Raw genomic sequence first — 57,120 nt, 5'->3', positions numbered from 1 at the left:
TCTGCCGAATAAAATGCCGATGGTAGCGGCATCGTTGAACTCCGGAGATACGGGAAAGCCTGAAGGATCCTTCCAGACACGAAGAACGAGGTAGTCAATGGACAGGATGGCAATGTAGTTCAGCATCAAGGTGGAGATGATCTCGTTAACCTTCAACCGCAAACGCAAAAACGCGGGGATCAACGCCCAAACAGCGCCCAAAGCCAAGGCCATGAGGAACATCAACGGAAGAAGTACCCATTGCGGCAAATTCGGAAACGCCAGAGCCATCCAGGAGGCTCCGATAGCTCCCAGGGCGAATTGCCCCTCGGCGCCGATGTTCCAGATCTGCATACGAAAGGCCACGGCCACGCCGAGAGAACAGAGAAAAATGGGCACCGCTTTGAGCAGCGCCTCCTCCAAGGCCCACAGTTCGCCGAAGGTTCCTGCCCAGAGCACCTGCAGCCCCTGGATGATGGACTTGTCCTGCCAGAGCAGCAGAACCGCGCAGATGGAAAGGGAAAAGAGCAGGGCGCCCGGAAAAGTCACCAAGGCGCCCCACTTCCAGGGTTCTTCACGTTTCCTGATTCGGAACGTGTTCATATCACTCAACTTTGGTTTTAGTCGATGCTTCCAACGACGCCCTCGACAAAGAACTTCATACCGAGCAGCTCGGCATCCGAGGGGGTCTCACCTTCGGCAATGACGATCTCGCCGTCCTGGCCCTTGATGGGTCCCTGGAACACAAAATCGTTGCCGGCCACCAGCTCGGCCTTTTGGGCCTCCACCATGGTGCGAACATCTTCCGGCACCATCTCGCCGAACGGAGCGATCTCCACGATATCCTTTTCCATGCCCATCCAATGGGACTCGCCGCCCTGCCAGGAACCGTCGCGCACCTGCTCCACGGTTTCCTTATAGAACGGACCCCAGTTCCAGATGGCAGCAGTGAGATGCGCCTTGGGAGCGAAGGAGGCCATGTCGGAGTTGTAACCCACGGAGTACACGCCGCGTTCTTCAGCAGCCTCCTGCGGACCGGGGGAATCCTGGTGCTGGGCGATAACGTCACATCCGGCGTCCAACAGACTGATGGCGGCATCCTTTTCCAAAACCGGATCATACCAGGTATTGGTCCAGACCACACGCACAACGGCATCGGGATTGGCTTTGCGCACACCAAGCGTAAAAGCGTTGATTCCACGGATTACTTCGGGAATCTGCATAGCGGCGACATACCCGATTTCGTTGGAAGAGGTCATGGATCCGGCAACCAGACCGGTGAGGTAACGGGCCTGGTACATGCGGCCAAAATAGTTGCTGGCGTTGTCGGCGGTCTTGAAGCCCGAGCAGTGCATGAAATTCACGTCAGGATATTCACCCGCCACCTTGATCATGGGATCCATGAAGCCGAAGCTGGTAGCAAAAATCAGATCAAATCCCTTGCGGGCCATATTGCGGATGACACGCTCGGAGTCCGGGCCTTCAGCCACATTTTCGGCAGCCGTGGTCTCCACGCCTTCCATCTGGTCCACAACCTGGCGGCCCAAGTCGTGGGAATAGGAATACCCCGCATCACCGATGGGAGAAACATACACAAAACCGACCTTGAGCGGTTCGGCTTCCTCGGCAGGAGCCGCCTGTTCTTCAGCCTCGGCCTGTTCTTTCGAAGCCTCGGGCGTTGCTTCCTCGGCCTTGTCTCCGCCACAGCCCGCCAGGACACCGGCAAAAGCAGCCAGCATCAGGACGGTCACCAAAAATTTCCACATTTTCTGCATCACTTCCTCCAGGCAATCAATTCACAGGGATTGCTCATCATAAATTTATGAGCAACAGCAAACCAATCCAAATTCCTTGCGGACCTGACACCCGTCGATTAACCGACGCGGCGGTCCCGCCCCTCAAAATATCAATCCGTTCCACTCTGAACGATGGGTTCCACAAACTGGAACCCTGCATCCCAGGGGAACAGTACCCAGGTATCCTGGCTCACTTCCGTAATGAACGTATCCACCAGGGGGCGTCCCTCAGGCTTGGCGTACACCGTGGCAAAATGGGCCTTGGGCAACATTTCACGCACAAGCTTGGCGGTCCGTCCGGTATCCACCAAGTCATCCACCAGAAGCCAGCCTTCGCCGTCCCCTTGGAAGTTGTGCTTCAAGACACTGGCCTGCCCCTGAGCCTGCCACGTATAGCTTGAGATGCAAACGGTATCGATCATGTGGAGATCCAGCTCACGAGCAAGAATACCCGCCGGGATAAGCCCCCCGCGGGTAATGCAATAAATCCCCTTAAACGGACCGAGTTCCAAAAGTCGCCAGGACAGCGTTCGGCAGTCCTTGTGCAATTGTTCCCAGGAAACAGAAAACATCTGGGTATATCGATTGGGATCGACAGCCACGAAATACAGCCTCCTCGCTCCGTGTTGAATCGCAATCATGTAGCCCAGGAGGCCGCTTGGGGCAAGAGCAGGTCTCGCGCGTCTGTTTTTTTATAACACCTTTTATTCTGGCATGTTAGATACTCAACCATGACAGTGGAAAAAAGATTGGAAGATTTTTTCTGACCAGGTGTGATTTTTTTTTGCGTAAAAACACTTCCCAGCGGCACCGATGCGGGGTTCACAGCGTTCAATCCGAATCCGCCATCTCTGCACAATTCCGTTTTCACCCCCCGATCTTTATCTGGTCGGTCAGGCTCTGCCATGCAAACCTAGCCGCGCCATGCAACCCGCTCTCCTGGTCCGTCATCAACCGAACCGGCACAGCCCGCAACATTGCCGCATATTCCGGGCATTCCTCAAATTCTTCCAAGAATGCGGGGTGTTCCACAAGAACAGGATTCTTTGCGGCAACCCCGCCGGAAAGGAACACGCCACCCGTGGCCAAAACCTGCAAACAATACTGTCGGGCCACGCGTCCATAACAGCGGGCAAAAATTTCTGTAGTGTCTGGGCAATCGGGAAGACGCGCCGCAACGTCAACAGGTTCGAGTCGTTCCCCTGTCAGAAATTCATGAATCAAGGACAATCCGTTCCCGGAAACCAAATCCTCCTGGCGGCAATACGCCCGCTTGAGCCGTCCCAGCGCGAACAAACGCAACGAATCCTCTGCACGACGAAACGGAAAAGCCGCATGCCCGCCTTCCGAAGGCACCGGGACATCCTTGCCGTCCGCGTGAATCAAGGCACATTGTCCCAAGCCTGTGCCTGCCCCAAGCACGGCCACGGTCCCCCCGTTATTGGGCCGCCCCGCACGCAACACGTTGGCGGTCTGCCCCGGTTCGCACTGAGTGGCATAGGCCTGGGCCGTAAAATCGTTGATCAATTGTACGCTCCCCCCTGTCGAAGAGCAGTCCCGCTCCAGGTCGATATCCCATGGAATATTGGGAGGGTTGGAACGCAGGAGCCGTTCCACGGGACCGGCCACGGCGATGACGGTTTGCTCCGCGTCCCCGGGGGCGGCCGGGAAGCCCGTTTCCCGCAACATCGCCAGCAAAGCCACAAACGATTCCGCCTGGCGGGTTTGCAACCAAACCCGTTCAACCAACGCGGGCTTGCCATGACGCAACTCGAACAAAGCGAATCGGCTGCTTGTACCGCCGATATCCGCGGCGAGAATGGCAGACACCATGTTCTCCTTTATTGCAAAGCTGGACGCATGATAGTAGGCTTTCCAGTGGCGTACATCCCATGTACCTTTTTCTTTTTCACGGAAAAGGAACTCAGTCCAAATCATTCATAGAATACCCGAGAACACGCCTTTCCCCAAGGAGAAATACCCATGAGACAACGACTGCCGTTTATTCTTTTTTTGCTCTTCCTCCTGCCGTCCCTTAACGGCTGCGGCTACAACAGCATGCAGCAAAACGAGGAAGCGGTCTTTGCCGCGTGGGGCAACCTGGAAGCGGCTCTTCAGCGACGCGCGGATTTGATCCCCAACCTCGTGGAAACCGTCAAGGGATTCGCGACCCAGGAACGGGAAACCCTGGAAGCCGTGGTGGAGGCCCGTTCCAAAGCCAGTTCCATTCAACTTTCGCCCGAAGCGCTTTCCAATCCCCAGGCGCTGGCCAATTTCCAAGCCGCGCAGGGCGAACTCAGTTCGGCCCTTTCCCGTCTGATGGTGGTTGTGGAGCGGTACCCCGATCTTAAGTCGAACCAAAACTTCCTCGCGTTGCAGCACCAGCTGGAAGGCACGGAAAACCGCATCAACGTGGCCCGGCAACGCTACAACGAGGCGGTGCAAACCTTCAACTACTCCATCCGCAAATTCCCGAACAGCATGACCAACTCTCTGCTGCTCGATCTGGAACGAAAGGAATTCTTCCAGGCTGACGATGCAGCCCGACAAGTGCCGCAAGTGGACTTCGGAGCCGGGGAATAGCCAATGCCACAGCAACGCTTCACCCCCATTCTCCTCATTCTGCTTCTGCTTGCGGGAGTGACAGCACCGTCCAAAGCTGCGGCTCTGGACGTCCCTCCTCTCACCGGACGCGTGACCGATACGGCTGACATCATCAGCCCCCAGGCGGAACGAGTGTTGAATGATGCACTGGCCAAGTTGGAACACAGCGACTCCACACAGATTGTCATCCTGACCATCCCCTCACTGGAAGGCGATAACCTTGAGCGATTTTCCATCGAGGTGGCTGAACAGTGGGGCATAGGACAGTCAAAAACCGACAACGGGGCCATTCTTCTGGTCTCCCGCGATGACCATAAGATTCGCATCGAAGTGGGATACGGGCTTGAGGGCGTCCTGACCGATACCTTGTCCGGAGCCATTATCGACAACGTCATCGCCCCCCGCTTCAAGCAAGGCGACTTTGACGGCGGGTTTGTGGCCGGAGTCGTTGCCATGATCCAGGCCGTGCGCGGAGAGTATTCGGCTCCCCAGGAGGAAGACGGTCCCCCCATCGCTTTACTGGCTATACTGATGCTGCTCATCCCCGGCTTTTTCATAGGCCTGAACGCATTCGGTACGCGTGTCGGCAGACGCCGCAGCTCCCTCGGGGGCGCCGCCCTGCCTCCCTTCATTTTCTGGAGCGGAGGGTTCGGCAACCACGACGACACCAATTCCTTTGGTGGAGGATTTGGAGGATTCGGCGGCGGAGGCGGAGGCGGATTCGGTGGCGGCGGTGCTTCCGGCGATTGGTAGCGGATCCGTCGTGCAGTCCGGCAAATTGTTGGGCCAATACGTCTGTTCTTCTCGGGAACAAAGCGGGACACGCTGCTTACGGTCCCCAAACCAAACGCACTCCAGTCAGGAGATCCAAGATGACCTCACCGGCACAACGTTTTCTTAATCAACAGGACCGCCAGCACATCATCGAAGCAGTGCAGGAGGCGGAACGCAAAACATCCGGGGAGATAGTTCCCCTGGTCGCGGACATGAGCGACCAATATCCTGCAGCGGAATTCAATGGGGCGATGGTGTTGGGCATGCTGACAGCCATTGCCTCGGCCTGGCTGCTCGGATTGGAAACCATTTGGCTTTTCCTTCCTGTTTTCTGCCTGACCTACGTCGTTTTTTTTCTCCTTGTGCGCACGCTTCCGGCACTAAAACGCTTTTTTGTCCCAGGCCAGGTTTTGAACCACGCCGTGAGTCAAGCCGCAATCAATGCCTTTCACGTTCATGGACTGCATCGAACCAGAGACATGACCGGCATCCTGATTTACATCTCCGTATTTGAGCACAAGGTTCACGTGCTGGCAGACAAGGGCATCAACGATCGTGTCCCGCCACAAACCTGGAATGAAATCGTGGGAATCATCACCGACGGCATCCGTCGGGGTGAACAAGGAAAGGCCATTGCCAAAGCCGTGACCCGATGCGGCGAATTGCTTTCCGTCAACTTTCCCATTCGGGCGGACGATACGGACGAACTGCCTAATCTCATTGTGGAAGGTGATGAAAACCAATAGCCTCCCACTCATAAGACACCAATAAAAACGGGGGAGCCTCGGCTCCCCCGTTTTATATTGATATGGCAGTCCACGTATCCTGATCAGCAGGCGCTCTGTCCAAAAAATCAGCGTCTCTATTCGCTCAATGGGACACTTCAGCACTTGGCATGGGAAACACAACATCATAACCCCAGTTGTAGACAAACCCATACACGAGATAAAAAACCGCGAACCCGATATCCGTAATAAACGCTTGCCAAACGGTCATATTCAGCCACCAAGCCACCATGGGTACGGCCACCACAAGCAACGTCCCCTCAAAACAAAAGGCGTGCAGCACACGCATCCAGGTAGGCCGCAGATGCACGGGGCGTCCCAGCTGCTTCAGGGCATGGTCAAACGCCAGGTTGTAGACATAGTTTACGATCATGGCAGTTGTTGCCAGAGCAATACTCAAATAGCCCATATGTCCTACGGGCCGATCCAAAATCCAGGCCGAAGCCGGAGCACTAATGGCGATGCCGAGTACTTCAAACAGCACGGCATGTCGCAATCGATCGATTCTTGTTCGCATGGGCGGGGCAATACATGGGCTTTTCCCGCCTGTCCACCGCGAAAATCCACCAATCAGGAAAAATCCTCCGTCAGTCGATGCGGCTAGGAGGCCTTGGCCGGAGTCTGTACGCCATCCATCCGACCGCGTTCTTCCTCATTTTCCTGCTCGCGGCGACGTGCAAGGTAGCGACGCGTCAATCCCCGCAATGCCTTGGCATGCCCTTCACGTTCCTCCGGACTCAAAAACGAGCACAGCTTCTTTTCCAGCTTGTAGGGATTTTGTTCCCTGCTGATGGCCACCACACCTTCCATGATCAACTTCTGGTTGAGCAGCTCCGAACCGGTACGGAAATGCACGTTTTCCGCCATAGGCGCCAAAATCAGACTTCCCAGCACCACGCCATACAGAGTGGAGAGAAACGCTACGGGAATGGTTTCCAGGATCACGGCAGTGTCGCTGATCCCCATGAGCAGCCCGATCAAGCCGATGACACTTCCCGCCACACCAAAAGCCGGAGCAGTCCGGGCCATGTTGCGAAAAATACGTTCCGACTGTTGTCGACGCATAGCAAAAAAGGACATCTCCGTACCCATAAAATCCCGTATTTCTTGTTCCTTGTAGTTGTCCACCAAGAACATCAGGCCATTGCGTAAAAATGCGCTGGTCGTCTTTTCCCGCATTTTTTCCAAAGAGAGCACCCCATCCACCTTGCTGCGTACGGATAAATCCAGCAATGTAGACACGATTTCCCCATGTACAGCCAGCGGGACGGTGTAGGCTTCATGTACGACGCTTACGGCACGCCGCACTTCGGCAAATGGATAGCTGAGCAGCAGCGCTCCGGCCAATCCTGACAAGACAACGGCCAATGCTGCCAAATTCCAATATGCCGCTATGCCGCCGACCAGCCAAAAACTTGACAGAAATGCCACAAGGGCCAAACCAATACCAAACCAATTTCGCTTATCCATGATCCATCTCCTTCAATCGGTAGGACCGACTATGGATCTACGTTGGGCAACATCTTCAATTTTTCGTTCACGCATCGGTATGAATAACGATTTCCACCCGCCGATTGGCGGTTTCATGTCCCTGTGACAACGTCGGCAATTCCGGAGCATGATCCGACCGCCCCACCACGGTAAAACGTTTCGCAGCCACACCTGCCCCCTCCACAAACCATCGAACCACTTCAGCGGCCCGCGCCGAAGTCAGCTGAAATCCCTCCACACCAGAGCTTTCGGATGAATCAGCATAGCCGATGACGTCCACGTTTCCCTGCGTTATCCGCACGACGTCCGCGACTTCCGCCAAGTATTCCTGGGCCTCCTGACGCAGGGCGGCAGAGCCGCTTTCAAAGAACAATTCTCCACGAAGCGTCACGCGAACTGCCCGTTTTTCCCGCACCACGGAAACCCCGGTGTCTTTGGATTTGTAATACACGCTCGGCCCTGTTTGCGGCATGCCCTGTTCATGAACATTCCGGGCCATCCGTCCAATGGCCACGTCCAATTCACTGACCGGAACACGAACTTCTCCAGGCACGCTTCGATCGCTGAACAACACCACCACGTTCTCGTGTCGGACGGAAAAAACGTATAAAACAACAAACAGTACAAACATGACCATCATGAGGTCAGCCCAGGGTACGGACCAATGGCCGGCATCCTCCTGCTGATACGAAAAAGGAATTCCCCCTTTCGTTGTCCCGACTTCGGACCCGATCAACGTATTCCACTCCGACTGCATGCCACACTCCTTTTCCCCTGCGCGGTGCGTATGTCACCTGTCGGATGCTAAGCAAAAAGCCTACCAACACATTTTAATCTATGATTTCAGTGAGAAAACACCCACCAGCCCCCCCCAAAGCACCCAAAGGGCCAAAAACATGACGCCCTTTGAAACGGTTGACTTGTGGGTCAAAATCGCTACCAATCAACCATGCCTACGAAACACTCCATATACGAAACCATATGCCCTTTGGTGCTCGCCTCTGGCTCCCCCCGACGTAAAGATTTCTTTCAACAGCTGGGCCTCACGTTTGAAAGCGTACCCAGCAGGGCGGCGGAGCCGCGCCCCTCCCCCGGCGAATCTCCAGGGAGCTACGCGACCCGCATGGCCGAACAGAAAGGCCTTGAAGTGTTGGAACGTTGCCCGGGACGGGCTATTGTGGCAGCAGATACCGTTGTTGCGCTGAACGGACTTATCCTGGGAAAACCAGGCGACCAAGACGAAGCCATATCCATGCTGACCCGGCTTTGCGGACATACGCATCAGGTGGTCACTGGCTGTTGGCTGCATTCTCCACACTCGGCGCAACAAACATTTCATGTAACCACCGATGTTCGAATGCGCGCAGCAACACCCGAAGAACTGCACGCCTATGTTGCTACGGGCGAACCCGCTGACAAGGCCGGAGCCTACGCCATCCAGGGCATCGGCTCATTCCTTGTGGAGCATGTCCATGGCTCCTACACCAACGTCGTCGGGTTGCCCCTGGCGCGTGTACTAGAAGTGTTAGTATCTTGGGGGGTTATCGTTCCAAGGCAGGACTAAAAAATCGTACATTCGCGGCATTTTCCAGGCGAAGTCACCACGAGATATAAGAAGCCCTGTTTCATGGGGATATACGTGATGTCGGCACACCAAACCTGATTGGGCTTCGTAATTGCCTTGTGCCGCAGCATGATCCTGCTACAACCGAAGGTGGAAACATTCCTCAAACGGCTGGATGTCACCCGCCGAATTCGAAAAATATCTCGTCATGATGGATGTGGCTTAACTGGTGGTCCACTTTTGTGTGGCAGGATCACTCCCACAGAAGTCCGCACTGAAAAAGCCTGCCGCTGCAATTTTTCAGACCAAGCCCACATGACCAGAGAGCTGAAAAGCTGGTTTGCCATGGCTCCCGGCGAGCTTGCCGCCAACCGGCACAACGGCACAGCCATCCGCCGGGAGTATTTGCAACGGCGGTTAGGACGCTCCGTTAACCGGCGAGCATATTTCGACAAGATAGCCGCTATTATCAGTAACATAAGCTGTGGTCTGCCCCCACGCCTCCTCGCGCACTTCTTGCACTACCGTGGCTCCGGCAGACCGGGCTTTTTCGAGGACAGCAGCCACGTGCTGCGTTTCAAAGGCGATCTCAAAAACCGGGGACGCTGGATCGGGGCTACCGGGCGACTTCCCAAGTTCCGACATGAGGCTACGCGATGAGAAGGACAATGTGGTTTCCCCGGTATCCAGCTCGCCGTAGTCTCCGGACTCATGAAGCATTTTACGCTGAAGGCCGAATACCTGCTCATAAAACTCGATGCTCTGGGTCACGTTCTCAACGTAGAGGATAGTGTACTTCAACCGCATCACATGCTCCTTTGATGTTTGACTGGCAACTGCCACTCAACGGACCTGTTGTTTTTAACAATCGCGACGATACCAAAAAAATGAATCACGTTTACATTTAAAAAAATGTACATAAGAAACATTTTTATTCCGGGACAACAATCTCTATAGCCAGTTTAACGTAGTCCTTGCGGGAGCACAGCACCTTGTAGTCACGATAGCATGCCGCACAATAGTCATGCAGCGCTGCATATTCGCACGTGTACTTTTCCGCAGTAAATTCGTCAAAAAGAAAGATGGTTCCCGGCGTTATGAATCTGTCAAGAGCCATCATGGTATAAAGCGTTGAGGAATACAGATCCGCGTCAAAATGAATGACCAATCTATTTTGTACCGCAAAGCCATCTAAAAAAGGGGGAATAGATTGTTGAAACAGTCCCTTGACAAACGTCGCCCGTGGATCCTCGATGGTGGGGACGGCACCTTTTTGCGAAAACGTACCCTTGGGGGCACCCCGATTCCAATCTTCGGGAAGTCCTTCAAAGGAATCAAATCCAAAGAATCTCGAACTGGCATGTGTATTGATATTGAGCCAATGCGAAAAGCTCACTCCCTGCCAAACACCAAACTCCAGGTAATCAATGGGTTCCTTTTGAATAAACCGGCCATTGATGCATTGGTACAGTACTTGTCTATTTTGGTAGTCAAAATCAAAAAGCAAGGCGTCTTTTGCTCGCGGCAAAAAATGCTCCTGAAAACTTTTTTCTCGGTAATGCCTGTTCCAATCCTCCGGGGAACCATGCGCCAAAAGGCGCACTGCCGCCTCTACAAGGTCGGAAACGGATTGTTCTGTCTGACTTGACATGGGATTCTCCTTCGCATCGATAGCATGTAACAGCGGAACAAATGACACGAAAACCTTCAAAGAGAGAAGAGATTCAAGGCTTACATTTCGGCGTGGCAATGAATCCGCGGAACACATCGGGCAAAAAGGCGAAGGCTATGCCAACCGAAACATAGTTCCGATTCAAAATTTCCACATGTTCAGTTGATACTCAACTCTACTTTTTTTCTCAACGAGAGAATTCTATACCGGGACAGCAACGCAAAGTGCCTCTCCGTACAAAAAAGGCACCACCGATGCTTACCCCACAACAGCACCTGGCGCTAACCTAATAGGGGTATAGGTCAATGCGGTCATCCGTGACGATGGGCAATTCGAGCAAATTCGACACCATAGGCGACAAGCATACCGATATTATTCCACTAAAAATGGTCACGGGGTTCTCACTAGAAATTGTATTGATGACGGGCTATATAAAAGGAACAAAACGAAATTCGCTTTCCCTTGGTGCTACGAGCACCTTGTACGGCATACCGCTCTATCCTATTTGCGAGGAATGAACGTGAAAAAAGTTTACCTGCACGTTGGAGTCAACAAGTGTGGCTCAACATCCATACAGGACTATTTCAAACTCCTGAACATGATGGATATCAATTATAGATACTTCTCGGAAGAATACCGACTCGGTGCAGACATAACGATGAAGTACGGGAAAAGTCCTGTGGTACAAAATGCGGTCAAACTTCGTATCGTCAAAAAATTTGCACAGGCAAAAGAACAAAACCTAGTATTCAGCAGTGAGAACTTCTGGACATTATTGTTCCAGGGTGATGACGACACAACGGACTGGGTCATCCGTAACATAAAGAACCTTTTTGATTTCGCGAAACCCAAAATCCTCATTGTAATCAGACGGCAGGACAAGCTCCTTGAATCTTCCTATTTGTGGCGGCTCAAAGCTGTGAAGAATTTCCGGCAATCTTTCGCTGATTTTTTGAAAGGCATCCAACGAAAAGGCTACGACTTCAACGCCATCATCCAACGTTTTGAATCTACATTCGGTATTGAAAATATTGTTGTAATTCCGTTTGAGCTTCTACTAAGAGACAGCGGCGCCTTTCAAACGGCTCTTTTACATTTTCTGGACATCCAGGTTACTCGTTCCATTGACTTTGAATTTCCTCATCGTAATGTAGGAATCAATGCAGAAGGTGTCGAATACTTGTTACACAGAACAGAAGACATCAAAAGCGACCACGAACAAAAACAACTGCGTGCTTATGTGGAAAGGACGTATCCCAAGACACTTGGAGAAAAACCTATTTTATACAAGGCAGGACAGCGGGAAGAGATCGTAAGCTACTTCGCAAAGTCCAATGCAGAACTTTTTTCAAGATACTCTCTTGACGCCTCGCTATGGGATTGACTTTTACGCCCAAAAACCAAGACACACGACGCAGGCATCAATGTTGCCGACGAATCGCCACCCGTGCAGGCTGCATTCAGTCCCTCCCAAGGGAATATGCAAGGGGGGGGCATATACCGAACACAGCCGATCCCGGCACAATGATTTGCAAAAATAAATGGAAAAAAGCCGAGAACAATCAAACCTATTTTTCACTGGTGGCCAAAAATCCAGCAGCACAGGCAAGTATCATGGCAGTGACACGGCTCTGCAAGTGCGTCAGGCAACGGCGCTGTAGCCAACGGAACGCCTTTGCCCCAAACAACGCATAGGACATGGCGCTACAGGCCTGAACAACACAAAAGCTTGAAGCCAGAATGGCAAAATGCAAAGTGTAGTGTTCCGGCTCGATAAACTGTGGGAAAAGTACGGTAAAGACCAAAATTGATTTAGGATTGGACATACCCGTCGCGTAGCCCATAAAGAAACGGCGGGCCAAAGGAGGCGGAGGCACGCTGCCCACTTCATCGGCAATGGTCACATCGGCATTCCAGTTTCTGACGGCAAGCACCAGAAGGTAGGCAACCCCAACCCATTTGATCGCGTTGAACACGAGACAGGAACTCTGCACGACCACCCCCAGCCCCAGGTAGACAATAAGCATCTGCGTCAGGTAGGCGCTGGAGCCTCCGGCAATGGCGGGCAGGGTCTTACCAAACCCGTTGCGAAGGCTGGTAGACATGGAAAACATGGTCATGGGACCGGGAGTGTAGGCAATAAAAGCCAACAATACGAATGCGGTGATCCAAAGTTCAAAGGACATTTTCTTTCTCCGACACTGCGTTGGTCAGCCTTCCCCCGTTCTCCGGGGTCAGTGGACAAAGCGACCGGCCGAAACCGCAGCCATCCCTGAATTCGTCCCCGCCTGCAAAGCCAACAATTCTTCCACGCTCAAATCCGGCCCGGGCCAGAGCCTTCCGGGGGAACGCCAATGACGCACCAAGGCCTTTGCCTGCTGCAAAGCCGACTCCACAATGTTCACGTATTCATCCCTGGGAAAATGCAACTCCACCTCATGCGCCCAGTCCGGTAATTCTTCTTCCGCGGGCCACCCCATGGGCATACGCAAACGCCACACGATTTCGTCAGCGCCATGCGTCACCATGACGCCTCGATCAATACCTACGCATCCTGGATCACCGCAATTACAGGTAAAAATATAAAATTCACCGGAATGCCCCGCGCTGGAAGCCAATGCCACGGGATCAATCCAATGATACTGTGAATCATGGATATATCCCCCATCCACGGTCAAAAGGAAGTCAAGGTACGCATCCTCGAAACTCTCTTCCTCCAACGCCAGCGTCACAGTGATGGCCAGCTTGTTCATTTGCGAAACTCCTCTCTTCCAACCAACCAGGAAGGCAATTTTGTGCCGGGATCATACCCTTCCGGGCCTTGCTTGCCAACCATGACGCAAGCCATGAACGACGCGGGTTGCCAAGCTGGAACAATTATATTAAACGCACCCTTCCTTTTTTTTCGCAAGATGCTAAACTGGAACTTCCCGGGCCTGTTCAGCACACACGCCAACAAAGTGCATGCCCGAGGGAGCCATTCAGGAGGAACCATGCAAGGAACCATTCTTTTCAGCACCCTGATCATCTTTGGTGCCGGTTTGTCTTTGGCATTGTTGCGCCGCCTCAAATCCCGCGGCAAGCACTGTACTGGTCGCATGCCGATCGACCTGGATTTCGACGCCGCCAAATCGCGCGAGCAAAACAGGACGTAGTTTCTTTGCCCCTGCGACACAAGCCCTTGCCTCGATCCCGAATTTACGGCACAAAAGAGGCAGTCTGGATCGCTTCCGGATCCCGGTCACCAAGGGAGGAGCATGTCGCATCTCACCATAGGCAAGACCCTGCTTTTGCAATGCGCCCATTTTGAAGAACGCCACTTGGCGGTTTTGGTAGGAATGGAACGCGGCAAACGTCTTGTAATCTATGCTGACCTGCCTCCCAAAGCCCTGAACGAACTTCAAAAAAACCCTGCGATACAAATCCGCTACGCGCACGAGGGTACACTCTACGGATTCGATACTCTTCTGCTGAGTCTGCCGACGGCTCCTGGCCAGCCCCTCTTTCTGACCTATCCCCAAGACATCCAGGACTGCGACCAACGGCGGGAAAAACGGTTGATCTGTAATTTTCCAGCCCGGCTTGAGACAAGCCAGGGGGAACAGCCCTGCCTCGTCCAGGATGTTTCGGCCAGTGCCGTGCGGGTTGCCCTGCCGCCGGACAAAAAAAAGGCGCTCCTTTTTGAAAAAGGAGAGCCAATGCGCCTGAACTTTTCCGTTATCTCCCCCCACAACAGCTTTGCTTTCCATTGCGATCTATTGCGGGAATTCATGATCGGCGGCCGTCGCTTTGCTGTGCTGATGCTCCGGCAGGACGACCACACTTCGCACGCTCTGCTCCAAAACTGGGTGGAAGACGCGTACGCCAGTCCGGTTCCGCCCAGTTGCTACTAACAACGAAAGCGGAACAGCATTTTATCCATCCCCCGTTCAGCCCAAGGATCCCAAGCCTTCCGGCGGATCTTGTTCCGTATTCCAAACGGGCGGGTCCGCCTTGAACCGCGCCAGCTGCTGCATGTCTGGAGGAGTACGGGCATCAAACCACCCACAGGCCCGATAATACCGTAAATCCTCCCGCCAAACCTTCAAAAAGTCACGGTGTCCTGGCAATTTGCTTCGAAACGTAAACGGGTTTTCAATCATATTCAGTATGGGCTTGAGCAGCACCGAAGGGTCGCGGAAACATTCCCAGTCACATTTTTCACAAATCTGACGACGGTCCAAAGCGGACAAATCAAGATCCCACATTTTCCCCAACGATTCGCCCCCCCGATAGCCGCAAGGGTAAACGTTTCGATCCGCCGCATTGACGAAGAAAAAATCAATACCGCCACGGCAAGGAAACACGCCCTTATCCAGCCCGCATTGCTGACGCATTAAAGCCAACAATGCGCTACGCGGCGTAAAAATTCGCAGACGATCCCGGTAAAATGGAATAACGTCGTACAAAGCCCGAAACATGGCGGCCTTTTCCTCTGGCGTAAACCGGATCAGCCCCTCCGTGGATGTGGCCGCATACACCGCTTCATTCTGTTCCCCGCCCGTATCCAGGCTCATGGGATAACACGCGTTCACTATAGTGATGCCCAGTTCGGCCACCATGGAATAAAAACGATGAAATGCGATGCGAAACGCCTCGGTGAACCGATCCCGATCAAAGGGAACGCCAGCGTCCGGCACCACCCCCCGTCCTCCGGTCAACCTGTTGATTCCAAGATTGGCCGATACATACAGTCCTCGGTCATGAAAAATTGGTACCGCTTTTCGGAGTCCTTCCACCATACCGGGCAACCCCCGATTCTCCTCATGTACTTCAGGTACGGCGGAATCAAGACTCACCCAAAAAGTGTTCAGTGGGCTATCGGCCAAGACATCGGCCAACCGCTCCATACGGTCCCTGAAATCCGGTCGGTCATGATGCCGAAACATATAGCCGTTGGTGCCGGTACGAATATAGCGAATTCCAGCGGCACCAGCATAACGGGATAACTCCGCAATGTCCCGGGCGTAGAGCATAGGCTCGCCGCCAGTAAAGGAGATCGAGGCCACACCTCGTTCGGCCATGGCATCGATCAGACGGCGGACGTCATCCTTGGAAAGGGTGACGCGTGGTGCGGCATTGGTGACCCGCATTCCGCACTGGGCGCAACGGGCGTTGCAGCGTGTGGTGTACTGCACAACCACCTGACCGGGAGCGCGTTTGCAGATCAACCGGCGCCAATAACCAAGATGTTGTAAAGGAGAAGGACTCATGGAGCCAGGATACGCCCCGCGAGCCAATACGAGATGAACAAGTGGTGACGATCAGGCGTCAAACAGGCAACAATCCACCCACGTTCCCTGAACAGAACGCCTTTCAGAAGGATGGAGCGAAACAGCCGGTCAATCGCGATATTGCCGCTGAATGGCGAACACGGAGTCTATGTTGTCCATAAACAAATCAAGCAAATCGGGATCAAAGTGGGTTCCCCGGCCTTCCCGCATGATGCTTAATGCCTTTTCATTGGAATACGGCTGCTTATACGGCCGTCGGGAAGTCAGGGCGTCAAAGACGTCCGCCACGGCGCAGATGCGGCCATACAAGGGAATATCCTCGCCGGCCAAACCTCGCGGATAACCGGAACCGTTCCACTTTTCATGGTGGCTCAGCGCAATGATGCGCCCCTGTTCAAGATACACCGAGGATGGGGAGTCCAGTATGCCTGCGCCAATGACGGTATGTGTTTTCATGATGTCCCATTCCTCGGGCGTCAGCGGACCCGGCTTCAAGAGAATGGAATCCGGGATGCCTATCTTGCCGATATCGTGCATGGGACTGGCATGCAGCACCAAGTCCACCTCTTCCTTATCCATCCCGAGCTTTTCGGCCATGAGCGCACAATACCGGCTCATCCGCTCAATGTGCTGAGCGGTTTCCTCGTCCTTGTACTCCGCAGCCTGGGATAGGCGTCGCAACGTTTCAAGGTGAGCTGCGACCGTGGCGGCCTGCGCCTCCTCGAGCGCCTGCGTCCGTTCGGCCACCAACCGCTCCAGGTTGTCCTGATAGCGCATGACCTGGTCGTGATAGCGCTTCAGTCGCAAATGAGCATCCAACCGGATACGCAGTTCCGTGGCGTCCACCGGTTTGGTAATGAAATCACTGGCCCCGGCGCTCACGGCATCAAGCCGGTCCCGCTGGTCTGAAAGAGCCGTTGCCATGATCACGGGGAGATCCTGATACCCCGGAATCTTGCGAATGCGGCGCACCACCTCGAAGCCGTCCATATCCGGCATCATGACATCAAGCAGCACCAGATCGGCCTGGTCGAGCATTTCCAAAGCATCATGCCCGGAATCCGACAGCCGGTAATCATACCCGAAACTTTCAACAAACCCTGAAAGTACTTTGAGATTGATTTCCTCGTCGTCCACGATGAGGATCACCAGCCGCCGATCTGAATCATTCATATGCCTTTACTCCAGTCGAGAATCATCCTTTTCTATCGATTACTCGCGTGAGAGGCAAGGCGTCAAGAAAGGGAATCACAAAGAACAGCAGAATTCCGGCATGCTAACCACTTCGCCGCGCTGAATAAACAGCACGCCGTCGCTCACGGCTTTCAGCCAGTTAGCATCATGGCTGACCACCACCAAGGTGACCCCCCACTCGTCTCTGGCCAGCAACGCGGCATCCAGGAGGCGCTGGGCATTGTCAGGATCCAGGCTGCTTGTGGGTTCATCCAGCAACAACACATCCGGTCGCAGCACCAACCGAGCAGCCAGGGCCACACGTTGCGCCTCGCCGCCGGAAAGCGCTCGCCAGGAGCGATGCGTAAACAAACTTGCAGGCAACCCAACCATTTCCAACGCCTCTTCCACGCGGTGTTGCAGGGTCCGTTCGTCCAGCCCGCCACGAACCCGCAGTCCATAGGCTACGTTGGCAGCAACGGAACGGGTCAACAAATACGGCTCCTGGGTCAGCAGGGTGATCCGCCGCCGCGCCCTGGCCGACGGTAAGTCGGGCTGGCTTCGGTACACCACCCGACCGTGAACAGGCGTTTCCAAAAACGCCAAAAGGCGAAGCAGCGTGCTCTTTCCCGATCCATTGTGTCCGGAAATCCCGAGAATGCACCCTTCCGGGATGCGCAGTTCCGGTATTTGCAAAGCTGTCCGACCAGCATATTCCTGCCGCAGATGACAAAGCTCGAAGACCTGATCACGCTTCATTGCCGTGCCGTCCTTCGAACACCCGCAGCCAGCAGATTCACCAGCAGGGCGATGAGCATGAGCACCAATCCCAAGGCCACGCCCATGCCGAATTCCCCCTTGCCTGTTTCCAAAGCAATGGCTGTCGTGATGGTCCGGGTATGCCATTTGATATTGCCGCCCACCATCATGGAAATGCCGACTTCGGAAACGATTCGCCCATAGGCGGCCATGGCCGCCAAAGCCACGGCAAACCGGGCCTCCACAAGCGTGGTCAACAGCACCTGAAAAGGAGACGCTCCCAACGTGAGCAACGTCTGCCGCAACCGCCGGTCCTGCCCTTCCACGGCCGTTGCCGTCATTGCCATCACAATGGGCAAACCCAGCAGCGTCTGGCCCACGGCTACGCCCTGGATACTGAAAAGCAAATTCCAGGAGCCAAGCGGTCCCTGGCGTGAGATGAACGCGTAAACCAGCAATCCGATCACGACGGTAGGCAGACTTAAAAGCGTATCCACCAGCAAACGCGTGACCCGTTTGCCGGGAAACTCATAATACCCCAGGGCAAACCCCAGCGGGGCGCCCAAGAGGAGACTGCATGCAATGGAAAGAGAAGAAACAGCCACCGTGGTACGCACCGCAGACCACGTCTGCGGGTCTCCCAACCAGAGTAGTCGAAAAGCTTCTAGAATTCCCTGGGCAATAAAATCCATGGAACGTCGGCTCCGCAATCATGGGAAAGACAGGAGGAACTCCCCCGGAGGCAATCAAAAAAACGCGGGAGAGCAAACACTCTCCCGCGCCACAGTCTCTAGTCAGCGTTGGGAATGAACAGCTTTTGACCGAGCATACGGAAATCAGCAATGTCCGTCTGGGTCTTTTCCGAGGCCATCCACTCCGCGAACGTGGCCGCCAGATCATGGCGGGCATCCGGGCAATGCTTGGCATCCAGCAACAGCACACTATACTGGTTGAAGAGCACTTCGTCGCCTTCCACCAACACCTTCAGAGGCGGATTGCCGTCATTGCTGGCGGAGTACTTAATGTACGTTCCGCGGTCGGTCATGGTGTACCCACCCAATTCCTCAGCCATTTTAATGGTGGCGATCATGCCTTGTCCGGACTGGACATACCAGGCTGCCTTGTCCGGCACGGCCATACCAGCGGCCTTCCAAAGCGATATTTCCTTTTTGTTGGTTCCGGAATCATCGCCACGGCTCACAAACTTGGTTTGGGATTCCGCCAACGCGGCCAGCGCATCGGCCACCTTCATACCTTTGACCTTACCAGGATCCGATGCGGGTCCAATAATCACGAAATCGTTGTACATCAACTGACGCCGTTCACTGCCGAAACCGCTATCGATGAACTTCTGTTCCGCGGCCGGGGCGTGAACGAGGAGCACGTCAACGTCACAATTTTGCCCCATCTTCAAGGCTTTACCGGTCCCGATAGCGGTCCATTTCAACTCGATCCCGGTATCCTCTTGGAACTTCGGAGCCAGATAATCCAGCAGGCCGGTGTTGTCTGTGCTGGTAGTGGTGGCCATCATCAGGCTATCCGCCTGGGCGGCGGTTGCAGCAAAGAGGCACAAAATCATCATCAAAGCCAAAACGCGGACATGCTTCATTGTATCCCTCCAAACATGTTAGAATTTACATATTTTGTGGGATAGCATGCCCGGGGGAGAAGTCAATCAAAAAAAGTTGCCCTCAATCCGACACCATAATTCCGAGACATTTGTCCTTGATCTGTTTTCGAGAATGATTATTATAATAGGTTGAAACCAATTCAATCCACAAGGAGTCACGCATGTACTTCAAACAGATTTCCGTTCCCGGCCTGGGCTGCCTCTCCTACGTGGTGGGATGCCCCGGGGCCAAGGCCATGGCAGTGGTGGATCCCAAGCGGGATATTCAAGATTACCTTGATATCTCCCGAGAGGAGGGAATGCGCATCACCCACATCATCGATACGCATGTTCACGCCGACCACGTGAGCGGGGCGCATGAGCTGCGAGCCGTCACCGGTGCAAAGATCATGATGTACGAAACCTCACCCGTGGACTTCCCCTTTCACGGCATCAAGGAAGGCGAACGCCTGGACATCGGCAATGCACGACTTGAATTTATGCATACCCCCGGACACACCCCGGACGCCCTCTCCGTGCTGGTCACGGACCGGTCACGCTCCGAGGAACCGTGGATGCTGCTGACCGGCGACGTCCTTTTTGTCGGCGACATCGGCCGCCCGGATCTTGCCGGGGCCGACGTCATCGACGAACAGGTCCGCAACCTCTACAACACGCTGTACGTCAAATTCGCCCAATTGCCGGACCATTTGGAAGTATTTCCTGCCCACGGCATGGGGTCGCTTTGCGGAAAGGGAATGAGTTCCAAGCTAAACTCTACCCTCGGCTTTGAACGGCGCCACAACCCGATGTTGCAATACCCCTCCTTCGAAGCATTCCATAACGTCATGACCGGAGACTTCCCCACCAGGCCCAAAAGTTTCGGCCACATCATCAGCACCAATCGGGACGGCGCGCCCCTGCTGGAATGCTGCCCCCTGGAAAAAGCCATGACACCGGAACAGTTTGAAACATATATGGCCGAAGGATACCTCGTCATCGACACGCGGGACACCGCAGCTTTTGGAGGATTCCACATCCCTGGCTCTCTGAACATTGGTTTTGAAAAACAGCTCGCCAACTGGGTGGGCATGGTCGTTCCGCCGGACGCGGACCTGCTGCTCGTGGTGGAAGACAGAAAGCGGTATGACGACATGGTCACCGAACTTCACCGCATCGGCTATGACCGTATTTTCGGCTACCTTGCCGGAGGCATCAATGCCTGGATGCTTTCCGGCCGCGACCTGGAACGTCTGAACCAGGTTTCCGCCGGAGAGTTGGCCGCAATGCTTGACGATCAAACTGCCACGATTCTCGACGTGCGCACCCCCTCGGAACTGTCTGGTGGCGGCATCCCTGGCGCCCAAAGCGTTCCGCTGACGCACGTCCTGGACAACGGCCTTGATATGTCCCGCGATAGGGATATCGTGGTCTACTGCGGCAGTGGCTATCGCTCCAACATTGCGGCTTCGTCCCTTAAAAAGCAAGGATTCGAGAAGGTTCGCTCTTTGGCAGGCGGTATCATCGCCTGGACGCAAGGCAATCACCCCTTGGTCTAGCGGCCCTTTCCCAAAGGGAAGGTCAAAGGGCATCCATCAACAACGATGCTGTTGCCCCCCCGTTTTATCAAACACGCGGCCGTGATTATTGAGCAGCCATCTTCGCGGGGAAAAATGTTCCGCGCCATCCTTGGCCACCTCCCCGTGTTCCTTTTATGGAACGCGGGGATTTTTTTATTTCTGCCCCTAAAGAATCCACCCATCCCATCCGATAAGACGAGCGAAAAGTATATTTGTATAGGGAGAGAATCGCCATGACTTCGAACGTGTCTCCCCTCATCAACAACACACTCCAGCCCATGTCCTTTGCGGGCAAGGGGACGGACGCGTTCGGCTTCCGGCTCTCCCCATCTCCCGAAGCCGCCTCTGCAGAAAAAGACACGGAACAAACCGCCCAAGAGCTACAGCAACTGACGGAATTGCGCGAGCGCGAGCGTGATGTCCGCATGCACGAGCAGGCACATTTTGCGGCGGGCGGCGAACACGTTCGGGGTGGAATGCATCTTGAAATACAAAAGGGACCGAAGGGAGCGCTTTACGCGGTCGGAGGCAAGGTCAACCTGGACACGTCCCCGGTGCCGGACGATCCGACCGTCATGGCGGAAAAGGCCCAAACGGTGCGGCAAGCAGCAATGGCTCCGGCCGAACCGTCACCTGAAGACAGAAATGTGGCCGCGGAGGCCGCGGCCATGGAAGCCCAGGCCCGGATGGCGATACAGCTACACACCCATACCGAAGGAAACGGAGCCGCTCCCTCTGTCCAGCAGGATGCCCGACAATCTTCCCGAACCGCACGCGTCCAAACACAACGGGCGGTGCTCCGCTATACAGAACAGGAATTTCCATCCCCGGGCAGTGGATTTTCCGCCCGAGCCTGACACGTCAACAAAAAAACTCTTCCCAGGCGCACCTGAAGCATGGTTGGATCTGTGCATAGCCCGGCACCAGTCTGCGGAACACTGCCTTATTCCTGAAAGAGTGGCCCAAGCCCGGCATCAGACGAGGCCAACAGGCCCAAATCCCGAGCCAGCCGCCGAACCTCCGGGGCGACTCCCCCCTCTATCATTATATCCATGCCGTCCTTGCGGGCCTGTCGCAAGACAGAGCAAAGCAATTGCAGGCAATGCAGGTCCGTCTCCAACACGTTGTTCAAATCCAGACGAAGGGACCGCTTGTTTTCAAGACCATGCAACAAGGCCGCACGCAGCTGCTCTAGATTTTCCAATTCCGGCGTTTCGGGGAAACGCAACAGCGCCGATGCTTCATCGCCCAAGAGCAAATACGGACCAAACTCGGCCTGACGCTGCATCAGCTCGACGGCCCCCTGCTCCAACGCGGATTCAATATTCTTGATTCGTTCCTCATCCACCCTGGTCACGGTGCTGACCAAATCCTTTTCCAAAATAGTGGCGAAAAGGACATAAAAGGGGATGCGGTTACCGAATTCCTCCTCCAAGCTGCCCACGGCCGCAAAATCAAGCTGGCAATCCAACACACGGCCACTTCGCTCCAGATCGGCAAAAACTTCAAGCGGATAGGTATCACGGAGATGGATATCGTGAATCAAGTCATACTCGATGAGATAAATATAGTTTCCACCACGTCGCGCCTGCTCCAGACTAACAGCATCCACGGTGAAGACACTCCCGCTGTCCAGCTGGATGCTCGCGTCGCTTCCGGCAACGGCATCCGACGACTCTGCCTCAATCAACCGCTGCAACGGATTCAAGGCCTCATCAATGGGCATGGCGTCGCTTTTGTCCACGCTCTCCACCAGGGCCAACAAGCGGTCAAATCCCTTAAGCAGAATATCGACCACGTCGGAGGACGGAACAAGATCCTTGTTGCGGATCATGTGCAGGACATTCTCCAACTTATGCGCCAACAGCTTGATGTTGTTGAAACCAAGCATCCCCGCCCCTCCCTTGATGGAGTGGGCGGCACGGAAAACGGAGTTGACCAGCGATTCGTCCGCATCGACCCCGGAGGACTCCATATCCAGCAAGTCCTGCTCAATGTGGGCAAGATGCTCTCGGCAATCTTCCACAAAGCTGACGACAAGTTCATCCCCCATATAGGTCATGCGCTCCCCCTCTTACCGCTTGACGGTGAAATGACGATTGAGCCGCATGGTGCTCAACAAATTATACACCGGCTCGGGAGTATTGATCATAACCAATTCGCCACCAACCTTATGCAGGCTGTTGTGCGTAGCCACCAACAGGCCTATTCCCATGGAGTCGACGACTTCTAGGGCTTTGCAGTCGAGAACAATTTCGGAAACGCCCTTGCTCACGGCTTCTTTGAACACCGTTCGATATTCATCCAGTGTCCCGGCGGAAAGACTCTGTCCCATGGTCACTTCCCGGCGGAAATCATTGTTGGTCGTATTCATGCTCTTCTCCTGAGCCTCGTAACGTTTTGTGACGATGATTTCATTCCCAGCTTTATTAAAAGATACCGAGTCGGCATAATTTTCAAGGATAAACATGCCCCGCCCTCCTTCCTGGTCAGGCGGCGGCGGGCATTGATTGCGCGCCTCCCAGTTCCATCCCGGTCCCTGGTCCAGCACCCGCAAGACAAGGTCCGGCGGGCGAAGCTCCATACGGACCTCAACGGCGAGAGCAGGGTTCATTCCGGAGCCGTGCACAATGGCATTGCAAACCGCTTCTCGAAGAATGAGGTTGAAATCAAATTCAATCCCACGAACATTGTGCGCGGTTAAAAATGCGGAGACATCGGAACAGAGTCGATCCACCAGCTGTAACTCCGCGCCAAGCCTCACCCAAAGGTGTTCCCCTTCGACCCGGCAGGAATACATCTCACACCTCCACAGCCAGAACCAAAACGTCATCCTCCGGCACGGCGTATCCGAAGACCTCGGCCACGATACCCTGTGCCATACCGGAAAGGGGCAGATTCCCGGCATCCGTCATCAACCGGGTCAACGCTTCGCGCCCCAGGGGAGCGGCGCTTTGTTCCACCAGTCCATCCGTATAGAACACGAAGCGATCCTTCGGCGAGACCGGGACGACAAGATGCCCCAATTCAATGTTGGAAAAGACACCCAGGATATCCCCGTCCGCGTCCAACAGCCTGGGATCGCCATTACGCGGCAAAAAACCGGGGGCAGGATGTCCGGCAAGGGCAATATCCAGCTGCCCCGCAGCACGATCCAACACGGCATAAACGGCCGTGAGGAATTTTTCCGGCGGGGTTATGCCCTGCAAAACCTCATTAATGGCCGCCAATGTTTCAACGCTGCTCTGGTCGCTCCGGGCATTTTGACGAAAGAGTGCCTTGAGCGAGGACGTAAGAAACGATGCGCCCAGATCGTGACCGCTCACGTCGGCCACCAAATAGCCCACACGGCCATCGCCCAACGCCACCACATCGTAGAAGTCTCCCCCCGCCTCCTGGGTCGGGATAAACTCCACAGAAAAAACCGCCTCCGGCAAATCGGTAGGCTGCACAAGCATGTCCCGTTGAGCTTGCTGCACCTGACCAAGACGCCGGGACTGGCTCTGAATGATTTTCTCACGCCGACTAGAAAAACCGAGATGATTACGGATTCTGGCCAAAACTTCCGGACCATGAAAGGGCTTCGTGATGTAGTCCACGGCCCCCATGTTCAGGCCTTCCACCTTGTTGTCGTCCCGATCCAGGCATGACAAAAAGATAACCGGAATATCCGTTGTTTCCGGATTTCGCTGCAAGTGGCCGCAAGTTTCCAGCCCGGATTCGCCAGGCATCATGATGTCGAGCAGGATCAGATCCGGTGGCCCCTCGCGGACCAGTTCCCGGGCCTCCTCTCCGCTTGTGGCGGAGATGACCTCAAACCCGGCATTCTTCAGCAATCCCTGGAGAACCAAAATGTTCACGGGTTCGTCATCGACGATCATAATCCGATGCGTTGTTGCCATATTTGCTTCCTGCTCCGTCACTTGGTTCCATCGTTCTTACAAGTATTCGCAGTTTTTACCGCAAAGGACAAGCATGCAAACGACGACCGCTTTGTAACGAACTGTTCAAAATATTTTTTTCCCACCATCACCACAAGTTATAACCCCTTCGCTCCAACATGCTGAAATATGGGAAATCCGAAAAGTTGACAAAGTCATACCTCTCTACCTACCCTTATGGTTCGGATCATCACTCCTTCGGTGGAGTTGTATTAACAAAAAAAACAAAGTGTTCTCAACAAACTGTCGGAGCCTATTCTTTACGGAATGATATGAGCAGCCCGAACGAAGCCCAATCCGCCTGGGAAGAATACATGCGCAGAAGCGGTATGCCAAGCTGCGCCTTTTCCACGCGGAAAACGATCAAAATAGGCACCGGCACGACGACGCAAAGAAAGGAATCCAAAATTTTTTGGGTCGGAACCAAGCTGGACGATTCCCAGTTTGAAATCCAACGCGTCAACAAGCACATGGCCCCCTCCGGAGACGTGCAGCATATCCCGGCAGACAAATTTTACAAAGATTTCCACCCGGAAGTGGAACTGTTCAATACCAGAATTCTTCCTGTAATGCGCAGCATAGAACAGGCTGTGAACCGGGGCGACAGGCACCGGGAACGCGGAGAACCCTACTCCGCCGAATTCGAGTACAATATCGCGCTGGGCCATGACGAACAATGCGTTCGCGCCCTCTTCGGCATGGGACTTGTTTACCTTTCCCGCAATGAAACGGACAAGGCCCGTAATGTTTTCAAGGAACTGGTGGAGATCAACGCCACCTTTGCCCCGGAACACAAACACTTGTTCAACGAATTCGGCATCCAGATGCGCAAACGCGGCATGTTTGAGGAAGCCGTATCCTACTTTCAACGCGGTCTGCGCTTCGATACCGACGATGAAAACCTTTTCTTCAACGCAGCCAGGGCAAACTATGAGATGGGCAACTATCAGGAATGCGTGCGTAATCTGACGGCGAGCCTGGAAATCAACTCCGCTGCCAACGAAGCCAGAGAATTCGCCCGATACCTTCAACAGCACATAGGCCGGCTCATGCGCGAAGCCCGCCTGGAAAACCATATCGCCACCCCGTTGCGTGAAGCCGTGGAGCACGCCAACCTGCTGGCTGAACAGCAGACAGCACCAGACGGCGGCCCGAACGCATCCGAATCCAAAGGCAACCACAAACGGCTGCGGTACGACACCCAGTCCCGCAACATCGACATCCTCAGCTGACCCGGCCTTGCCATTTGCGCCATGGCCCTGTATCGCTCTCTCTGGAGAAACTGATACAGTATGCGTTTACACATCACCGTTTCCGGCTCATGCCACACCATTGCCCTGCTTCACCTGACCCGTACGGCGGTACAGCGGTTCCAACAACGGCATGCCGACGACTGGCAAAATCGTCTAGCGCTTTTGGCCGTAGGGCCGAACCGCAAGACGCAACTCCCGGCATTCACCGCACAGGGCGAATACACCCCCAAAGTGAACGTCATACGCCGCGGCATGCTTTTGCAGGCCAAGCACTTCGGGGTGGAGGCTTCGGTCGACGGTTTGGATGAAGTCCCGGAACAAATCGACTCCAAGCAGACGAACATTCGTCTTGCACCTCTGCTTCGTGATTTTGGCAAGGAAGATTTTTTGGGCATTTTCCATCTTCAATGGGATGGAGCGGCCAGTTATGTTTGGGAGATGGAATCGGGGTTCCAGGAGGAAGCGCTCTGCCTGCACTTGGAAAACCTGAATAGAATCTTGAATCATACCCAGCAATTCGACCTGATACGCAACATAACATACCAAAATCAGCCACCGATTCACCGAGAACTGGAACGCCTCGGCAAGCCGCGTATGCATAAGCCTCTTTACCGAGTATCCGGCACCGCCTGAATACATCCGCCTCATTCCGACAACTCGACTTTTCTCCTGTTTTGTGCGTATAGTGCAAGCATTCAACGTTGTCGTCGAAAGGTCCACCGACGGGGACGGGCACACTGGCGATCACCCGAATTGCTTCACGTGATTCGTCATCCGGGCCGGTCACCCTTCGTTCCCACGCATACGGGGATCACGCCATGAAACAATTCTTCCCTGCTCCGCCGTTGCCACGGTCCGGCCCGTGTCCCACTATCGCCGTACGGAACCAATCCATCTTCCGAACACGCCGGTTCGCAAGAGTTGCCTTATTTTTTCTGGCCCTCGCGTTCTTTCCCGCCGCCGCCACAGCCCAACCGCCAGGAGATGACACCGTCCTGGTCATACGTGGCGACGCAAACTATCCGCCCTACGAATATCTTGAAAAAGGCGTTCCCACCGGATTCAATGTTGAATTGATTCAGGCGGTGGCCCGCATTATGGACATGCGTCTGCGGATCGAACTCGGTCCATGGAATCGGGTGCGCTCCCAACTGGAATCCGCCACCATCGACGGGCTAACGGGGATGTACTATTCTCCGGACCGCGACCGGTTCGTGGATTTTTCAACACCTTTTATCCGAACCTACCACTCCGTTTTCACGCGACGCGGATCCCCTGTCCACTCGGACAAGGATCTCGCCGGGAGAAGTCTGCTCGTTCAACGTGGTGACATCATGCATGACTTCGCCATCAAACGTTTCCCCGAAACCAATATCGTTGCCGTGGCCACGCAGGAAGAAGCCTTACGACTCCTGGCCATGGGATATTTTGACGCAGCCCTATTGGCCACTTTGCAGGGGCTATATAATGTCGACCGCCTCACACTCAACAATATCGTCGCGGTCGGTACTCCCATGGAACCAAGGGATTACTGTTTTGCCGTACCTGAGGGCCATACCCAGACCATCAGCCGTCTCAACGAGGGGTTGGCCATTGCCCGGCAAACCGGCGTATATAAGGAATTGCACGATAAATGGTTCGGGAAGTTCGCTCCGCCCAGCTTTTGGCAGCGCTGGCGTGCCGCCGTGCTCACGGCTCTTGTCGTTTGTGTAGGTTTCCTGGTCATTGCTCTGGTCTGGTCCTGGTCTCTGCGGAAAAAAGTCTTTGAGCGAACGTCAGAACTCCAAAACGAACTGGCCGAACGCAAAGTCATGGAAACGGCCCTTGAACAGAGCGAAAGACGGTACCGACGGCTGGTGGAAAATGCAGGCGATGCATTTTTCCTCGTGGACACCCAAGGGACGATTCAGGACGTAAACCAGGCGGCGTGCGATGTGCTCGGATTCTCCAGGGAACAGCTCATGGATTCTCCCGTTTCCACCTATGCGCCAGGCTACGCCCAACAGACGCAGGAAGGCTGGCTCTCTCAACTCGAGGACGCTGCAACCACCTTTCGAACGGAACTAGTGCGAAAGGACGGCTCGCAACTGCCCGTGGAAATCAAGGTCGTAGCGTTTTCCGAAGGAGAACAACGATATATTTTCGGCATCGTGCGGGACATCTCCGCCCGCCTCCGCATTGAATCCGAATTGGTACAAGCCAAGGAGGACGCCGAAGAGGCCAACCAGGCCAAGAGCCGTTTTCTGGCCAACATGAGCCATGAAATACGCACCCCCCTCAACGGCATGCTCGGAATGCTGCAGCTCATGCGCGACACATCGTTAACGCAGGAACAACAGACCTACACACGGGAAGCCATTGCCTCCTGCCAACGACTGACCCACCTGCTGGGGGATATTCTGGATATTTCCCGCATCGAATCCAAAAAAATGCATATTCGCCAGGATTCCTTCCGCTTGCCCGAAGAGCTTCAGACCCTGGAAACGCTTTTTGGCCCCACGGCACGACAGAAGGGACTAACCCTGGAGCTGAGCTGCGATCCGAAGCTGGACATCGCACTGCTGGGCGACCCGGGGCGATTGCAACAGATTTTCAGCAATCTGGTGGGCAACGCCCTCAAATATACGGAAAACGGAAGCGTGTACATTTCGGCAGAACTCCTGCCCCGCGAAAACGAAACCGAATACCCAATCGTCTTCATGGTTCGAGACAACGGCATCGGCATCGGCGAAGACGCTTTGCCCCACCTCTTTGAACCGTTCATGCAGGAAGACAACACCTACACCCGTCGGCATCAAGGCGCGGGCCTGGGACTGTCCATCGTCAAACGCTTGGTGGACCTCATGGGAGGGCGCATTACCGTGGAGAGCACTCCGGGACACGGCACCACCTTCACCATCATACTCCGCTTTCCCCTGGACCGCTCCACAACGGAACCAACTCGGCCTCCCCTCCCCAAACCGCTCCGGACCGTCTCGCTCCACGGGCTGCGTATCCTTGTGGTGGAGGACGACCGCGTGAATCGCCTGACTCTGACGCGTTTTCTGGAAAAACAAGAAGTGGTGGTGGATGAAGCGGAAAATGGGCAGGACGCGCTGGATGCCGTGCGCGATACTCCCTTTGACGCGATTCTCATGGATGTGCAGATGCCCATAATGGACGGACTGGAGGCCGCCCGGACGATTCGAACCGGCACAGGGACGGCCACGGCTCCCGATGTACCGATCATCGCGTTGACCGCCTACGCTATGGACGAAGATCGCGACAATTGCCTGGCGGCCGGGATGGACGACTATTTACCCAAGCCCGTGGATATGAATCTGCTTGCGGAAAAACTCGATACGCTTTTAAGGCGGCACGAGACAGAAGAAAGCGACAGCGAGGGTCAGGAAATCTATGGTACCGGAGGCGGGATTTGAACCCGCACGATCATAAATGATCTTCGGATTTTAAGTCCGATATGTCTACCAATTCCATCACTCCGGCATCCTGATACGTAGCCTGAACGGGACGATTATTTCCCACCCGGTGCGTCGCCCCGAAGGGTCGCCCTGCACCTGAAGCGCTTGTTCTTGTAAATGGACTCGGCCACAGCGTCAACGCTGAAACCTAAATACCTTTTCCCACGGCCCGAACCCACGTTGCGCCCTGGCCTGGATTGCTCTACATTGCCTGCCATGATCGCGCAGCAGCACACGCGGCACGTTTTTTTCCGGGAGGGAGCATGATTCAGCCGGTAATCCTCAGCGGCGGAAAGGGAAGCCGTCTTTGGCCTCTTTCCCGGGAACAACATCCCAAGCAGTTTTTGAATGTTCGCGGAAACGGCACCCTTTTTCAACAAACTGTCCGCCGGATCGGAATCATCCCTGATGTGTCCTCCACCATGGTGCTCTGCAACAACGATCACCGCTTCCTTGTGGCGGAACAACTCCGTGAACTAAACCATCACGCCCGTATCGTTCTGGAACCGACCGCCCGGGACACGGCTCCGGCCCTCTGTGTGGCCGCCCTGCTCTGCCGCGAGGAAGACCCCGTCCTGCTCATTCTTCCAGCGGACCACGTCATCTCAAACGATCCCCAATTTGCAGAAGCCGTAGCCAAAGCCGCACCTCTGGCCCAAGATGGAGACCTCGTCACTCTAGGGGTCCGCCCCGGCCATGCGGAACCCAATTTCGGCTACCTCCGGGCCGGCGCTCCGGTAGGCGATGGGTTCCAAGTGGACAAATTCACGGAAAAACCCGACCAGCAGACCGCGCAGGCCTTGCTCTCGGACCCGAAATATTTTTGGAACAGCGGCATCTTTCTTACCAAGGCCTCCACACTGTACCAGGAACTGCAACGTTTTGAACCGGAAATTGTCCACTGCTGCGACCAGGCCGTGGCAGGCCAATACAATGATCTGGATTTCATCCGCCTGGACCGGGAGGCTTTTTCCCGTTGCCCGGCCAAATCCATCGACTACGCGGTGATGGAACGCACCGAACGGTGCCGGATGGTCCCCCTGGACGCTGAATGGAGCGACCTCGGTTCCTGGTCCGCCATGCGCCATTCCGCACAGGACAAAGATGCCGCGGGCAACGTTCTGCGTGGGGACGTTCTCGCCCAGGATTGCACCAACTGCTACCTGCACAGCCAAAAACGTCTGCTGGCCGCTGTCGGCTTGCAGGACATCATCGCCGTGGAAACCCCGGATGCCATCCTCGTGGGACACAAGGACAAGATGCAGCATGTCCGGGACATCACCCAACAGCTCAAAACCCAACACCGCACCGAAGCTCTGGCGCACACCACGGAATACCGTCCCTGGGGCGGATTCGAATGCATCGCCACGGAACACCGTTTTCAAGTCAAACGCATCCAGGTCAAGCCCGGTCACATCCTTTCCCTGCAGATGCACCACCATCGGGCCGAGCATTGGATCATCGTCAAAGGAACCGCCAAGGTTCGTATCGGCGACAACGACTTCCTCCTTACCGAGGATCAGTCCACTTACATTCCCATCGGTCAGGTGCATCGTCTGGAAAACCCCGGCAAAGTCCCCCTGGAACTCATTGAAATCCAAACCGGCTCCTACCTCGGCGAGGACGACATCGTTCGATTTGAGGATGTTTACGGAAGGTAGCGCCGCCTGGCTCGACCGCATACGCCACGATTCCGAACAACGCCCCGCCTCTGCCACAACCGACAAACCACACCAACATGCAAATCGCACTCTACCAACCACAGATCCCGCCCAACACGGGCAATGTAGCCCGACTTTGTGCCGCCACGGACACCCCGCTGCATCTTATCGGGCCTCTGGGATTCTCACTGGATGACCGCTACCTCAAACGCGCCGGGCTGGACTATTGGCCCAAAGTCCGCCTCACGGTCCACGAAAACTGGGAAGCGTTCCTTGCCTCTTCTCCTGGTCGCCTGATCGGCACCAGCGCCCGGGCCGGAACCGCCTACCACGCTTTTGACTACGCCCCGGAGGACTGCCTGCTCCTGGGACCGGAAGCCGTGGGCCTCCCCATCCAGGCACTGCAGCACACCAGTCAGTGCGTGCGCATCCCCACGACAGACAACGTACGTAGCCTGAATCTCGCGACTTCGGCGGGCATTCTGCTTTACGAAGCCCTGCGGTCCTGCAACCTGCTGCCCGGGATGTAGACACTTGCCTTCCCTTTGCCGCCTGCGTATAGTCCGAGGCGGAATCTTTGGTTAAAAAGGAAATAATATGAATATATTGGTTACCGGCGGATGCGGCTTCATCGGCACCAACTTCATTCGATTGATGCGGAAGCATCACCCCGACTGGTCCATCATCAATCTGGATCTGCTGACCTATGCCGGAAACAGAACCAACCTTCTGGATCTGGAACAAGCGCCGGAAACGGCTCAGGGCGGCAACTATATTTTTGCGCAGGGCGATATTCGCGATCCCCGGTATGTCTCAGAACTGCTCACGGCACACCATATTCAAGCCGTGGTCAATTTTGCGGCGGAATCCCATGTGGATCGGTCCATCAATGATCCTTCGCCATTTGTGACCACCAATGTCCAGGGAACCCAAAACCTGCTGGAATGCTCAAGAAAGTTCGGTGTACAACGGTTTGTCCAGGTTTCCACGGATGAAGTTTACGGCTCTCTTGGCCCGGAAGGCGCGTTCACGGAAATGACGCCCCTGGCCCCGAACAGCCCCTACTCCGCCAGCAAGGCTGGAGCGGATCTCATGGTCCGGGCCTATGTGGAAACATATGGGCTGGACGCGGTCATCACACGCTGTTCCAATAACTATGGGCCGTACCAATTCCCGGAAAAACTCATCCCCCTGATGTTCACCAAGGCACGGAACCAGGAACCGCTGCCCATATACGGGGACGGAAGCAACGTACGCGACTGGATTTACGTTGACGATCACTGCCGTGGGGTGGAGTTGGCGTTGCTCAAAGGCCGAACAGGGCAGGCCTACAACTTCGGCGGCCAGGCCGAACGCTCCAACCTTGAACTCGTTAAGACGCTGCTGGACCAGCTGGAATGCCCCCATTCTTTGATCCATTTCGTCAAGGACCGCCCGGGGCATGATCAACGCTACGCCATGGACTTCTCGCTTGCGGAAAAGGAACTTGGCTTCACTCCCCAGATGACCTTTGAACAAGGCTTGCAGCGCACCCTGAACTGGTACCGTGATCATTCTCACTGGCTGGAACAGGTGCAGAGCGGCGCATACCGCTCCTTCATGGATCAATGGTATGGAGAACGACAATGACCGTTTTTGAAGGAAGCAAGGTCGTTGTACTGGGCGGAGAGTCAGGACTGCTCGGTCAGGCACTGATGAACGCGCTACAACACGCCGGTGCCAACACCGTCGGCACATGCAGGGCCAGCCTCGACCCCATGGACAATGACGCGCTTACCGCCTTCCTGGAACGCGAAGAACCCAGAATAGTCTTCAATACAGTAGCCCACACCCAGGTGGATGCGGCCGAGAGTGAACCCGATCTCTCCCAACGGCTGAACACGACCTTGCCAGAACGCTTGGGAAAACATTCCCTGGAAATGGGATTCCTCCTGGTCCATTTCAGCACGGATTTTGTTTTCAACGGTCAAAACGAACAGGCCTACACGGAAGAAGAATCCGCAGAGCCGCTTTCCGTCTACGGCAAGACCAAGCACCGTGGTGAGTGCAGACTGCTTGAGATGAATCTGGAACGGGTGTTGATCATCCGCACGGCTTGGCTGTTCGGTCCTGGACGGGACAATTTCGTTTCCAAGATGCTGCGGCTGGCGCAAACGCGGGACACTCTCTCGGTGGTCCACGATCAAACCGGCTCCCCAACCTACACCCCGGACCTGGCCAAGCATACTCTCCAACTCGTGGAAAGCGGCGCTACCGGCTTGTTTCATATAGTCAACAGCGGACAGGCAAGCTGGTGCGAACTGGCTGCCGAAACCGTTCGCGTGGCCGGACTCGACTGCCGGGTGGAAGCCATCAATGCGGATCAATATCCGGTCAAGGCCGCACGTCCGACCAATTCCCAGCTCAGCACGGAAAAATTCACCATGGTCACGGGAGTGACGCCGCGTCCCTGGACCCAGGCACTCCGCGACTACGTATACACCGACCTGAGCGAGGAGCTGCCTGGCGATTGAGGTCATTTCGTAACGCGATCCATCAGCGCATCAAATCACGAACCATCATGTCCGCGGAGGCAACACGACGGGCCAACAACGTCACCAGGAACCGGTCCAAAACCATCGCCAGTTCGGGGACCTTAGCCTGCAACGTTTCCAGGCGCTTACGGGATAATCGGTAGACCACGGCCCGCTCTGCCGAACGCACCGAAGCACTTCGTGGAGCCTGTGTATAAATCCCCATTTCTCCGAAAACCGTGCCCGGTCCCAGCTTACGCAAACGCAATGTACGCCCGTCCTCGCTCTCCAGCTCCACGGTCAGCCGCCCGCTCTGCACAAAATACATGGCGTCTGCGGCATCCCCCTGGCGAAAGACATATTCCCTGGAACGATACTCCCGTGGCTGAAGCAAACGCTCCAACCGGTGCAACGCATCCACATCCGGAAACACTCCGTGCAACAACTCCTCCAGAGACAATTCATCCGTATCTGCCCGCCCCTCCTCTTCCAGGAGCCTGTCCTCGCACCACTCCAAGGCGTAATCGAGATTGCGGAACAACTGGAACCCCTGCGTCTCAGGATCTGAAAGACCTGTTTTTTCGAGCCGTTCTTCCAAAGTGAAAGGCACATTGGTCAGGACCATACGCATCCCCCGCGCCTGTCCCAAGCGCAACAATGCACTGAAAACACGCGTCAGTCCCGAACCGATGCCGCGGATGGCGGTGAAGTCGAAAACAACATACCGGACCAGTGTACGACCGGGATCCTCCATACGCTCACAAAGCGTCCGCATAGCGGCACTCAGCGCTCCGCCGGAAAGATATCCGCGCAGACGTAAAATCAGGATGGTATCGCCGATCCGCCGAAGTGTTGCGTCTTGTTCCGGGCTGCGCTCCACATTGCTCCGGCAGGCTTCGCCCGAGAGCACCTGCTTGATGCTGGACGAGGCGGAATGGCGGGACAACCCTAAAACCAAGGACAGCAGCGCCCCGCAAACCACTCCCTGCGGAAATCCGACAAAAACGGTAACAAGAAACGTCAACAACAGGCTGCCGTATTCGTGAGGTTGCAAATCCTCCAGCGCACTGTCCACAAGCCAGGTCTTCAGCAGCTTGCCCCCCAAAAAGACGAGTACCCCAACACAAAAAAAACGCGGGACATGCATGAGCAGCGCATCCACCTGCCACAGTGCGGCACCACAGACCAACGCCGCAACAACCGCAGCCGTTCGTCCTCCTCCTCCGGAACGCAAATGCCCCAAACTCCGCCCCAAGGACAAGGAGACGGGAACGCCCATGGCTAGGGCAGAAACCATGTTCGCAAGCCCCAATCCATGAAGCTCCGACGTTGCACCGACATCACGTCCGAGATGTTCCTCCAGACGCAACAGCTTATACGAAGCCACAAAAGCCGCGAGAAACGCTGTGGCCAGAAGAACGCCCGAATGATCCGCCAAAACGGGCCATTCCACTCCTCCCCAAAACGTTGCGGTACGGGAAAGAACCAAAATATTGCTTCCGCCGACTACAGGATCCGAGCACAGCCACGCATTCCAGCTGGTCGGGGCGTACCTCGTCCCCCAAAGACACCAAACAGTCGCTGCCGCTCCAAAGAACACGACCCACCAGAGGGAATGAATACGCCGATACACCAGAAACAGAACCAGCCCCAATCCCAAAGGCGGTCCCCAAACAGGAACAATGCCCAGCAAGACATTCAGTTGCGTCCAGTCCGCAACGAGTTCCCATTGCCAAGGATGCCCGAATGTCACGTGATACGCGGACAAGAGCAACAGTGCTCCGCAACCGGCCAATGCCCCGCCCATCACAGGAAACGGAACAAACCGAACCCAATCCGCATAGCGTAAGCGGGACAGAAAAAAACAAAACACGGCCACCAGTACGGTGGTCACGACAATACCAGCGGCCAAGGTGGGCAAGGCGCCCCCGGGAAAAGTTTCCACGGAATACTGCGTCAGTTGCTGGGCAAAAACAAAAAGCCCGGCATATGCCGCCACATCCGCCCCACCGGTTGCGCAGGCGACGCGGCTTCGCAGGCCGTAAACCAAACTCCCAGCACACGCGGCAACCAACGCCATGGTAACCACCAGGGGAAACCATTCCGGACGCGCCACCCCCCAGGAAGGAGCCAAAGCCAGAGCCAACGCAAAAAGGACCGCCGAAACGCCCAAGGCAATGCCGTTCTTCACTGCACGCCACCATGGCACCGCGATATCGTCCTCGCGGCAAGCCCTTCCCGCGCCACCGCCGGATGCAAGGTCCGAAGGCGTGGCAGGCACCCCCCGGTCTCTCGGCTCCGCTTCGGCCTCCGCAAACTCTTCCGCCAGGTCATCGGCCAGTTCGCTTTCCCACGGCTCCATGGACGGAACGCCATCCGGCTGGGCCAGGCCATCCTTTGGCTGAAACACCTTACCGACTCCGCCACAATGCGGGCACCGGGCGCGCTGTCCGACCAGGGACGCGGGAACGGACTGTTCCCGTTCACAATGGGGACAACGAAAGACGGCACTGTCCTGATCGGGAGCAGAGGTATCACCCGATGAGGACGGCAAAACCACCGTGACCTTGCCGCATCCCGGACAACGGACCTTCCGCCCTGCAAAAGCCTCAGGAACCTGTTTGCCTAGTTCACAATCGGTGCAATAAAATTTCGCCATCTTCGCCTCATGCCTTGTCGCACGATCCGCTCACGCGAACTGCTCCCTATTCTCTGACTCTGTCAGCACTCGACTTCCATAAAGCTGTAGCCCACAATCAATGCCGGTTTCAAGCAAGGTTCGTAAATGTTTGACGCATGGTCTGCAAAAGCCTTTGAAGCCGATGCTCGTAGGTATGCTGAGCCAACACCCGCTTCCTGGCCCGCTGCGCCACCGACCGGCGTCGCGAACCATCGGTGAGCCATCGCCGCACCGAGTCAGGGATGTCTTCCACTTCCTCATAGACTGCGATCTCACGCCCCGGTTCCAGCAACTCCGCCAACTGGGAAGCCTGGTCTGTCAACAAAAAAGCCCCGCAAGCAGGCACGTCAAACACCCGCTGATTCACGGCGCCCTTCATCTGTGCACTGGTACAATTAAAATTGACGCCGCTTCCGACATACACTCCCGGCAACTCCTCATAATAATCAATACGCGGTGCGAACCGTACCCCTTCCGCAGGAAGCAATTCCGGCCAATGCGCATCACCGATCACCAGAGGAGAAAATTCGCTGAGTCCGCTAACCGCAGCCAGCCGATACCATCGTGACCCGGCAAAGGTCAGCAGCGAGACCGCCGCCAGACGGGCTTCCCGGTCAAGCCCCTCCACTTTTGACGCCAGATCAGGCGCGGTCTCCCGCAGAAACAGCATGGGGGACCGTGCGGGACTCTTTGCAAAGGCTTTGCCCTGTTTCTCCAACATCTGTGCAAGCGTTTCGTTCCCGAGGCGTGCTGCAAGTCCCCGGACCCGATCCGTCAGGCTCTCACCAACAAAGGTTACGTTGCTCCACAGATCGCGACGGGTCGGGCTGTTTGGGTGAAATCGTTCCGGATCCGTGGCCAATGGCAAATACCCGGCATAAGCGTATCCCTGCTTTTGCAACCCGGGTACGCTCGCGGCGTCAAAACTGAAGACCGCCACATTGGGGAGGTCCAAGCCGGGCCAGTCATGAAGAATCAACTCCGGACTGTCCACAAACCAAGATGCCAACGGCAACCGCCCCGCATGCAACTGTTCGGCCACCTTCCCCTCACGATCCAGACCGAAATGGTTCACGGTCAGGACGAAATCGGGCTGAAACCGGGCCACGGTTTCCAAAAAATTGCGCACAAAGTCAGCCTGCATGCGCTCCGACTCCCCAACGCTGACCGTGGCAAAAGACACTCCCAACCGTTTCAAAGCGGTTTGGATTTCCCGGTACAGAAAATATTCCTTGGTCAAAAGAAGGACACGAGGCAGACGGGAAACAAACCGGGGATACCGGCTCCAGGCCGGAACACCGCTGGACTCCCTCAAGCCTTCGGGGGATTGCGGCCCAGCATATCGGCGGTCAGCAGGCACAACGTGTTCCGAAGACATGGCCGATGCGAGCGCCCGATAATACGAAGGATCCAAGCGTAAATAAAACGGCAACGGCACCACATGAGGCATGCGCCCCAGTTCCCGGCTCCACTGACGAATCTGCCGAAGCACGGATTCCACTGGTCCGGAAAACCGTCGAACACCGGGGATCCGCTCGGGCAACACCCGCGAGTTTCCGGCCCGAAGCAGGGCATCCTCCCGATCCACCACCGCCACAGGACCGGTATGCGCAAGCTTTTCCACAGCCACACCGAGTCCGTTGCCCAGAAATACCGGCAGCACACCGTCCGGCACCTGGGAAGCCAACGCCAGTTCCCGTTCCGGGCCATTACGCCCCCAGCAGTGCAGCACACGCTCCCGCCCATCCCGGATCAACCGGATGGCCAAGTCCGCAAGCCGTCCCTGTTGCAGCACGGCCTCGGCATCATATCTCGGAATCCCCATCCCTTTTTGTAGGTCAAGGGTGGGAGCTTCGCAACCCGGGATTCATAGGAGCGTGAAAAAACACATTGCCCTCTAAAGAAACCGGAGCAATCGCCGATAGAGCGGAGAAGGGAGGTTTTGCCCATGGAAGGGCGGCCCTTCCGGTGACGTTCGACGCTGCAATCCCAAGGAAGGGTTTCATGAGCATTTCCGGTGCGGTATTCTCTTTTATCCTCTGCGACATTCAACCGGAACAATTGCTGCGAAGATTTGTCCTCTCCCTGCAACACCAGGACATTCCGGCTCACCGCGTAGAGCTGTGGTTCCTTGAGGCGCATGCCCAGCAAACAACCGCACGACTGCTCCGGAACATAGAGCGGCAGGGCAATGGCTGGCACATCCGATTGGCACATGCGAAGGGTACGGACTACACGGCACGAAGCCGTGCCGTTCAAAAGGCCATGCAGGAAAGCCGCGGACTTTTGACGGCATGTGTGCGTCCCGGAGTCCGACTTGATCGAGAATTCATGTCCCAGCACCTCACCGCACTCAAACAACGTCCTGAAGCGGACATCCTTTTTTCGGACGGGTTACTGCTCGAAACAAACCATGATTTGCCGCATCCCCGAACCGGACCAACGACGCAGCAATTGCGCCGATTCAACGCCATCGGCCCACTCCCCGTGATGACTCGAAAAGCTCGACGCCTCTGTCGCTGGTTTGCAAGCTCACCATTTCCCGCCTGGGAACTCGGCATCCAAGCGGCTCAACGGGGGCTTCGTTTTCATCGCATCCGTTATCCGCTCTATTCCATGAACGTCGCCGGGCGCCTTTCCCGATGCTCCCCCGACAACATGGCCCGGCTCATTTTGCGCCAATCTGGATTTTTTCTGCCGGATCAAGTCTGTTGGGCTTTGAACGTCCTGCGTTGTCACTCCTGGGCCACGGCCTATACCGGCACAGTATTGCCCGATTCCAAAGATGTGCGTGCGCTGTTGGAGCAATCCGTGCGCGATCAACGCGCGCCTTCTCCCGACGTTGCCAAGATCTCTCTTCACGACCTGGCTCCGGCACTCGGGGCATAAGCACGTTATGGCAAAAAAAAGGCCGCAGTCATGCGGCCTAACGACTGAAAAACAAAAGAAACGTTACAGCGGCAACCCGTTTTCCCGTAAGTCCTGCTGCAAAAGCTGCCGAATACGCTTGCTTACGGCTCCGGGCTTTACGTTGTGGATGGGTTTCCCTTCGTAACGCACAACAGAAAGGGCGTCCGTAGTGGTTCCCACGATGAAGACCTCCTTGGCCTCCCGAATCTCCGATTCCCGAATTCCCCGAAAGATCAAATCCACCTCGTCCTTGATAAGATCAATGGCCCGCATGAGCGTCGTTCCAGCCAAAGCGTTGGTGAATTCAGGGATATGCAGGCGGCCCTGCTGGTCCACGATGCAAACGTTTTCCGTGGCGCCTTCGGCCAAAAAGCCCCGATCATCAAAACAAATCGGGAAATCATAGCCCTTTTCCACGGCCTCGCGCTTCATCAGCACGTTGGGCAGATAGTCGATGCTTTTGATAGTAGCGAGATAGGGCTGCTTGGCCGGAATGGAGGTCTTGAAGGCGGTGACGCCTTTTTCATACACGGCCTCGGGCTTGCGGTGGATGTCGTAGGCTACAACATACAAGCTGGCTCCGGGACACTCATCAGGGTCGATGCCGAATCCACCAGGACCGCGCCCCAGCAGAACCCGGACCATGCCGTCGTCCCGGCCACCGGCCCGGGCCACATCCACAATGCTGTCACGAATTTCATCCCAGGAACACGGCGGCTGCAAATGAATCGCCTTACAGGAACGCTTCAGCCGCTCCAGGTGCGGTTCCACCTGATACAGACGGCGCCCGATGAATTTCATGGACTCGAACACACCGTCACCCCGGTGAACCAAATGATCGTCCCACGGCATCAACATAAGCCGGGGGTCACGGCAAACAGCCCCCACCCGGTGGTCGTAAAACGCATGCACCCGGCCCATGCCCGGTCGGGCGGTGTTCAGCATCCTTTGGAGATAACTATCGGCATCAAGAACTTCAGCCACGGCTTTTTCCTTCTTAACAGCGTCCGCCCTGCCGGAACGACAGCGATCCGGACCGATGCAAATCCCGGCCCGGACCGCCACTATGCATCCCGGTCAGGCGAACGCCGGTTAGCGCTCTACCCGCATGAGATCCATTTCCAGCAACGTTTCCGCGATCTGCACAGCATTCAAGGCCGCGCCTTTACGAATGTTGTCGGACACCACCCACAAATTCAACCCGTTCTCCACGGTATGGTCTTCCCGAATGCGCCCGACGAACACTTCGTCCAGCCCAGTCGCGTCCAAGGCCATGGGATAGGCTTGTTTTTCCGGGTAATCCACCACCTCGATCCCCGGAGACGTGGCCAGAAGCGCCCGGCAATCGTCAGCGGTGAGCTTGGATTCCGTCTCAATGTTCACGGACTCGGAGTGACCATAGAACACAGGCACACGCACCGTAGTGGCCGTGACTTTGATGTTCGGATCGCCCATGATTTTAATGGTTTCGTTAACCATTTTCATTTCTTCTTTGGTGTATCCGTCTTCCAGGAAGACATCGATCTGCGGCAAGCAGTTGAAAGCGATCTGGTGCGGATACGCCTCAGGCACCACTTCCTGTCCGTTAAACAAACGGCGGACCTGGGTTTCCAGCTCATTAATGGCCTTTTGCCCGGAACCGGAAACGGCTTGGTAGGTGGAGACCACCACACGCTTGATGCGGGCTTCCAGATGAATGGGCTGCAAGGCAACCACCATCTGGATGGTGGAGCAGTTCGGATTGGCAATAATACCTTTATGCCATTTGAGGTCGTGAGGGTTCACCTCAGGGACCACCAGCGGGCATTCGGGATTCATGCGCCACGCGCTGGAGTTGTCCACCACAGTACACCCCAGTTTGGCCGCGGAAGGAGCATAGGTCTCGGAGGTGGAGCCTCCGGCTGAAAACAAAGCCACGTCGAATCCTTCGAAACAATCGTGGGTCAATTCTTGAACCGTTAGCTCACCTCCACGAAAGGGCAATTTCTTCCCCTTTGAGCGGGCCGAGGCAAAGGGTACCACCTCGGACGCGGGAAATTCACGTTGCTCAAGCACCTTGAGCATTTCACGGCCAACGGCGCCTGTGGCGCCGCATACGGCCACTCTGGGATTCTTGCTCATGCTGTCCCCTTATATCTTGAGTTTGCTGCCGATCTCCAGGCAGGCTTCGGCCTTGTTGAGCGTATACAAGTGAACGCCCGGAGCGCCATTATCAATGAGTTCCTGGGCCTGACGCACAGCGTATTCCAGCCCCACCTCGCGCACGGCCTCGTCTCCACCTTCGGCATGGGCGGATTCCAATGCGGAAAGAAATTTGCCCGGAATGGACGCGCCGCAAAGGGAAAGAATGAACTTCGCGGAGTTAATGCTCAAAATGGGCAGCACGCCAGGGATAACCGGGGCATGGACTTCCATACCACGCAGGCGTTCCACGAAATCGAAATACAATCTGTTGTCAAAAAACAGTTGTGTGACCAAAAAATCGCCTCCAGCCTGCACTTTGACCTTGGTCCAGTGCAAATCCTCCGGGATGGATGGCGACTCCACATGCGGTTCAGGGTACCCTGTCACCGCAACAGCCATTTCTGGAAAGCGTTCCTTGATAAAGGAAGCCAAATCCGAGGCATGACGGAATTCGCCCGACGAAAAGTCAAAATCCGGGTTGTTTTTCGGCGGGTCGCCGCGCAAGGCCAACACATTATGCACATCGGCACGCCGAAGCTCTTCCAGGAACGCCTCAATCTTAGCGGCGGAAGCCCCGACGCAAGTCAAGTGCGCCATCGGCTCCATGTCCATGTCCCGCTTGAGCCGACGCACGATCTCCAGTGTGTTGTCCTGGGTGCCGCCGCCGGCACCATAGGTCACAGACACGAACAAAGGATCCAATTCCTTGAGCCGCTCGGCCACGTCAAAAAATTGTGGCCAGGCCTCCCGCTCTTTGGGCGGGAAAAACTCCAGCGACAAAAACGGGCGACGCCGTTCCATCAACTCGGGTATACGCACTGCGAATCTTCTCCTTTCCATGGCCCGCACAAATCTGACAGGCCGTTCCGATTCTTACGCCCTTCAGCGGGAAGGTTCAATAGATCCCTGGGACGGCGCTCCCTGGCGACACAGAGTATCCACCAGCTCCACATCCGCAGGCAAGAAAGCCAACTCGCCCGGTGCGCCGGGATCGATCCAACGCAGTTCCTGGCCCTCCAAAGGGCGAAGCGTACCTTGGTACTCGAACACATGGTAAAAATATAAATGTACATCTTTGTCGGGATACGAATGTCGCTTCTCCCGCCAAAAAACCATCTGCTCCGGCGTGATGCCCAGTTCTTCCCGCAACTCGCGGCTCAGGGCCGCTTCCCGGGATTCGCCCGCCTCGATCTTGCCACCCGGAAACTCCCACCAACCAGCCCAGGGCATTCCCTCGGGGCGACAGACCGCAAGGTACCGCCCCCGCCGCCAAATCACTGCCGCCACGACAAAAATTTCATTGGAAGATCGACTCATTCGTTCCCCAATGCAGCGCGTTCCGTACTGATGGCTTCCATGGCCTGCTCCAACTCCTGCATGCGCTCCATCAACCGTTCGGACCAATCCTCGGCTTCCCGATACGCGGTATTCAGCTTCAATGCTTCCTCGGGTTTTTCATAGGTTGCCGGATCATTCATGCGCTCTTCCAGCTCTCCCATTTCCGCCAGCACCTTTTCCAGGTCCGCTTCCTTGGCTTCGTATTCCTTCTTCAGCGGCTTCAACTTCCGATACAGCGCATTTCGCGCCTCGGCCAACCGACGCTTTTCCTCTTTGCTCAGTTTCGTTGTCGGCGTTTTGGAAGTTTCCTCCGTGGTGGCTGCCGTATCACTTTTTCCGACCAGGGGGTCGGTGGTGTCCGGTTCCGCGGGTTCCCCCCGGGTATCGGCACCGGCCAATTGCCGGCGGCGCCACGCATCCCAAGCCTCAAAACCGGAATGCTGGGTTATGCCGGTCCGGCCGAGCGACCAGACCTCTTCCGCCACCTCGCGCAACAGGTATCGGTCGTGCGCAACGAAGAAGAGGGTTCCCTCATAATCCTTGAGGGCAGAAACAAGCCCCATGCGGCTTTCCAAATCCAAATGGTTGGTCGGTTCGTCCAAAATCAACAAATTGGCCCGGGCCAAAAACAACGACGCCAAAATAAGACGATTTTTTTCCCCACCGGACAGGGCGTCCACCCGACGCTCAAAATATGATTCGCCAAGCAAAAACAACCCCAGCACGGACATGAGTTGCTCTTCGGTAAGATTGGGGTCGCCAAGTCGCCGGATTTCACCCAGCACCGTATTGCCGGTGTTCAGGATTTCGCTCTGGTGTTGGCTGAAATACCCCAGGGAAGTATTTTGACCAATTTTGACATGGCCCTGATGCGGTTGAAGCGAACCGGTGATGATCTTTAACAAAGTTGTCTTCCCCGCCCCGTTTGGAGCGGCCAGAGCCACTTTCTTACCGCGAAAAAGCTGAAATCCCAGCCCGTCCCAGACACTCTCCCCGCCGGGATAGCTGAACCGAAGGTCCACGGCATTGATAGCAACCTTGTCACCACGTTTCGGATCAGGAAGTCGAAAATTCAACGACTTACCCGGCCGGGACGCCCCTTGTTCGCTTTGTAGGCGTTCCAACTCGGACTGGAGCTTCTCCACCTTTTTCAGCTTGCTCTGGGCTTGGGCCGCTTTACGAGCCTTCACACGGAACCGGCGGATATAACTCATTTCCGATTCGATTCGGTTGCTCAACTTGGCCGCTTCCCGGCTTCGCTGCTCCGCGTTTTCCCGCTCCCACTCCAGAAACTGGGAAAACGTCCCCTTGCGCAAGGCGCTGCGTCCGTCTGAAACAAACAGGACATGCGTCCCTACCTTTTCCAAAAAGACGCGATCATGCGCCACAAAAGCCAGTGCACCACGGAATCCGAGGAGATATTGCTCCAGCCATTCCACGGCTTCCAGATCCAAATGGTTGGTGGGTTCGTCCAGAAGCAACACGTCCGCGCCCTGCAACAACACCCGCCCCAGCTTGGCGCGCTCGCGCCAGCCGCCGGAAAGCTCCCGCAAGCACTTGAACAGATCAGACTCGGCAAATCCAAGCCCCATGAGAATGGCTCGAGCCTGGTGGTCCGGATTGTACCCGTACTGCTCCTCGAACTCGGCCTGCTGGTGGGAAAGACGCTCCAACGCGGCTTCGTCGCGCACCTCCACGGCCCGCTCCCAGGCGTCCCAAAAATCGTTCCACGATGGTAAAGAGGACAACACCCAGGCCAAAAGCCGTTGATCCAGATCCGCCTCGTCAAGCTCCTGACGAACATAGCCGACCCGTGCTCCCCGAGCCATGGACACTTGCCCCGAATCCGGTCCATCCTCCCCGGCCAAGATGCGCATCAACGTGGATTTACCGCATCCATTGGGACCGGTCACGGCCAGACGCATGCCCGGCGTGATTTCAAAAGACAAACCGGCGAACAGGTCTCGACCGCCGTAGGATTTTTCAAGGGACTGCACCGTGACGCGGGACATATGCTCGCTCGTTCATCGCAAACAGGTTGCGGTTTTGTTGGAGGTTGTGGAAACTGTGGGCATCGATTCTCGCGACGACTGCCGCGCGTGTCTGGATATACCGCCGGGCCGGGAATGGCAAGGGGAGCGGCCCCTTCACACCGGTCGGCATACCTCGCAAGAAGGTGCTGCATGCCCCCCAAACCCTGGTACGTTTACTTGCTGCGCTGCGCTGACGACACGCTCTATTGCGGCATCAGCAACGATGTTCCCCGCCGTGTGGAAACCCACAACGCGGGAACCGGAGCAAAATACACACGCTCACGCCGCCCGGTGCGCCTCGTGGCCAGCTGTATCTGCGAGGATAAAAGCGCGGCCCTGCGCCTGGAACGGCACATTAAACGCTTGCCCCGCCGCAAAAAACAAGCGGCGCTGCAACAAGCAGCAAAGGAAATCACCCCATGCCGTACGTGAACATCAAAATCACCCAAGATGAAGCCACGCCCGAACAAAAAGCCCTGCTGATTCGAGGCGTTACCGACCTTTTGGCCGACGTGCTCGATAAAAATCCGGCCACCACCGTCGTGACCATCGACGAAGTGGAAACAGACAATTGGGGCATCAACGGTGAAAGTGTCACGGCCCGACGTACCCGAGAACGATAGCTCCTCACCTCCGGACATTCTCCGCCCCATCCCGATCCGTCAGGAGGCATCTCCCGGCACCGGATCCGCCGCCGCAGGAACAGATTCTTGCGTCCTGTCAAGAAGCGAGGCTTGTTGTCCCTCATTCTGCTGCGTCGAAGAGCCACGCTGGGCCAGCCAAACGCCCAAGAGCGTGGCTCCGGCCGCCAGCATCTGAACCGGATTCAACGCCTCGCCCAACCAAATCCAGGCCAGGGCAACGGCCACCACGGGAACCAAATTGATGGCTACGGCTGCTCGTCCGGCCTGTAGCCGGGAAAGCCCGAAATTATACAACCCAAACGCCCCGATGCTCACGAACGCCCCAAGATAGGCGGCTGCCGTCAGGGCTTCGGGATGCTCCAAGGCTTTTGGTCCCAGATCCATGGCCCCGGGCAAAAAAAACACCAGCCCCGCCAAAGTCTGCATACCCGTTAGGGTCAACGCGTTGTACCGTTCGCCTAACTGTCTCGCCAGCAACATATACACCGCGGCTGAAAGCATGGCTCCCAATTCCATCAGGTTTCCCAAGACCGGATGCGGAGCCGATTCATCGGGGCTGCCGCTCAACGTGAGAACGATCACTCCGCACAAAGCCAGGGCCAACCCGAATAACGAGCCACGGTCAAGCGGTTCCCGAAGAAACATCCAACCGCCCAACGCCACCACCAGGGGCAGGATGGCAGCCACCACACCAGCCTGGGAAGACGTGGTCAGAGTCAACGCGTTGGACTCAAGGTAAAAATACAAACAGGGCATGCAAAGCACCATTCCCCCCAGAAGGCGCCAATCCCCTTTCCGATATCCGGCAAGACTCATGCGGCCAAGAAAGGGCAACAGTACCAGCGTTCCCACCAGCATACGCAACCACATAATGGTCCATGGTCCGAACACGGCCAACACAGCCTTCATCATGGGAAAAGAACTTCCCCAAAGCACAACGGCCGCCAGCACTGCGAGCACAGGCCCAAACGCTTTTTCTGCGCTTTCCATATCAATGTTCCTTATTACTGTACGAGAACGAGATATCGGGCGGGAAGCCGACCTCCCGCCCGTTGCTATTCGTCAAAAAAAGCGCGCACTAAACGCGCCGTTGGTCAGCGTGATTGCAGATGGTGTCGAATGGCCATATCCGCCCCGCGCACATGATTGATCAGCCAATCACGAAGATACCCGGCCACGTCCAACGCCGCGATATCCCCATTGATCAGCGCTTCACGGTAGGACTCCACACTGCGGGCAAACCCCTGATGCACTGTACGATGCTTCTCCAGGCCGTCATAACCGACCTCGCGCATGAACGCTTCTTCCGCTGCAAAATGAATCAAAGCATACCGCTCCATATCCACAAGACAACGAACGACTGCTTTTTCCTCATCTGGGCTTCCGATATGCGTGGCAAGCCGGTTCAGAATGGTGAACAACCATTGATGCTGTCCATCAATCGGTTCCGCCCCGATGGACAGGCTTTCATCCCACTGGGCAAAAGGCACCGCACTCCTCCCAACGTATCCAGACGGCAAATACAAATGCTCGGCAAAATCAATATCAAGCTATTCAGATACAAGCAAGCACTGCGTCACCCATAGCCCGGCAGCCGACAACCCCGTCTCCCTGTTGGGCGATGTCGCCGGTTCGCAAGCCCTGGTCCAAGGTCTGCTCCACAGCTTGTTCCACGGCGGTCGCTTCTTCGGGCATTTCCAGCGAGTGTCGGAGCATCATGGCCACGGAAAGGATCGTAGCCAACGGATTGGCTTTGTCCTGCCCCGCTATATCCGGCGCAGAACCATGGATAGGCTCATACAACCCGGGACCGTTGGCGCCCAATGACGCGGACGGCAGCATGCCGATGGAACCGGTAATGGCCGCAGCTTCGTCGGAAAGCACATCGCCGAACAGATTGCCCGTGACCACGACATCAAACTGGGAAGGATCGCGGACAAGCTGCATGGCCGCGTTGTCAACGTACATTTCGCTCAATTCCACGTCCGGGTAATCGGTTGCCACCTCGCGCATAACCTCGCGCCAGACGCGGGAAACATCCAACACGTTGGCCTTATCCACCGAACAGACACGGCTTCCCCGCTTACGGGCCGCTTCAAAGGCCACCACACCGATTCGCCGGATCTCTTCCTCATGATAGACCATGGTGTTGTAGCCCATGCGTCCTGTTTCACGAGTCTCCTCGCCACGCGGTTCCCCGAAATAAATGCCGCCTGTCAATTCGCGCACCACCATGACATCCAACCCTCGGGCCGCAATGTCCGGCCGCAGATAGCAGGCGTCGCGAAGTTGGGGAAACAATCTTGCCGGTCGCAGGTTCGCAAACAGCCCAAGCTCCTTACGGATTCCCAGCAGCCCTTTTTCAGGACGAATGGCCGGATCGATATCGTCCCATTTCGGTCCGCCGACCGCCCCCAGAAGCACGGCATCACTCCGACGACACGCCTCCACGGTTTCCTGGGGCAATGGTCCGCCGGTCGCGTCAATGGCAACGCCACCAATTAATGCATGCTCCAGGGAAAACTCCCTGCCAAAACGCTGCCCGACCCGTTCCAATACGCGTAAAGCCTGCTCCATGATTTCCGGACCAATGCCGTCACCAGCCAATATGCACACTTTGGGCATGATTATCGTATCCTTCCTGTATAAAAACGTTTTTGCGCTGCCGAACTATGCTCTGAGCCGTTGCCGGCCGTACGGAACCAAGCCCCCAGCGTCCAAAATCTCCTGCATGAAAGGTGGGACAGGCGCGCACTGTACAGTCTCCCCGGTGGTACGATTGTAAATGACGCCCTGCGCCGTATCCACGTCAAGCGTATCCCCATCACCGAGTTTTTCGATATCCTCGCCCACTTCCAGGAGCACCAGCCCCATGTTGAAACCGTTGCGGTAAAAGATACGCGCAAAACTCTTGGCCACCACCACAGGAATTCCAGCCCCAAGAATCGAAATCGGAGCATGTTCCCGGGAAGAGCCGCACCCGAAATTCTCTCCGGCCACCAGGATGTCTCCTTGGTTGACCCGAGCGATCCAGCCCTCTTCCAACCCTTCCATGCATTTGGCTCCCAGCTCCTTGGGATCGGTGGTCACCAAAAAACGCGCCGGGATGATGGCGTCCGTATCAATATGGTCGCCCACAACGTGGGCTTTTCCCTTCACCTGCATTCGTCACTCCCTTGTGGTTCCAATCGGCGTTCCTGTCCGATCGCTGATCCAGTAAATGATCATCGCGACGGGTCCAGCGGGCTTGCCCTCCCGCCCTGACCTTCATCAAAATGGTCAACGCGCCGCGTTCTCACGTTGCCGGGCGTTTCTCGTGGAGGATCTCCACGGTACGATTTGCCTATTCTCCCCGGCTTCACCTACGATCATATCCTGCACGATCCCTCGCACTCCCCATGGCTCAGATATGAGAGGGATGCACGATCTCACCCACCACGGCAGAGGCCGCCGCCACAGCCGGATTCGACAGGTACACCTCGCTTTCCAGACTTCCCATGCGCCCCTTGAAATTGCGGTTGGTCGTGGCGATGGCCCGCTCTCCTCCCGCAAGAATTCCCATGTGCCCCCCGAGGCACGGACCGCAGGTGGCCGGGCCGACCACGCACCCAGCCTCCATGAACACTTCGATCAATCCTTCCTTGAGCGCCTGCTTCCAAATTGCCGGAGTAGCCGGGAGCACGATGCAGCGAACCCGGCTGGAGACCTTTTTCCCTTTGAGTACTGCCGCGGCCTCGCGCATGTCTTCGATACGCCCGTTGGTACAGGAACCAATTACGGCCTGATCCACGCGCAACCCCGCCACCTCATCCACGGAGTGGACATTATCCGGCAGATGGGGACAGGCGATCTGCGGGGACATTCCGTCCAACCGAATAACCACGACCCGTTCATACCCGGCATCGGAATCCGGCGTCATGGCCTGGTTACCGCTCCGCCCGGCACGGCGCGCATAGGCGATGGTCTTATCGTCCACGGCAAACAGACCGGCTTTGCCTCCGGCCTCAATGGCCATGTTGGCCATTGTCATACGGCCTTCAACACTCAGAGCCTCCACTGCAGGGCCGCCGAATTCCAGAGCCTTGTACAACGCCCCGGCAACGCCGATTTCCCCGATGAGCCGCAGCATATAGTCCTTGGCACCCACATGGGGCTGTGGCGTACCGGAAATCTCGACTCGAATGGTGGGCGGCACCTTGAACCAGGTTTCTCCAAGGGCCATGGCCGCAGCAATGTCCGTGGATCCCATGCCCGTGGCAAACGCACCAAGTCCACCGTAGGTACAGGTGTGGCTGTCGGCGCCCACGACCACATCGCCTGGTCCCACAATGCCGAGTTCCGGCAAAAGGGCATGCTCCACCCCAACATTGCCGCCCTCGTAATAATGCGTGACGCCCATGGCTTCAGCAAATTCGCGTACGGTCTTGACCTGCTCCGCGGAGTCAATGTCCTTGTTCGGTGTAAAATGATCACAGACCAAGGCGACCTTATCCCTGTCAAAGACCCGATCTGCGCCCATGGCCTTGAACGACTTGATGGCCAGGGGCGCGGTGATGTCGTTCGCCAGCACCATATCCACACGGCACCGGACGATATTTCCGGCCTCCGCAGGCTCCTGGGTATGCTGTTGGATGATTTTCTCGGCAAGGGTCTTGGGCATTTATTGCTCCTCTTTGATCTTCATCAAACGGTTCAGTGCGTTGACCAGGGCCATGGCGGACGCACGGATCACGTCGGAATCCGCGGAACGTCCCACGGCGCGCAGGCCGTTTTCCTCGATGCGAATGCTCACCTGCCCGAGAGCGTCGGTACCGGCCGTCACTGCGGTAACCGAGTAACGCTCCAGCTTGGGAGCGGCTCCCACGACTCCGCAAATGCACTGGAACACCGCGTCCACACAGCCTTTTCCAAAAACAACATTGGTTTTTTCCTCCACGGGTTCGCCGTCTTGGAGGAACTCCATGACCACGGCCGCCTGGGGCGGCACACTTCCCGAGCTGGAAGATACGCTCATGTCCCTGATGCGGAAAAGATCACGCTTGCGGAAGACCTTCTCCATAATCATGGCATGGACATCCTCATCGTAAATTTTTTCCTTCTTGTCCGCGAGTCCTTTTACGGCCTCAAACACCAGGCCGAGTTGTTCCTCGTCCAGTTCATACCCCAACTCGCGGACCTTGGCCTTGACCGCATGGGATCCGGAATGCTTACCGATGACCATTTCGGTGCCGGTTCTGCCGATGGATTCCGGGGTCATAATCTCGTAGGTCATGGGATTTTTGAGTACCCCGTCCTGGTGGACGCCGGATTCATGCGCAAAAGCGTTAGGTCCGACGATTGCCTTATAGGGGGGGATGGGCTGACCAATGATCTGGGAAAGCCGACGGCAGGAAGGGAAAATCTGTGTGGTATCGACATTTGTTGTGACGTCGTAGATGTCCTTACGAGTGTTCAAAGCCATGACCACTTCTTCAACAGCCGCATTGCCAGCCCGCTCGCCAATGCCGGAAACCGTGCATTCCACCTGCCGCGCCCCAGCACGGATGGCGGCCAGGGTATTGGCGACGGCCAGCCCCAGGTCATTGTGGCAGTGGACGGAAAACACGGCCTTATGGCTGTTGGGAATCCTGTCCATAAGATATTTGATCATCTCATGATACTCGAAAGGCTGCACATACCCCACGGTATCCGGGACGTTTACCGTGGTGGCCCCGCAATCAATGACCCGCTCAAACACCTTAGCCAGGAAATCCCAATCCGAACGGCTGGCATCTTCGGCGGAGAACTCTACGTTGGACGTGTAGGTCGCGGCACGGGATACCGCCGCCTCAGCCATTTCCAATACCTGCTCCGGCGTGCGCTGGAGTTTATATTTCATGTGAATATCGCTGGTGGCAAGAAAGGTGTGAATACGCGGATTGCCCGCGTCCTTCACGGCTTCCCAGGCACGGTCGATATCTTTGGGAACGGCGCGGCACAGTCCGGCAACCTGAACCCTGTCGCTCACGGCCCTGGAAATGGCGCGGACCGCCTCAAAATCCCCTTGGCTGGCAATGGGAAATCCCGCTTCAATGATGTCCACACCGAGCGCTTCAAGCTGGTGGGCCATGCTGATTTTTTCTTCCAGGCTCATGGTTGCGCCGGGGGACTGTTCACCGTCGCGAAGGGTGGTGTCGAATACATACACACGGTCAGACATGACTGCCTCCATCGGTTGCTAAAAAAGGATATGATGCGACGCCACGTCCACCCCAGGGGACACCGGCGTCAGGGACACGACCGGCTCTCCGGGGGCATGGAGAGGAATGAAAAAATGAAGTCAGCGCAAGGAATGCGCAGTGGGAAGCCCCCCTATAGGGATAGGGGGCGTAGGGAAAAGGCGGAAAAGAAGGATCCGAGGATCTGAGTTTTCCAATAGGACATGATGTGTAAAGCTAGACGGAACCGTTGGATACTGTCAACATCTTTTTCAAAGAGATACGGTCTTACTCATTGAAAGCCGGATACACACCGTGGGCATAAAAAAAGGCAGGCCAACCAGCCTGCCTTTTCTCCTGCGCCGACGCGCCGCTATTGACCGTTTTCCTCGCTACACACCGTGCTGGAGTCCTCGCGAGAATGGCGGGAAAGTTTGGCCCCCCGACGGGAAAGCACAAACAGCGTGTATCCAAGTCCGGAAATAATGTAAGACAGGAAGATCACGAATCCCAGTGCGCGTGGCTTGGTGGCAATCAACACAAACAGCAGGATGGCGACCACCATGGTCCCAAAGGAATGCGCCCGCAAAAAGCCCAATTCCTTGAACGACGCAAAACGCACCGTGCTGACCATGAGAAAAGAAACCAAATACACCAATGCCAACAACGCCGGTGCCAAAGCCGCGTCGATCAACTGCTGAGGTACGAACGGCACAAAAAGCACAAGCGTTGCCAGGGTACAGGCCGAAGCCGGAATCGGCAGGCCGGTGAAAAAACGCTTGTCCGCCACTTTGGCCTGGACATTGAATCGAGCCAGCCGCAAGGCACCGCACGCCACGAGCAAAAAGGAGGCCATCAGCCCCAACCTTCCGAACTGGGAAAGCTGCCAGGTATAGACCAGCACGGCAGGGGAGACACCAAAGGCCACAAGATCCGCCAGGGAATCGAACTGAACGCCGAACTCGCTGGTGCTGTTGGTCATGCGGGCCACACGCCCATCCAGAGCGTCGAACACGGCACTGCCGAGAATGGCCAGAGCCGTGGCCTCGAAATCTCCTGCCATGGACCAGACCACGCCCATGAATCCAAGAAACAGGCTGGCCGTGGTCAGCATGTTGGGTAAAATATACACGGCCTTACTACGGGGCAGCCGTTTACGTGCACTCATGCATTCCTCTCCCGGCGGGTTGCCGTATGCCCTGGTTCGTTTCAAACCCTTACAATGTGGCGAAACGTGTTCATCGGCTCAACGCGTTAAGCGGCCGACATTCTCCCAGCGCAGCAAACCACCTGTTATGCTGTTGGAGTATTATATACTGTTAGATGCCTTGCGCTTGGCAATGGCGGTTTCCCCGGCAAAGACCTGTTCCCCGACCACAACGCTGGGTTCAAAGCCTTCCGGCAGGTACAAATCCACGCGGGAGCCGAAACGGATCATACCAAATCGCTCACCGCGTTTGAGCTTGTCGCCTTTTTCCGACCAGCAGACGATGCGACGGGCAATCAGTCCCGCTATCTGCACAATCACGAAACGCTGGTTGCCTTTGCCGACGACTTCCAAAATATTACGCTCGTTGTCCGTGCTGGCTTTATCCAGCGAGGCGTTGAAGAACGCTCCAGGGATATAACGAATAACATCTATCTTTCCGGAAACGGGCATACGGTTCACATGCACGTCCACGAGATTCATAAACACGCAAATGACCTGTTTTTCCTCCCCGGAAAGGGGATCGCTTTCGCGGGCGATCTTGACGATACGCCCATCGGCGGGAGAAACCACGGCCTCCACATCCTCGGGAGGGACGCGCTCCGGGTCACGGAAAAAATGCCCGACAAAGGCTGTTGCCGCAAGCCCCACCAGCGCCATAAACCACCATTCCAGAATGGCGAAAACGACGGTGGCGAAAGCCGCGAGAATCAAAAAAGGATAACCTTCCGGGCAAATACCGATGGACCGCTGCTGCATGGTGTCCTCCGCTTCCAGTCACTGGCAATTCTATGACGCAAAAGCGTACGCTACCTCCCCTTGCAGCACAGGTCAACCTCACGCTCTCGCCCTTGTGCGGGGTCCGACGCTCATGTATTATGATTCGTATGGATCCTGTTACCCATCTCTCTGCCGGTGCCGTCGTGTACCATGTGGTTCGCCGTCGACTGCCTGCGGCCCGATTTCTTGTGGTCTTTTGCCTCTTCCTGGCCATTCTTCCCGACGCGGATATCCTCTTTTTCCGCTCAGACCCTTCCTTTTACTTACGATATCATCGCGGGTTTTCCCATTCCATCCTTTTCGTACTGTTGGCATCCCCGTTGTTGGGGTGGTGCTACGCCAGACTCACAAACGAATCTTCCAGAAAGAAACTCATCGCACTTGCTGCGGGGCTGCTCTCGCTGCACATCTACCAAGACTTGATCACAAGCTACGGAACACAAATATTTGCCCCTTTCACCGATGCACGTCTTGGCATGGACGCGGTCTTCATCATTGACCCGCTCTACACCGGACTGACGTTACTCGGCCTGGGCTACCTGCTGTTTCGCAAGCAACACCGACAAATTGTGGGGCTGCTGCTGTTGAGTTGGATATTGGCCTATCCCCTGCTTTGTTCCGGATTGCGCACTGTGGCCGAGACGCAATACCGGCAAAGCCTCATGGAGCAAAACGCACCCTACGACTGCCTCACCGTAACCACGGATGCCCTCAGCCCTTTGTATTGGAAGGCCATTTTGGTCAACAACGGGCAGTATGCACTGGAGAGTGTTCGCATGGGGGAACGCGATGAATCCACACCGGATTTCAAATACCGTCGTCCGTCCGGTGAACTGCTCGACACATTGCGAAACGCGGCTCCATTTCTGGATACCTATTTCTGGTTCACGGCCTTTCCATTTTATACAGAAACACAACGTCCAGACGGCGGACGCGATTTGGAATTCGGTGATCTGCGGTTTCAATCACCAGGACCGATCATCAGCTCCCTTTTTTCCAACGGGCGAACGCCCTTCGCTCTGACCGTCCAGCTCAACGCCCAAGGTCAGGTTCAACAATTCGTGTTCCACCGTGGGAGCAAGACCTTTGCCCAATCACTCGTTGAATGATTTATCCGGCTGCCTCTCCAGAGAGGTCGGCGGCTCCCCCATACGATGCAGCGGAATGACGTCGCCCGCCACGATCCAGGCTTGGGGTTGCAACGCTGCACCGTCGAACTCCGCAGGCCGCTGAAATCCGTTTTCCCGGCTCAAAATCAGGGATGCATTGGTCTCGCGGCTGTACACGATAAGCCCTTCCGGGAAAAACGACGCCCCCTGCAAGGAAGTGGAGCATGCACGTTCCAACGCGGCAAAAGCGGTGAAGAAACGGTCATCGCACAGCCCAATTCCTCCTCCAGCCCCCACCGCCGACGTCACAAGCGAAAGACGCCGGCCTCCGACCATTTCATAGGCCGCCGTATATTCCGGGGCGCAGGGAACAACATTCCCGACGCCCAGGGAGCGCAACAGGGATCCGGCCCGCTTTGCGGCAACACCGTCCCCCTCGACGCCCCAGACTTCAACGGATTCATACCCGTGACGACTTGCCAGCAGATACTGCCCCAGCACAAGCAGCCCGGAACCGGTATATAAATCCAGGCCAAGATACCGCCCCCCGCTCCCCGGAACAAATTGCGCCGCAAGCAAGCCGAGCACATGTCCCGCCACAACGGGGCGGGCGCTCAAGGCCAGGGCTGGAGCAAATCGCCGCAAAATATTCATGATCTCAATGTCATCATCTGGTTCATTGAGACTTCGACAACGTTGAAAGCGGTGCAGAATGGACGCTATTTCCCGTGGTGGCACCGGGTTAACCTGCGCCCCGGGATGCACGAATGCAAAAAAATACTTTGCCGCCACGTTCATCAACGCAGCATCCGACAGCGGATCTCCGGACTTCGCCAAACGGCGGACATCCTCCACAAGGGGGGATTGATCCAGCCAGGCAAACTCGTCCGATTCCCGATTCGGTTTGCCGCCAACGTCATACCCCTGAGAAACCACGTTGGTCATGAACCGTTTCCTCCTCAATGCCGTGTCACAGCGGGCAGTTTTTTCACTCCCTCAATTGGATGCAGAGGTCGTGCCGTATTGGACGGCCTGCGGCCCTCTCCCGAAAAAAACAATCAATACGCTTTGATATCAGCATATTGAAGTAGAACAGCGAGAATGACCAGCAAGACGGCTTTTTCCGTGGACGCAATGGCCGCCCCTTGCTACCTTGCCGGAAGAAACGAGGTAGTTATCAATGACCAAGCATGCTCAAGACCTGATCCTTGTGGATCGGGAAAAATGTAATCGCGACTGCATTTGTGAATTGGAATGTCCTTTCGACCTGATTTACTATGGAGAGGACGGATATCCCCGCCTGCGCCGGGCTGCAAAAAAACATTGCATTGCCTGTGGGCACTGCGTTTCCGTCTGTCCCTCCCAGGCGTTGGACCTGAAAATGCTCAGGCTGGAAAATTGCGTCCCCATTGATCGGAAACTTCAGCCAGCGCCCGAACAGGTAGCCCAGTTTCTTAAGTCCCGCCGGTCAATCCGCACCTTCAAGAAAAAACCCGTGGACCGGGCCGATCTGGAATGGATGCTTGATGTGGCGCGCTACGCTCCGTCGGCTCACAATCTTCAGCCTGTCCGCTGGAAGATCATCAGCGATCAGAACGTCATAGAACAATTGACAACCTGCATTGTGGACTGGATGGACGCGCACAAGCTCTTTCCCGGCGTGGTTCGCGCCTGGCGGACCCAGCATGACGACAAGGTACTGCGCCACGCCCCCCACCTTGTGGTGGCCTACGCTCCCATTGACGGAGAAAGCCCATCCGCGGATTGCTCCATCGCCTGCACCTACTTGGAGTTGGCCGGGCACTCCAAAGGAATCGGCGCTTGCTGGGCCGGATTTCTCATGAACGCTGTGGAGCATACCGACCACATCAACAAAGTGCTCAACATCCCCGATGGATTTCGCATCTACGGAGCGCTGATGCTCGGGTACACGAAGTTCCGTTATTATATGATACCGGAACGCAACCCGGCTCAGGTGGATTGGATTTGACCGATAGGCATGGAGCTGAATAGATCAAAACAAAAAAAGACCGGCTCGAAAGCCGGTCTTAAAATTTGGAGCGGGAAACGGGATTTGAACCCGCGACTTCAACCTTGGCAAGGTTGCACTCTACCACTGAGTTATTCCCGCTCAGCGGAGCATCGGGCCA

The 57,120-nt window shown here is 55.9% G+C and carries 56 protein-coding genes, 2 tRNA genes and 1 pseudogene (1 of these 59 only partly in view); 21 read left to right on the top strand and 38 right to left on the bottom strand.

Annotated elements, in window-relative coordinates:
* The 4 genes from B5D49_RS04550 to B5D49_RS04535 all read right to left on the bottom strand — a co-directional run.
* A protein-coding gene (locus B5D49_RS04550) for an ABC transporter permease (protein ID WP_078716496.1) crosses the window boundary here: on the bottom strand, positions 1-582 show its 5' portion. Its footprint begins 477 nt before the window's first position; 582 of the gene's 1,059 nt are visible here — the first part of the coding sequence; it begins with the start codon at positions 580-582; its stop codon lies off the left edge, out of view.
* Positions 583-599: 17 nt separating this feature from the next.
* A complete protein-coding gene (locus B5D49_RS04545) occupies positions 600-1,754 on the bottom strand; it encodes a BMP family ABC transporter substrate-binding protein (RefSeq protein ID WP_407670521.1) in 1,155 nt (384 codons plus the stop codon).
* Positions 1,755-1,885: 131 nt separating this feature from the next.
* A complete protein-coding gene (gene gpt / locus B5D49_RS04540) occupies positions 1,886-2,347 on the bottom strand; it encodes a xanthine phosphoribosyltransferase (RefSeq protein ID WP_234990639.1) in 462 nt (153 codons plus the stop codon).
* A gap of 295 nt (positions 2,348-2,642) precedes the next feature.
* Entirely contained in the window at positions 2,643-3,605 is a 963-nt protein-coding gene (locus B5D49_RS04535; RefSeq protein WP_159447130.1) for a glucokinase, read from the bottom strand.
* Positions 3,606-3,758: 153 nt separating this feature from the next.
* Here B5D49_RS04535 and B5D49_RS04530 point away from each other — a divergent pair, with 153 nt between their 5' ends.
* The 3 genes from B5D49_RS04530 (at position 3,759) to B5D49_RS04520 (ending at position 5,899) form a co-directional block, all read left to right on the top strand.
* Positions 3,759-4,358 carry a LemA family protein gene (locus B5D49_RS04530; protein WP_078716493.1) on the top strand — a complete coding sequence of 200 codons (600 nt, stop codon included), beginning with the start codon at positions 3,759-3,761 and terminating at the stop codon, positions 4,356-4,358.
* Between the two features lie 3 nt (positions 4,359-4,361).
* A complete protein-coding gene (locus B5D49_RS04525; protein WP_078716492.1) occupies positions 4,362-5,132 on the top strand; it encodes a TPM domain-containing protein in 771 nt (256 codons plus the stop codon).
* Positions 5,133-5,251: 119 nt separating this feature from the next.
* A complete protein-coding gene (locus tag B5D49_RS04520) occupies positions 5,252-5,899 on the top strand; it encodes a TPM domain-containing protein (RefSeq protein WP_078716491.1) in 648 nt (215 codons plus the stop codon).
* A 124-nt stretch (positions 5,900-6,023) separates the two neighbouring features.
* Here the strand turns inward: B5D49_RS04520 and B5D49_RS04515 are convergent, their stop codons facing one another.
* The 3 genes from B5D49_RS04515 to B5D49_RS04505 form a co-directional block, all read right to left on the bottom strand.
* Positions 6,024-6,455 carry a PACE efflux transporter gene (locus tag B5D49_RS04515; protein ID WP_078716490.1) on the bottom strand — a complete coding sequence of 144 codons (432 nt, stop codon included), beginning with the start codon at positions 6,453-6,455 and terminating at the stop codon, positions 6,024-6,026.
* 83 nt (positions 6,456-6,538) lie between these two features.
* A complete protein-coding gene (locus B5D49_RS04510) occupies positions 6,539-7,408 on the bottom strand; it encodes a motility protein A (protein WP_078716489.1) in 870 nt (289 codons plus the stop codon).
* Between the two features lie 67 nt (positions 7,409-7,475).
* Complete coding sequence (locus tag B5D49_RS04505) at positions 7,476-8,186, bottom strand: OmpA/MotB family protein (RefSeq protein WP_078716488.1); 711 nt, start codon at positions 8,184-8,186, stop codon at positions 7,476-7,478.
* 192 nt (positions 8,187-8,378) lie between these two features.
* Between B5D49_RS04505 and B5D49_RS04500 the strand changes: the two genes are divergently transcribed.
* Positions 8,379-8,993 (top strand): Maf family protein, encoded by a 615-nt coding sequence (locus tag B5D49_RS04500; protein WP_078716487.1) that lies wholly within the window; start codon positions 8,379-8,381, stop codon positions 8,991-8,993.
* 417 nt (positions 8,994-9,410) lie between these two features.
* On the opposite strand, the gene B5D49_RS04495 is transcribed toward B5D49_RS04500, so the two are convergent.
* Complete coding sequence (locus tag B5D49_RS04495; protein WP_078716486.1) at positions 9,411-9,800, bottom strand: VOC family protein; 390 nt, start codon at positions 9,798-9,800, stop codon at positions 9,411-9,413.
* A gap of 124 nt (positions 9,801-9,924) precedes the next feature.
* Positions 9,925-10,692, bottom strand: a complete 768-nt coding sequence (locus B5D49_RS04490) for a TylF/MycF/NovP-related O-methyltransferase (RefSeq protein WP_159447129.1) — start codon at positions 10,690-10,692, stop codon at positions 9,925-9,927.
* A gap of 493 nt (positions 10,693-11,185) precedes the next feature.
* On the opposite strand from B5D49_RS04490, the gene B5D49_RS04480 reads away from it, so the two are divergent.
* A complete protein-coding gene (locus tag B5D49_RS04480; RefSeq protein ID WP_078716483.1) occupies positions 11,186-12,049 on the top strand; it encodes a hypothetical protein in 864 nt (287 codons plus the stop codon).
* A 184-nt stretch (positions 12,050-12,233) separates the two neighbouring features.
* Here the strand turns inward: B5D49_RS04480 and B5D49_RS04475 are convergent, their stop codons facing one another.
* Together B5D49_RS04475 and B5D49_RS04470 are read right to left on the bottom strand one after the other, a co-directional pair.
* Complete coding sequence (locus B5D49_RS04475; RefSeq protein WP_078716481.1) at positions 12,234-12,851, bottom strand: LysE family translocator; 618 nt, start codon at positions 12,849-12,851, stop codon at positions 12,234-12,236.
* Positions 12,852-12,899: 48 nt separating this feature from the next.
* A complete protein-coding gene (locus B5D49_RS04470) occupies positions 12,900-13,418 on the bottom strand; it encodes a hypothetical protein (protein WP_078716480.1) in 519 nt (172 codons plus the stop codon).
* Between the two features lie 240 nt (positions 13,419-13,658).
* Between B5D49_RS04470 and B5D49_RS14830 the strand changes: the two genes are divergently transcribed.
* Positions 13,659-13,820 carry a hypothetical protein gene (locus B5D49_RS14830; RefSeq protein ID WP_159447128.1) on the top strand — a complete coding sequence of 54 codons (162 nt, stop codon included), beginning with the start codon at positions 13,659-13,661 and terminating at the stop codon, positions 13,818-13,820.
* Positions 13,821-13,922: 102 nt separating this feature from the next.
* Positions 13,923-14,558: a PilZ domain-containing protein gene (locus B5D49_RS04465; protein WP_078716479.1), complete on the top strand. Its 636-nt coding sequence runs from the start codon at positions 13,923-13,925 to the stop codon at positions 14,556-14,558.
* Positions 14,559-14,594: 36 nt separating this feature from the next.
* Here the strand turns inward: B5D49_RS04465 and B5D49_RS04460 are convergent, their stop codons facing one another.
* From B5D49_RS04460 to B5D49_RS04440, 5 genes are all read right to left on the bottom strand, one after another.
* On the bottom strand, positions 14,595-15,917 hold the full coding sequence (locus B5D49_RS04460) for a radical SAM protein (protein ID WP_078716478.1): 1,323 nt from the start codon (positions 15,915-15,917) through the stop codon (positions 14,595-14,597).
* Between the two features lie 129 nt (positions 15,918-16,046).
* Positions 16,047-17,111 (bottom strand): response regulator, encoded by a 1,065-nt coding sequence (locus B5D49_RS04455; RefSeq protein ID WP_078716477.1) that lies wholly within the window; start codon positions 17,109-17,111, stop codon positions 16,047-16,049.
* A gap of 75 nt (positions 17,112-17,186) precedes the next feature.
* The gene (locus B5D49_RS04450; RefSeq protein ID WP_078716476.1) at positions 17,187-17,870 is read right to left on the bottom strand and encodes an energy-coupling factor ABC transporter ATP-binding protein; all 684 of its coding nucleotides are present in this window, start codon (positions 17,868-17,870) and stop codon (positions 17,187-17,189) included.
* Complete coding sequence (locus B5D49_RS04445) at positions 17,867-18,562, bottom strand: ABC transporter permease (protein ID WP_078716475.1); 696 nt, start codon at positions 18,560-18,562, stop codon at positions 17,867-17,869. Before B5D49_RS04445 ends, B5D49_RS04450 begins: the two co-directional genes overlap by 4 nt.
* A 98-nt stretch (positions 18,563-18,660) precedes the next feature.
* Positions 18,661-19,479 carry an ABC transporter substrate-binding protein gene (locus tag B5D49_RS04440; protein WP_078716474.1) on the bottom strand — a complete coding sequence of 273 codons (819 nt, stop codon included), beginning with the start codon at positions 19,477-19,479 and terminating at the stop codon, positions 18,661-18,663.
* A 182-nt stretch (positions 19,480-19,661) separates the two neighbouring features.
* Between B5D49_RS04440 and B5D49_RS04435 the strand changes: the two genes are divergently transcribed.
* Positions 19,662-21,038 carry an MBL fold metallo-hydrolase gene (locus tag B5D49_RS04435; protein WP_078716472.1) on the top strand — a complete coding sequence of 459 codons (1,377 nt, stop codon included), beginning with the start codon at positions 19,662-19,664 and terminating at the stop codon, positions 21,036-21,038.
* Positions 21,039-21,292: 254 nt separating this feature from the next.
* On the top strand, positions 21,293-21,916 hold the full coding sequence (locus B5D49_RS04425; protein ID WP_078716470.1) for a putative metalloprotease CJM1_0395 family protein: 624 nt from the start codon (positions 21,293-21,295) through the stop codon (positions 21,914-21,916).
* Between the two features lie 86 nt (positions 21,917-22,002).
* On the opposite strand, the gene B5D49_RS04420 is transcribed toward B5D49_RS04425, so the two are convergent.
* The 3 genes from B5D49_RS04420 to B5D49_RS04410 are packed head-to-tail and all read right to left on the bottom strand — an operon-like array spanning position 22,003 to position 24,961.
* On the bottom strand, positions 22,003-23,121 hold the full coding sequence (locus B5D49_RS04420; protein WP_078716469.1) for an Hpt domain-containing protein: 1,119 nt from the start codon (positions 23,119-23,121) through the stop codon (positions 22,003-22,005).
* Between the two features lie 12 nt (positions 23,122-23,133).
* On the bottom strand, positions 23,134-23,859 hold the full coding sequence (locus B5D49_RS04415; protein WP_159447127.1) for an ATP-binding protein: 726 nt from the start codon (positions 23,857-23,859) through the stop codon (positions 23,134-23,136).
* Between the two features lies 1 nt (position 23,860).
* Positions 23,861-24,961 (bottom strand): PP2C family protein-serine/threonine phosphatase, encoded by a 1,101-nt coding sequence (locus B5D49_RS04410; RefSeq protein WP_078716466.1) that lies wholly within the window; start codon positions 24,959-24,961, stop codon positions 23,861-23,863.
* A gap of 311 nt (positions 24,962-25,272) precedes the next feature.
* On the opposite strand from B5D49_RS04410, the gene B5D49_RS04405 reads away from it, so the two are divergent.
* From B5D49_RS04405 to B5D49_RS04395, 3 genes are all read left to right on the top strand, one after another.
* Positions 25,273-26,232, top strand: a complete 960-nt coding sequence (locus B5D49_RS04405) for a tetratricopeptide repeat protein (protein WP_078716465.1) — start codon at positions 25,273-25,275, stop codon at positions 26,230-26,232.
* Between the two features lie 60 nt (positions 26,233-26,292).
* Complete coding sequence (locus tag B5D49_RS04400) at positions 26,293-26,886, top strand: hypothetical protein (protein WP_078716464.1); 594 nt, start codon at positions 26,293-26,295, stop codon at positions 26,884-26,886.
* A 185-nt stretch (positions 26,887-27,071) separates the two neighbouring features.
* Positions 27,072-29,672 carry an ATP-binding protein gene (locus B5D49_RS04395; protein ID WP_078716462.1) on the top strand — a complete coding sequence of 867 codons (2,601 nt, stop codon included), beginning with the start codon at positions 27,072-27,074 and terminating at the stop codon, positions 29,670-29,672.
* Here B5D49_RS04395 and B5D49_RS04390 read toward each other — a convergent pair.
* Positions 29,651-29,739 (bottom strand) — tRNA-Leu (locus tag B5D49_RS04390). The two genes, B5D49_RS04395 and B5D49_RS04390, sit on opposite strands and share 22 nt — an antisense overlap.
* Before the next feature lie 238 nt (positions 29,740-29,977).
* Between B5D49_RS04390 and B5D49_RS04385 the strand changes: the two genes are divergently transcribed.
* The 4 genes from B5D49_RS04385 to rfbD all read left to right on the top strand — a co-directional run bounded on the left by B5D49_RS04385 (position 29,978) and on the right by rfbD (position 33,888).
* Positions 29,978-31,375 (top strand): mannose-1-phosphate guanylyltransferase/mannose-6-phosphate isomerase, encoded by a 1,398-nt coding sequence (locus tag B5D49_RS04385; RefSeq protein WP_078716461.1) that lies wholly within the window; start codon positions 29,978-29,980, stop codon positions 31,373-31,375.
* A gap of 77 nt (positions 31,376-31,452) precedes the next feature.
* Entirely contained in the window at positions 31,453-31,905 is a 453-nt protein-coding gene (locus tag B5D49_RS04380; protein ID WP_078716460.1) for a tRNA (cytidine(34)-2'-O)-methyltransferase, read from the top strand.
* Between the two features lie 67 nt (positions 31,906-31,972).
* A complete protein-coding gene (gene rfbB / locus B5D49_RS04375) occupies positions 31,973-33,004 on the top strand; it encodes a dTDP-glucose 4,6-dehydratase (protein WP_078716458.1) in 1,032 nt (343 codons plus the stop codon).
* Positions 33,001-33,888, top strand: a complete 888-nt coding sequence (gene rfbD, locus B5D49_RS04370) for a dTDP-4-dehydrorhamnose reductase (RefSeq protein ID WP_078716457.1) — start codon at positions 33,001-33,003, stop codon at positions 33,886-33,888. Before rfbB ends, rfbD begins: the two co-directional genes overlap by 4 nt.
* Before the next feature lie 22 nt (positions 33,889-33,910).
* Here rfbD and B5D49_RS04365 read toward each other — a convergent pair whose 3' ends face one another.
* Both B5D49_RS04365 and B5D49_RS04360 read right to left on the bottom strand, forming a co-directional pair.
* Positions 33,911-36,298, bottom strand: coding sequence for a cyclic nucleotide-binding domain-containing protein (locus tag B5D49_RS04365; RefSeq protein ID WP_159447126.1), 2,388 nt, complete (start codon positions 36,296-36,298; stop codon positions 33,911-33,913).
* 358 nt (positions 36,299-36,656) lie between these two features.
* Positions 36,657-38,393 (bottom strand): CgeB family protein, encoded by a 1,737-nt coding sequence (locus tag B5D49_RS04360; protein ID WP_078716453.1) that lies wholly within the window; start codon positions 38,391-38,393, stop codon positions 36,657-36,659.
* Positions 38,394-38,572: 179 nt separating this feature from the next.
* On the opposite strand from B5D49_RS04360, the gene B5D49_RS04355 reads away from it, so the two are divergent.
* Complete coding sequence (locus B5D49_RS04355) at positions 38,573-39,457, top strand: hypothetical protein (RefSeq protein WP_078716452.1); 885 nt, start codon at positions 38,573-38,575, stop codon at positions 39,455-39,457.
* 63 nt (positions 39,458-39,520) lie between these two features.
* Here B5D49_RS04355 and B5D49_RS04350 read toward each other — a convergent pair whose 3' ends face one another.
* The 6 genes and pseudogenes from B5D49_RS04350 to B5D49_RS15155 form a co-directional block, all read right to left on the bottom strand.
* Positions 39,521-40,462, bottom strand: a complete 942-nt coding sequence (locus B5D49_RS04350) for an aminotransferase class IV (RefSeq protein ID WP_078716800.1) — start codon at positions 40,460-40,462, stop codon at positions 39,521-39,523.
* A gap of 108 nt (positions 40,463-40,570) precedes the next feature.
* Positions 40,571-41,599 (bottom strand): aspartate-semialdehyde dehydrogenase, encoded by a 1,029-nt coding sequence (locus B5D49_RS04345; RefSeq protein ID WP_078716451.1) that lies wholly within the window; start codon positions 41,597-41,599, stop codon positions 40,571-40,573.
* A 9-nt stretch (positions 41,600-41,608) separates the two neighbouring features.
* Positions 41,609-42,481, bottom strand: coding sequence for a methylenetetrahydrofolate reductase [NAD(P)H] (metF, locus tag B5D49_RS04340; protein WP_078716450.1), 873 nt, complete (start codon positions 42,479-42,481; stop codon positions 41,609-41,611).
* 63 nt (positions 42,482-42,544) lie between these two features.
* Positions 42,545-42,979, bottom strand: a complete 435-nt coding sequence (locus B5D49_RS04335; RefSeq protein WP_078716449.1) for a (deoxy)nucleoside triphosphate pyrophosphohydrolase — start codon at positions 42,977-42,979, stop codon at positions 42,545-42,547.
* Entirely contained in the window at positions 42,976-44,388 is a 1,413-nt protein-coding gene (locus tag B5D49_RS04330) for an ABC-F family ATP-binding cassette domain-containing protein (RefSeq protein WP_456107115.1), read from the bottom strand. Before B5D49_RS04330 ends, B5D49_RS04335 begins: the two co-directional genes overlap by 4 nt.
* A 129-nt stretch (positions 44,389-44,517) precedes the next feature.
* Positions 44,518-44,946, bottom strand: a pseudogene (locus B5D49_RS15155) (ATP-binding cassette domain-containing protein); the annotation flags it as partial.
* Between the two features lie 237 nt (positions 44,947-45,183).
* On the opposite strand from B5D49_RS15155, the gene B5D49_RS04325 reads away from it, so the two are divergent.
* The gene (locus tag B5D49_RS04325) at positions 45,184-45,465 is read left to right on the top strand and encodes a GIY-YIG nuclease family protein (protein WP_078716447.1); all 282 of its coding nucleotides are present in this window, start codon (positions 45,184-45,186) and stop codon (positions 45,463-45,465) included.
* On the top strand, positions 45,453-45,656 hold the full coding sequence (locus B5D49_RS04320) for a 2-hydroxymuconate tautomerase family protein (protein WP_078716446.1): 204 nt from the start codon (positions 45,453-45,455) through the stop codon (positions 45,654-45,656). Before B5D49_RS04325 ends, B5D49_RS04320 begins: the two co-directional genes overlap by 13 nt.
* Positions 45,657-45,695: 39 nt before the next feature.
* Here the strand turns inward: B5D49_RS04320 and B5D49_RS04315 are convergent, their stop codons facing one another.
* The 8 genes from B5D49_RS04315 to B5D49_RS04280 form a co-directional block, all read right to left on the bottom strand.
* Positions 45,696-46,667: a DMT family transporter gene (locus B5D49_RS04315; RefSeq protein ID WP_078716445.1), complete on the bottom strand. Its 972-nt coding sequence runs from the start codon at positions 46,665-46,667 to the stop codon at positions 45,696-45,698.
* A 104-nt stretch (positions 46,668-46,771) separates the two neighbouring features.
* Positions 46,772-47,167: a bacteriohemerythrin gene (locus tag B5D49_RS04310; RefSeq protein ID WP_159447125.1), complete on the bottom strand. Its 396-nt coding sequence runs from the start codon at positions 47,165-47,167 to the stop codon at positions 46,772-46,774.
* Between the two features lie 64 nt (positions 47,168-47,231).
* Entirely contained in the window at positions 47,232-48,302 is a 1,071-nt protein-coding gene (gene leuB, locus B5D49_RS04305; protein ID WP_078716443.1) for a 3-isopropylmalate dehydrogenase, read from the bottom strand.
* 45 nt (positions 48,303-48,347) lie between these two features.
* Positions 48,348-48,842, bottom strand: a complete 495-nt coding sequence (locus tag B5D49_RS04300; RefSeq protein WP_078716442.1) for a 3-isopropylmalate dehydratase small subunit — start codon at positions 48,840-48,842, stop codon at positions 48,348-48,350.
* A 238-nt stretch (positions 48,843-49,080) separates the two neighbouring features.
* Positions 49,081-50,337 carry a 3-isopropylmalate dehydratase large subunit gene (leuC, locus tag B5D49_RS04295; protein WP_078716441.1) on the bottom strand — a complete coding sequence of 419 codons (1,257 nt, stop codon included), beginning with the start codon at positions 50,335-50,337 and terminating at the stop codon, positions 49,081-49,083.
* Positions 50,338-51,876 (bottom strand): 2-isopropylmalate synthase, encoded by a 1,539-nt coding sequence (locus B5D49_RS04290; RefSeq protein ID WP_078716440.1) that lies wholly within the window; start codon positions 51,874-51,876, stop codon positions 50,338-50,340. It lies immediately after the preceding gene.
* Positions 51,877-52,247: 371 nt separating this feature from the next.
* On the bottom strand, positions 52,248-53,042 hold the full coding sequence (pssA, locus tag B5D49_RS04285) for a CDP-diacylglycerol--serine O-phosphatidyltransferase (RefSeq protein WP_078716439.1): 795 nt from the start codon (positions 53,040-53,042) through the stop codon (positions 52,248-52,250).
* Positions 53,043-53,183: 141 nt separating this feature from the next.
* Positions 53,184-53,840, bottom strand: a complete 657-nt coding sequence (locus tag B5D49_RS04280; protein ID WP_078716438.1) for a phosphatidylserine decarboxylase family protein — start codon at positions 53,838-53,840, stop codon at positions 53,184-53,186.
* Positions 53,841-53,959: 119 nt separating this feature from the next.
* Between B5D49_RS04280 and B5D49_RS04275 the strand changes: the two genes are divergently transcribed.
* Positions 53,960-54,970, top strand: a complete 1,011-nt coding sequence (locus B5D49_RS04275; protein ID WP_159447124.1) for a metal-dependent hydrolase — start codon at positions 53,960-53,962, stop codon at positions 54,968-54,970.
* Here B5D49_RS04275 and B5D49_RS04270 read toward each other — a convergent pair.
* The gene (locus tag B5D49_RS04270; protein WP_078716436.1) at positions 54,956-55,915 is read right to left on the bottom strand and encodes a hypothetical protein; all 960 of its coding nucleotides are present in this window, start codon (positions 55,913-55,915) and stop codon (positions 54,956-54,958) included. The two genes, B5D49_RS04275 and B5D49_RS04270, sit on opposite strands and share 15 nt — an antisense overlap.
* 235 nt (positions 55,916-56,150) lie before the next feature.
* On the opposite strand from B5D49_RS04270, the gene B5D49_RS04265 reads away from it, so the two are divergent.
* Positions 56,151-56,960 carry a nitroreductase family protein gene (locus tag B5D49_RS04265; RefSeq protein WP_078716435.1) on the top strand — a complete coding sequence of 270 codons (810 nt, stop codon included), beginning with the start codon at positions 56,151-56,153 and terminating at the stop codon, positions 56,958-56,960.
* 66 nt (positions 56,961-57,026) lie between these two features.
* Here B5D49_RS04265 and B5D49_RS04260 read toward each other — a convergent pair.
* Positions 57,027-57,101 (bottom strand) — tRNA-Gly (locus B5D49_RS04260).
* Positions 57,102-57,120 lie beyond the last annotated feature (19 nt).

Source organism: Paucidesulfovibrio gracilis DSM 16080, from assembly GCF_900167125.1.
GTDB classification, from domain to species: Bacteria; Desulfobacterota; Desulfovibrionia; order Desulfovibrionales; family Desulfovibrionaceae; genus Paucidesulfovibrio; species Paucidesulfovibrio gracilis.
Note: the sequence above shows the minus strand (reverse complement) of the source record. Positions and strands in the feature narration are given on the sequence as shown.

What these genes read in the sequence shown, in the direction of transcription:
- B5D49_RS04360 (WP_078716453.1), bottom strand. Translation starts at nt 38,393, where the DNA reads ATGGGGATTCCGAGATATGATGCCGAGGCCGTGCTGCAACAGGGACGG.
- B5D49_RS04300 (WP_078716442.1), bottom strand. Translation starts at nt 48,842, where the DNA reads ATGCAGGTGAAGGGAAAAGCCCACGTTGTGGGCGACCATATTGATACG.
- B5D49_RS04380 (WP_078716460.1), top strand. Translation starts at nt 31,453, where the DNA reads ATGCAAATCGCACTCTACCAACCACAGATCCCGCCCAACACGGGCAAT.
- B5D49_RS04335 (WP_078716449.1), bottom strand. Translation starts at nt 42,979, where the DNA reads ATGAGTCGATCTTCCAATGAAATTTTTGTCGTGGCGGCAGTGATTTGG.
- B5D49_RS04450 (WP_078716476.1), bottom strand. Translation starts at nt 17,870, where the DNA reads ATGAAGCGTGATCAGGTCTTCGAGCTTTGTCATCTGCGGCAGGAATAT.
- B5D49_RS04515 (WP_078716490.1), bottom strand. Translation starts at nt 6,455, where the DNA reads ATGCGAACAAGAATCGATCGATTGCGACATGCCGTGCTGTTTGAAGTA.
- B5D49_RS04385 (WP_078716461.1), top strand. Translation starts at nt 29,978, where the DNA reads ATGATTCAGCCGGTAATCCTCAGCGGCGGAAAGGGAAGCCGTCTTTGG.
- B5D49_RS04545 (WP_407670521.1), bottom strand. Translation starts at nt 1,754, where the DNA reads ATGCAGAAAATGTGGAAATTTTTGGTGACCGTCCTGATGCTGGCTGCT.
- B5D49_RS04445 (WP_078716475.1), bottom strand. Translation starts at nt 18,562, where the DNA reads ATGGATTTTATTGCCCAGGGAATTCTAGAAGCTTTTCGACTACTCTGG.
- B5D49_RS04270 (WP_078716436.1), bottom strand. Translation starts at nt 55,915, where the DNA reads ATGACCAACGTGGTTTCTCAGGGGTATGACGTTGGCGGCAAACCGAAT.
- B5D49_RS04275 (WP_159447124.1), top strand. Translation starts at nt 53,960, where the DNA reads ATGATTCGTATGGATCCTGTTACCCATCTCTCTGCCGGTGCCGTCGTG.
- B5D49_RS04280 (WP_078716438.1), bottom strand. Translation starts at nt 53,840, where the DNA reads ATGCAGCAGCGGTCCATCGGTATTTGCCCGGAAGGTTATCCTTTTTTG.
- B5D49_RS04520 (WP_078716491.1), top strand. Translation starts at nt 5,252, where the DNA reads ATGACCTCACCGGCACAACGTTTTCTTAATCAACAGGACCGCCAGCAC.
- B5D49_RS04320 (WP_078716446.1), top strand. Translation starts at nt 45,453, where the DNA reads ATGCCGTACGTGAACATCAAAATCACCCAAGATGAAGCCACGCCCGAA.
- B5D49_RS14830 (WP_159447128.1), top strand. Translation starts at nt 13,659, where the DNA reads ATGCAAGGAACCATTCTTTTCAGCACCCTGATCATCTTTGGTGCCGGT.
- B5D49_RS04460 (WP_078716478.1), bottom strand. Translation starts at nt 15,917, where the DNA reads ATGAGTCCTTCTCCTTTACAACATCTTGGTTATTGGCGCCGGTTGATC.
- B5D49_RS04440 (WP_078716474.1), bottom strand. Translation starts at nt 19,479, where the DNA reads ATGAAGCATGTCCGCGTTTTGGCTTTGATGATGATTTTGTGCCTCTTT.
- B5D49_RS04435 (WP_078716472.1), top strand. Translation starts at nt 19,662, where the DNA reads ATGTACTTCAAACAGATTTCCGTTCCCGGCCTGGGCTGCCTCTCCTAC.
- B5D49_RS04525 (WP_078716492.1), top strand. Translation starts at nt 4,362, where the DNA reads ATGCCACAGCAACGCTTCACCCCCATTCTCCTCATTCTGCTTCTGCTT.
- B5D49_RS04465 (WP_078716479.1), top strand. Translation starts at nt 13,923, where the DNA reads ATGTCGCATCTCACCATAGGCAAGACCCTGCTTTTGCAATGCGCCCAT.
- B5D49_RS04415 (WP_159447127.1), bottom strand. Translation starts at nt 23,859, where the DNA reads ATGTATTCCTGCCGGGTCGAAGGGGAACACCTTTGGGTGAGGCTTGGC.
- B5D49_RS04345 (WP_078716451.1), bottom strand. Translation starts at nt 41,599, where the DNA reads ATGAGCAAGAATCCCAGAGTGGCCGTATGCGGCGCCACAGGCGCCGTT.
- B5D49_RS04325 (WP_078716447.1), top strand. Translation starts at nt 45,184, where the DNA reads ATGCCCCCCAAACCCTGGTACGTTTACTTGCTGCGCTGCGCTGACGAC.
- rfbB (WP_078716458.1), top strand. Translation starts at nt 31,973, where the DNA reads ATGAATATATTGGTTACCGGCGGATGCGGCTTCATCGGCACCAACTTC.
- B5D49_RS04500 (WP_078716487.1), top strand. Translation starts at nt 8,379, where the DNA reads ATGCCTACGAAACACTCCATATACGAAACCATATGCCCTTTGGTGCTC.
- B5D49_RS04315 (WP_078716445.1), bottom strand. Translation starts at nt 46,667, where the DNA reads ATGGAAAGCGCAGAAAAAGCGTTTGGGCCTGTGCTCGCAGTGCTGGCG.
- B5D49_RS04495 (WP_078716486.1), bottom strand. Translation starts at nt 9,800, where the DNA reads ATGCGGTTGAAGTACACTATCCTCTACGTTGAGAACGTGACCCAGAGC.
- B5D49_RS04505 (WP_078716488.1), bottom strand. Translation starts at nt 8,186, where the DNA reads ATGCAGTCGGAGTGGAATACGTTGATCGGGTCCGAAGTCGGGACAACG.
- pssA (WP_078716439.1), bottom strand. Translation starts at nt 53,042, where the DNA reads ATGAGTGCACGTAAACGGCTGCCCCGTAGTAAGGCCGTGTATATTTTA.
- B5D49_RS04290 (WP_078716440.1), bottom strand. Translation starts at nt 51,876, where the DNA reads ATGTCTGACCGTGTGTATGTATTCGACACCACCCTTCGCGACGGTGAA.
- B5D49_RS04395 (WP_078716462.1), top strand. Translation starts at nt 27,072, where the DNA reads ATGAAACAATTCTTCCCTGCTCCGCCGTTGCCACGGTCCGGCCCGTGT.
- B5D49_RS04425 (WP_078716470.1), top strand. Translation starts at nt 21,293, where the DNA reads ATGACTTCGAACGTGTCTCCCCTCATCAACAACACACTCCAGCCCATG.
- B5D49_RS04470 (WP_078716480.1), bottom strand. Translation starts at nt 13,418, where the DNA reads ATGAACAAGCTGGCCATCACTGTGACGCTGGCGTTGGAGGAAGAGAGT.
- leuC (WP_078716441.1), bottom strand. Translation starts at nt 50,337, where the DNA reads ATGCCCAAGACCCTTGCCGAGAAAATCATCCAACAGCATACCCAGGAG.
- gpt (WP_234990639.1), bottom strand. Translation starts at nt 2,347, where the DNA reads ATGTTTTCTGTTTCCTGGGAACAATTGCACAAGGACTGCCGAACGCTG.
- B5D49_RS04420 (WP_078716469.1), bottom strand. Translation starts at nt 23,121, where the DNA reads ATGACCTATATGGGGGATGAACTTGTCGTCAGCTTTGTGGAAGATTGC.
- B5D49_RS04265 (WP_078716435.1), top strand. Translation starts at nt 56,151, where the DNA reads ATGACCAAGCATGCTCAAGACCTGATCCTTGTGGATCGGGAAAAATGT.
- B5D49_RS04400 (WP_078716464.1), top strand. Translation starts at nt 26,293, where the DNA reads ATGCGTTTACACATCACCGTTTCCGGCTCATGCCACACCATTGCCCTG.
- B5D49_RS04510 (WP_078716489.1), bottom strand. Translation starts at nt 7,408, where the DNA reads ATGGATAAGCGAAATTGGTTTGGTATTGGTTTGGCCCTTGTGGCATTT.
- leuB (WP_078716443.1), bottom strand. Translation starts at nt 48,302, where the DNA reads ATGCCCAAAGTGTGCATATTGGCTGGTGACGGCATTGGTCCGGAAATC.
- B5D49_RS04410 (WP_078716466.1), bottom strand. Translation starts at nt 24,961, where the DNA reads ATGGCAACAACGCATCGGATTATGATCGTCGATGACGAACCCGTGAAC.
- B5D49_RS04455 (WP_078716477.1), bottom strand. Translation starts at nt 17,111, where the DNA reads ATGAATGATTCAGATCGGCGGCTGGTGATCCTCATCGTGGACGACGAG.
- rfbD (WP_078716457.1), top strand. Translation starts at nt 33,001, where the DNA reads ATGACCGTTTTTGAAGGAAGCAAGGTCGTTGTACTGGGCGGAGAGTCA.
- B5D49_RS04475 (WP_078716481.1), bottom strand. Translation starts at nt 12,851, where the DNA reads ATGTCCTTTGAACTTTGGATCACCGCATTCGTATTGTTGGCTTTTATT.
- B5D49_RS04405 (WP_078716465.1), top strand. Translation starts at nt 25,273, where the DNA reads ATGAGCAGCCCGAACGAAGCCCAATCCGCCTGGGAAGAATACATGCGC.
- B5D49_RS04355 (WP_078716452.1), top strand. Translation starts at nt 38,573, where the DNA reads ATGAGCATTTCCGGTGCGGTATTCTCTTTTATCCTCTGCGACATTCAA.
- B5D49_RS04530 (WP_078716493.1), top strand. Translation starts at nt 3,759, where the DNA reads ATGAGACAACGACTGCCGTTTATTCTTTTTTTGCTCTTCCTCCTGCCG.